The 57216-nt window shown below is 60.8% G+C and carries 54 protein-coding genes; 34 read left to right on the top strand and 20 right to left on the bottom strand.

The genetic code is table 11. The features are described 5' to 3' along the window. Nucleotides 1–205: 205 nt before the first annotated feature. Nucleotides 206–1288, bottom strand: a complete 1083-nt coding sequence (locus NPX02_RS03770) for a PQQ-dependent sugar dehydrogenase (protein WP_260291896.1) — start codon at nt 1286–1288, stop codon at nt 206–208. A 104-nt stretch (nt 1289–1392) separates the two neighbouring features. On the opposite strand from NPX02_RS03770, the gene NPX02_RS03765 reads away from it, so the two are divergent. Next, nucleotides 1393–1971 carry a TetR/AcrR family transcriptional regulator gene (locus NPX02_RS03765; protein WP_260291895.1) on the top strand — a complete coding sequence of 193 codons (579 nt, stop codon included), beginning with the start codon at nt 1393–1395 and terminating at the stop codon, nt 1969–1971. 177 nt (nt 1972–2148) lie between these two features. After that, nucleotides 2149–3294: an acetylornithine deacetylase gene (argE, locus tag NPX02_RS03760; RefSeq protein ID WP_260291893.1), complete on the top strand. Its 1146-nt coding sequence runs from the start codon at nt 2149–2151 to the stop codon at nt 3292–3294. A gap of 302 nt (nt 3295–3596) precedes the next feature. Here the strand turns inward: argE and NPX02_RS03755 are convergent, their stop codons facing one another. Both NPX02_RS03755 and NPX02_RS03750 read right to left on the bottom strand, forming a co-directional pair. Then, nucleotides 3597–4037 (bottom strand): DUF192 domain-containing protein, encoded by a 441-nt coding sequence (locus tag NPX02_RS03755; protein ID WP_260291891.1) that lies wholly within the window; start codon nt 4035–4037, stop codon nt 3597–3599. 73 nt (nt 4038–4110) lie between these two features. After that, on the bottom strand, nt 4111–4980 hold the full coding sequence (locus NPX02_RS03750) for a LysR family transcriptional regulator (RefSeq protein ID WP_260291890.1): 870 nt from the start codon (nt 4978–4980) through the stop codon (nt 4111–4113). A 204-nt stretch (nt 4981–5184) separates the two neighbouring features. Between NPX02_RS03750 and NPX02_RS03745 the strand changes: the two genes are divergently transcribed. From NPX02_RS03745 to mgtE, 4 genes are all read left to right on the top strand, one after another. Continuing rightward, a complete protein-coding gene (locus NPX02_RS03745) occupies nt 5185–5676 on the top strand; it encodes a hemerythrin domain-containing protein (protein ID WP_260291889.1) in 492 nt (163 codons plus the stop codon). A 55-nt stretch (nt 5677–5731) separates the two neighbouring features. Next, nucleotides 5732–6010 carry a hypothetical protein gene (locus NPX02_RS03740; protein WP_260291887.1) on the top strand — a complete coding sequence of 93 codons (279 nt, stop codon included), beginning with the start codon at nt 5732–5734 and terminating at the stop codon, nt 6008–6010. Between the two features lie 324 nt (nt 6011–6334). Then, a complete protein-coding gene (gene argA, locus NPX02_RS03735; protein WP_260291886.1) occupies nt 6335–7663 on the top strand; it encodes an amino-acid N-acetyltransferase in 1329 nt (442 codons plus the stop codon). A gap of 144 nt (nt 7664–7807) precedes the next feature. Further along, nucleotides 7808–9169 (top strand): magnesium transporter, encoded by a 1362-nt coding sequence (gene mgtE, locus NPX02_RS03730; RefSeq protein ID WP_260291884.1) that lies wholly within the window; start codon nt 7808–7810, stop codon nt 9167–9169. A 97-nt stretch (nt 9170–9266) separates the two neighbouring features. Here the strand turns inward: mgtE and xdp1 are convergent, their stop codons facing one another. Together xdp1 and prsT are read right to left on the bottom strand one after the other, a co-directional pair. Next, a complete protein-coding gene (gene xdp1, locus NPX02_RS03725) occupies nt 9267–10070 on the bottom strand; it encodes an exosortase-dependent surface protein XDP1 (protein ID WP_260291882.1) in 804 nt (267 codons plus the stop codon). Nucleotides 10071–10235: 165 nt separating this feature from the next. Then, on the bottom strand, nt 10236–13061 hold the full coding sequence (gene prsT, locus NPX02_RS03720; RefSeq protein ID WP_260291880.1) for an XrtA/PEP-CTERM system TPR-repeat protein PrsT: 2826 nt from the start codon (nt 13059–13061) through the stop codon (nt 10236–10238). Between the two features lie 266 nt (nt 13062–13327). Here prsT and NPX02_RS03715 point away from each other — a divergent pair, with 266 nt between their 5' ends. Together NPX02_RS03715 and NPX02_RS03710 are read left to right on the top strand one after the other, a co-directional pair. After that, nucleotides 13328–14101, top strand: a complete 774-nt coding sequence (locus tag NPX02_RS03715) for a DODA-type extradiol aromatic ring-opening family dioxygenase (RefSeq protein WP_260291879.1) — start codon at nt 13328–13330, stop codon at nt 14099–14101. A 256-nt stretch (nt 14102–14357) separates the two neighbouring features. Next, nucleotides 14358–15323, top strand: a complete 966-nt coding sequence (locus NPX02_RS03710) for a zinc metalloprotease HtpX (protein WP_260291878.1) — start codon at nt 14358–14360, stop codon at nt 15321–15323. A gap of 12 nt (nt 15324–15335) precedes the next feature. Here NPX02_RS03710 and NPX02_RS03705 read toward each other — a convergent pair whose 3' ends face one another. Then, nucleotides 15336–17162: a putative bifunctional diguanylate cyclase/phosphodiesterase gene (locus NPX02_RS03705; RefSeq protein WP_260291877.1), complete on the bottom strand. Its 1827-nt coding sequence runs from the start codon at nt 17160–17162 to the stop codon at nt 15336–15338. Then, nucleotides 17162–18295 carry an FIST signal transduction protein gene (locus NPX02_RS03700; protein WP_260291876.1) on the bottom strand — a complete coding sequence of 378 codons (1134 nt, stop codon included), beginning with the start codon at nt 18293–18295 and terminating at the stop codon, nt 17162–17164. The genes NPX02_RS03705 and NPX02_RS03700 overlap by 1 nt, the downstream gene beginning before the upstream one ends. A gap of 275 nt (nt 18296–18570) precedes the next feature. On the opposite strand from NPX02_RS03700, the gene NPX02_RS03695 reads away from it, so the two are divergent. The 17 genes from NPX02_RS03695 (at nt 18571) to NPX02_RS03615 (ending at nt 34754) form a co-directional block, all read left to right on the top strand. Next, nucleotides 18571–19791, top strand: coding sequence for a 2Fe-2S iron-sulfur cluster-binding protein (locus NPX02_RS03695; RefSeq protein WP_260291875.1), 1221 nt, complete (start codon nt 18571–18573; stop codon nt 19789–19791). Nucleotides 19792–19800: 9 nt separating this feature from the next. Next, nucleotides 19801–20379, top strand: a complete 579-nt coding sequence (locus NPX02_RS03690; protein ID WP_260291874.1) for a hypothetical protein — start codon at nt 19801–19803, stop codon at nt 20377–20379. Continuing rightward, nucleotides 20376–21170 (top strand): cytochrome c3 family protein, encoded by a 795-nt coding sequence (locus NPX02_RS03685; protein ID WP_260291873.1) that lies wholly within the window; start codon nt 20376–20378, stop codon nt 21168–21170. The genes NPX02_RS03690 and NPX02_RS03685 overlap by 4 nt, the downstream gene beginning before the upstream one ends. A 25-nt stretch (nt 21171–21195) precedes the next feature. After that, nucleotides 21196–21510 (top strand): EF-hand domain-containing protein, encoded by a 315-nt coding sequence (locus tag NPX02_RS03680; RefSeq protein WP_260291871.1) that lies wholly within the window; start codon nt 21196–21198, stop codon nt 21508–21510. A gap of 119 nt (nt 21511–21629) precedes the next feature. After that, the gene (locus tag NPX02_RS03675; RefSeq protein ID WP_260291870.1) at nt 21630–22211 is read left to right on the top strand and encodes a cytochrome b/b6 domain-containing protein; all 582 of its coding nucleotides are present in this window, start codon (nt 21630–21632) and stop codon (nt 22209–22211) included. Nucleotides 22212–22231: 20 nt separating this feature from the next. Beyond that, on the top strand, nt 22232–22633 hold the full coding sequence (locus NPX02_RS03670) for a DUF1924 domain-containing protein (RefSeq protein ID WP_260291868.1): 402 nt from the start codon (nt 22232–22234) through the stop codon (nt 22631–22633). A 36-nt stretch (nt 22634–22669) separates the two neighbouring features. After that, complete coding sequence (locus NPX02_RS03665; RefSeq protein ID WP_260291867.1) at nt 22670–23230, top strand: diheme cytochrome c; 561 nt, start codon at nt 22670–22672, stop codon at nt 23228–23230. A gap of 436 nt (nt 23231–23666) precedes the next feature. Beyond that, nucleotides 23667–24866, top strand: a complete 1200-nt coding sequence (locus NPX02_RS03660) for a transporter substrate-binding domain-containing protein (protein ID WP_260291866.1) — start codon at nt 23667–23669, stop codon at nt 24864–24866. Next, nucleotides 24866–25474, top strand: coding sequence for an ANTAR domain-containing response regulator (locus NPX02_RS03655; RefSeq protein ID WP_260291865.1), 609 nt, complete (start codon nt 24866–24868; stop codon nt 25472–25474). Before NPX02_RS03660 ends, NPX02_RS03655 begins: the two co-directional genes overlap by 1 nt. Before the next feature lie 194 nt (nt 25475–25668). Further along, nucleotides 25669–26910, top strand: a complete 1242-nt coding sequence (locus NPX02_RS03650) for a transporter substrate-binding domain-containing protein (RefSeq protein ID WP_260291864.1) — start codon at nt 25669–25671, stop codon at nt 26908–26910. 123 nt (nt 26911–27033) lie between these two features. Then, nucleotides 27034–27903 carry an urea ABC transporter permease subunit UrtB gene (urtB, locus tag NPX02_RS03645; RefSeq protein ID WP_260291862.1) on the top strand — a complete coding sequence of 290 codons (870 nt, stop codon included), beginning with the start codon at nt 27034–27036 and terminating at the stop codon, nt 27901–27903. A 12-nt stretch (nt 27904–27915) separates the two neighbouring features. After that, nucleotides 27916–29019, top strand: coding sequence for an urea ABC transporter permease subunit UrtC (gene urtC, locus NPX02_RS03640; protein ID WP_260291861.1), 1104 nt, complete (start codon nt 27916–27918; stop codon nt 29017–29019). Beyond that, nucleotides 29019–29768: an urea ABC transporter ATP-binding protein UrtD gene (urtD, locus tag NPX02_RS03635; RefSeq protein WP_260291860.1), complete on the top strand. Its 750-nt coding sequence runs from the start codon at nt 29019–29021 to the stop codon at nt 29766–29768. The genes urtC and urtD overlap by 1 nt, the downstream gene beginning before the upstream one ends. Then, a complete protein-coding gene (gene urtE, locus NPX02_RS03630) occupies nt 29761–30456 on the top strand; it encodes an urea ABC transporter ATP-binding subunit UrtE (RefSeq protein WP_260291859.1) in 696 nt (231 codons plus the stop codon). Before urtD ends, urtE begins: the two co-directional genes overlap by 8 nt. 38 nt (nt 30457–30494) lie before the next feature. Then, entirely contained in the window at nt 30495–31535 is a 1041-nt protein-coding gene (locus NPX02_RS03625) for an aliphatic amidase (protein ID WP_260291858.1), read from the top strand. Between the two features lie 114 nt (nt 31536–31649). Beyond that, nucleotides 31650–32447, top strand: a complete 798-nt coding sequence (locus NPX02_RS03620) for a CbbQ/NirQ/NorQ/GpvN family protein (RefSeq protein WP_305792741.1) — start codon at nt 31650–31652, stop codon at nt 32445–32447. 51 nt (nt 32448–32498) lie between these two features. Next, nucleotides 32499–34754 carry a nitric oxide reductase activation protein NorD gene (locus NPX02_RS03615; RefSeq protein WP_260291856.1) on the top strand — a complete coding sequence of 752 codons (2256 nt, stop codon included), beginning with the start codon at nt 32499–32501 and terminating at the stop codon, nt 34752–34754. A gap of 644 nt (nt 34755–35398) precedes the next feature. Here NPX02_RS03615 and NPX02_RS21555 read toward each other — a convergent pair. From NPX02_RS21555 to NPX02_RS03575, 8 genes are all read right to left on the bottom strand, one after another. Next, a complete protein-coding gene (locus NPX02_RS21555) occupies nt 35399–35647 on the bottom strand; it encodes a NapC/NirT family cytochrome c (protein ID WP_260291855.1) in 249 nt (82 codons plus the stop codon). 236 nt (nt 35648–35883) lie between these two features. Beyond that, a complete protein-coding gene (locus NPX02_RS03605; protein ID WP_260291854.1) occupies nt 35884–37206 on the bottom strand; it encodes a c-type cytochrome in 1323 nt (440 codons plus the stop codon). A 33-nt stretch (nt 37207–37239) separates the two neighbouring features. Further along, nucleotides 37240–37830 carry a NapC/NirT family cytochrome c gene (locus NPX02_RS03600; protein WP_335342507.1) on the bottom strand — a complete coding sequence of 197 codons (591 nt, stop codon included), beginning with the start codon at nt 37828–37830 and terminating at the stop codon, nt 37240–37242. Between the two features lie 85 nt (nt 37831–37915). After that, nucleotides 37916–38638, bottom strand: a complete 723-nt coding sequence (locus NPX02_RS03595) for a cytochrome c (RefSeq protein ID WP_260291853.1) — start codon at nt 38636–38638, stop codon at nt 37916–37918. Between the two features lie 636 nt (nt 38639–39274). Further along, complete coding sequence (locus tag NPX02_RS03590; protein WP_260291852.1) at nt 39275–40759, bottom strand: RimK family protein; 1485 nt, start codon at nt 40757–40759, stop codon at nt 39275–39277. Between the two features lie 25 nt (nt 40760–40784). Beyond that, nucleotides 40785–41906: a GNAT family N-acetyltransferase/peptidase C39 family protein gene (locus tag NPX02_RS03585; protein ID WP_260291851.1), complete on the bottom strand. Its 1122-nt coding sequence runs from the start codon at nt 41904–41906 to the stop codon at nt 40785–40787. Then, nucleotides 41903–42691, bottom strand: coding sequence for an RMD1 family protein (locus NPX02_RS03580; RefSeq protein WP_260291850.1), 789 nt, complete (start codon nt 42689–42691; stop codon nt 41903–41905). The genes NPX02_RS03585 and NPX02_RS03580 overlap by 4 nt, the downstream gene beginning before the upstream one ends. A gap of 273 nt (nt 42692–42964) precedes the next feature. After that, entirely contained in the window at nt 42965–43138 is a 174-nt protein-coding gene (locus NPX02_RS03575; RefSeq protein WP_260291849.1) for a hypothetical protein, read from the bottom strand. Between the two features lie 230 nt (nt 43139–43368). Between NPX02_RS03575 and NPX02_RS03570 the strand changes: the two genes are divergently transcribed. Further along, the gene (locus NPX02_RS03570; protein WP_260291847.1) at nt 43369–44661 is read left to right on the top strand and encodes a citrate synthase; all 1293 of its coding nucleotides are present in this window, start codon (nt 43369–43371) and stop codon (nt 44659–44661) included. 149 nt (nt 44662–44810) lie between these two features. Then, a complete protein-coding gene (locus NPX02_RS03565; protein ID WP_260291844.1) occupies nt 44811–45179 on the top strand; it encodes a histidine triad nucleotide-binding protein in 369 nt (122 codons plus the stop codon). A gap of 17 nt (nt 45180–45196) precedes the next feature. Here the strand turns inward: NPX02_RS03565 and NPX02_RS03560 are convergent, their stop codons facing one another. Then, nucleotides 45197–48217, bottom strand: coding sequence for a bifunctional diguanylate cyclase/phosphodiesterase (locus tag NPX02_RS03560; protein ID WP_260291841.1), 3021 nt, complete (start codon nt 48215–48217; stop codon nt 45197–45199). A gap of 678 nt (nt 48218–48895) precedes the next feature. On the opposite strand from NPX02_RS03560, the gene NPX02_RS03555 reads away from it, so the two are divergent. The 4 genes from NPX02_RS03555 to NPX02_RS03540 all read left to right on the top strand — a co-directional run bounded on the left by NPX02_RS03555 (nt 48896) and on the right by NPX02_RS03540 (nt 51163). Continuing rightward, the gene (locus NPX02_RS03555) at nt 48896–49105 is read left to right on the top strand and encodes a hypothetical protein (protein WP_260292026.1); all 210 of its coding nucleotides are present in this window, start codon (nt 48896–48898) and stop codon (nt 49103–49105) included. A 97-nt stretch (nt 49106–49202) separates the two neighbouring features. Then, on the top strand, nt 49203–49502 hold the full coding sequence (locus NPX02_RS03550; protein ID WP_260291840.1) for a DUF1488 family protein: 300 nt from the start codon (nt 49203–49205) through the stop codon (nt 49500–49502). Nucleotides 49503–49841: 339 nt separating this feature from the next. Next, on the top strand, nt 49842–50810 hold the full coding sequence (dusA, locus tag NPX02_RS03545; protein WP_260291839.1) for a tRNA dihydrouridine(20/20a) synthase DusA: 969 nt from the start codon (nt 49842–49844) through the stop codon (nt 50808–50810). After that, the gene (locus NPX02_RS03540) at nt 50804–51163 is read left to right on the top strand and encodes a cupin domain-containing protein (RefSeq protein ID WP_260291838.1); all 360 of its coding nucleotides are present in this window, start codon (nt 50804–50806) and stop codon (nt 51161–51163) included. The genes dusA and NPX02_RS03540 overlap by 7 nt, the downstream gene beginning before the upstream one ends. A gap of 556 nt (nt 51164–51719) precedes the next feature. Here NPX02_RS03540 and NPX02_RS03535 read toward each other — a convergent pair. After that, complete coding sequence (locus NPX02_RS03535) at nt 51720–53450, bottom strand: bifunctional aminoglycoside phosphotransferase/ATP-binding protein (protein ID WP_260291837.1); 1731 nt, start codon at nt 53448–53450, stop codon at nt 51720–51722. 104 nt (nt 53451–53554) lie between these two features. Between NPX02_RS03535 and NPX02_RS03530 the strand changes: the two genes are divergently transcribed. Continuing rightward, nucleotides 53555–53761 carry a YgaP family membrane protein gene (locus tag NPX02_RS03530; RefSeq protein ID WP_260291835.1) on the top strand — a complete coding sequence of 69 codons (207 nt, stop codon included), beginning with the start codon at nt 53555–53557 and terminating at the stop codon, nt 53759–53761. Between the two features lie 383 nt (nt 53762–54144). On the opposite strand, the gene rimO is transcribed toward NPX02_RS03530, so the two are convergent. Then, nucleotides 54145–55464 (bottom strand): 30S ribosomal protein S12 methylthiotransferase RimO, encoded by a 1320-nt coding sequence (gene rimO / locus NPX02_RS03525; RefSeq protein WP_260291834.1) that lies wholly within the window; start codon nt 55462–55464, stop codon nt 54145–54147. Between the two features lie 5 nt (nt 55465–55469). Further along, a complete protein-coding gene (locus NPX02_RS03520) occupies nt 55470–55814 on the bottom strand; it encodes a transcriptional regulator (RefSeq protein ID WP_260291833.1) in 345 nt (114 codons plus the stop codon). 301 nt (nt 55815–56115) lie between these two features. Here NPX02_RS03520 and NPX02_RS03515 point away from each other — a divergent pair, with 301 nt between their 5' ends. Continuing rightward, nucleotides 56116–56256, top strand: a complete 141-nt coding sequence (locus NPX02_RS03515; RefSeq protein WP_260291832.1) for a hypothetical protein — start codon at nt 56116–56118, stop codon at nt 56254–56256. 32 nt (nt 56257–56288) lie between these two features. Here NPX02_RS03515 and NPX02_RS03510 read toward each other — a convergent pair whose 3' ends face one another. Next, nucleotides 56289–56483 carry a hypothetical protein gene (locus NPX02_RS03510; RefSeq protein WP_260291831.1) on the bottom strand — a complete coding sequence of 65 codons (195 nt, stop codon included), beginning with the start codon at nt 56481–56483 and terminating at the stop codon, nt 56289–56291. A 178-nt stretch (nt 56484–56661) separates the two neighbouring features. On the opposite strand from NPX02_RS03510, the gene NPX02_RS03505 reads away from it, so the two are divergent. Continuing rightward, nucleotides 56662–57213: a cob(I)yrinic acid a,c-diamide adenosyltransferase gene (locus NPX02_RS03505; protein WP_260291830.1), complete on the top strand. Its 552-nt coding sequence runs from the start codon at nt 56662–56664 to the stop codon at nt 57211–57213. Nucleotides 57214–57216: the final 3 nt, after the last annotated feature.

The following is a 57216-nucleotide window of genomic DNA, read 5'->3' as shown; positions in this document are numbered from 1 at the left end:
ATCCATGGCCTCCGCGGCATAAGTCCATCCGTGGACAAAACTCGCTTCGCTCAAACAAGGGCAGGCTTGAATCTGAAAAAGGGACCGGATTCGAGGCGCCATCAAGATCGGCCAACAAGGCAGGCCAATCGCTTGCAGACCGGGTGAGTAGTTACAATAATAGATCGATTATCCACCATTTGGCCCTTTCCGGCACCCCTCAGGACTAAGGGTTATAGGATATCCGGTAAACCACCCCGGCATGGTCGTCCGACACCAGCAGCGAACCGTCCGACAGCACCAGCAGGTCCACCGGGCGGCCGCTCGCCCCGGCGGCACCCAGCCAGCCCTCGGCAAAGGGGGAGTAGGAGACCACCCGCCCCTCCTCGATGCGTGCCAGGCCGAGGCGGTAGCCCACCGGTTCGCTGCGGTTCCAGGAGCCGTGTTCGGCGATGAACAGCTGCCCCCGATACTCCGGTGGGAACTGCGATCCGGTGTAGAAGCGCACCCCCAGCGCAGCCACGTGGGCCCCCAGCCTGAGCGCCGGCGGGGTGAACTCCGCGCAGTCGCGGGCGCGACCGTACAGCGGATCGGGGAGATCGCCGCCATGACAATAGGGATAGCCGAAGTGCAGCCCCGACTGCGGCGCCCGGTTCAGCTCATCCGGTGGCCGGTCGTCGCCCAACCAGTCGCGGCCGTTGTCGCTGAACCAGAGGACACCGGTTTCCGGCTGCCAGTCGAAGCCGACCGAATTGCGCACCCCGGCGGCCATCACCTCGCGCTCGCTGCCGTCCGCGCGCATGCGCAGGATGGTGGCGAAGCCCGGCTCGTCGCAGATGTTGCAGGGGGCGCCGATGGCCACGTAAAGCCGGCCGTCGGGGCCGAATGCCAGGTAGCGCCAGCCGTGGTGGGTCTCGGTGGGCAGACGCGCCAGCAGCACCGGCTCGGGGGGTGATTGCAGGCGCTGTTCTATGCCGTCGTAACGCACGATGCGGTGGTTCTCCGCCACGTAGAGCGCCCCCTCGTGGATGGCGATGCCGTTGGGCATGCGCAGCCCGTCGAGCAGCACCCGTGGCGGATCGAACCGGCCGTCACCGTTCGCGTCGGTTACCGCATAGACCCGCCCGGCACGGCGGGTGGCAATGAACAGGGTGCCCCGTTCCCCCAGCGCCAGGGAGCGGGCATCCGCCACGTCGGCGACCGCCACCTCGATCCGGAACCCGTCCGGCATGCGGATCGCTCCCAACTCCAGCGCCGCCAGAGCGCCACCCCACAGCAGCAGCATCAACCCCAAAGCCATCCGTCGCATAAGCCGCTCCCGTCGTCAGCAATAATTAATTAGCATAGTCGATTCCCTTTCCGGCAAAAATTTAGGACTATAATCCAAACCACGATTGGAGCACGGTCCCCACTATGGCAACCAAAAGCGAACGCACCCAGCAACGCATCATCGATGCGGCCAACCAGCTGTTCTACCGCAAGGGCTACAACCGCACCTCCTTCACCGACGTGGTGGATGAGGCGGAGGTGCCGCGGGGAAATATCTACTACTATTTCAAGACCAAGGAAGAGATGCTGAAAGCGGTGATCAAGCACCGCATGGAGACCACCACCCTGATGCTGTCGGAGTGGGAGAAGAGCATCAAGACCCCGCTCGACCGGCTGGAGCGGTTCGTGCAGATCATGTACGACAGCACCCCGGCGCTGCTCCGTTCCGGCTGCCCGATGGGCTCGCTGAACGTGGAGCTGGCCAAGGATCAGCCGGAGCTGAAGAGCGACGCCAAGCAGTTGTTCGACCTGTTCCAGCAGTGGCTGGCGAAACAGTTCACCCAGATGGGCTATCCGGAAGAGGCGCGGGAACTCTCCCTGGAACTGCTGGCCCGGGGCCAGGGGATCATCGTCATCGCCCAGGTCTATCAGGACCCGGGATTTCTCGAACGCGGCACCAAGGAGATCAACCGCTGGCTGGAAAACCTCGACCGCTATGCCTGAAGCTTGTGAAAGCGCCTGATTCTCCAAGGAGTTGGAGTCAAATGGGTTTAGGCCCCGCCGGCTCGGACCCGGCATCCAGTGCCATTTGACTCCGACCCCTGTACGAAATTCGAGTGCGCATATCCACCCCGCTCCGGCATCCCGCACATCCATTAGCAGACCCGATTAAGAGAACCTATGTCCACACCCGCCCTGATCCCGATGATCCAACAACTGATCGCCGCCCCCTCGGTGAGCAGTATCAGCCCGCAGTGGGACCAGTCCAACGAACAGGTGATCCAGCATCTGGCCGACTGGTGCCGCGCCGCCGGATTCCGCGTGAAGGTACTGCCGATCCCGGGCCAGACCAACAAGTTCAACCTGGTGGCCGGCGCCGGCACGGGACCGGGCGGGCTGGTGCTCTCCGGCCATACCGACACGGTCCCCTACGACGAGCAGCGCTGGCAGAGCGACCCGTTCCGGCTGGAGGAGCGGGACAATAGGCTCTACGGCCTCGGCACCTCGGACATGAAGGCATTCTTCGCCCTGGTGCTGGAGGCGGTACGGGAAATAGACCTGAACCGGCTGAAGCACCCCCTCACCCTGCTCGCCACGGCCGATGAGGAGAGCAACATGTGCGGCGCCCAGGCGCTGCTGGATACCCACCGCCGGCTCGGTCGCTACGCGGTGATCGGCGAGCCCACCGGACTCCGCCCGGTGCGCATGCACAAGGGGATCGGCATGGAGGTGATCCGCCTGCACGGACGCTCCGGCCACTCCAGCAACCCGGCCCTGGGGGTGAGCGCGCTGGAGGGGATGTATCGGGTGATCGGCGCCATCCTGGCCTGGCGCGATGAGCTGCAGGCGCGGCATAAAAACCCGCTGTTCGAGGTGGAGGTGCCGACCCTCAACCTGGGGCACATCCACGGCGGCGACAATCCCAACCGCATCTGCGCCAGTTGCGAACTGCAGATCGACCTGCGGCCGCTGCCGGGCATGGTGCTGGAGGATTTGCACGACGAACTGGTGCGGCGGCTGGAGCGGTTGATGGAGGGCAGCGGCCTGCGCCTGGAGATCATCACCCCGTTTCCCGGCATCCCGTCGCTGGAGACCGCCGCCGACAGCGAGATCGTGCGCACCGCCGAACGACTCACCGGCCACACCGCCGGTTCGGTCGCCTTCGGCACCGAGGGCCCCTATCTGCAGCAGCTCGGCATGGAGACCCTGATCCTGGGGCCGGGCGATATCGACCAGGCGCACCAGCCGAACGAGTTTCTTGGCCTGGAACGCATCCAGCCGATGGTCAACCTGCTGCAGGGGCTGATCCGCCACTTCTGTCTTTGATGCCAGCGCTCGGAGTTCAGTTTCAGGCACCAGGCGGACCAATCACCCCGTGAGTGATTGGCTTCAACATTGACATTCAACTCGTAGGATGCGGTGAGTAAGACGAACCGCATCAGGGCGCTTGCGCCGTTTCCAGCGACGGTTGGTGCGGTTCGCAAGCTCACCGGCACCCTACGTCCGAAAAGTGGCATCGCCTGATCTCGGTGTCTCTCTGGCGTGGATAGGGGCAGGCGGTTTCGTCGGGCACGAAAATTCTGCCACCCCACCAGCTGTATGCTGCGATGCGTCTGGCTGGCCGCCGCTCACTCGCCGGTCATGGCATAGGGCAGCTTGAGGTGCGCCCCCGGGGCCAGGGCGTAGCGGGCGAACCAGCCGCGGTTCATCTCCAGGGCGTAGAGGGTCCGGGGCGGCGAGTGGTAGAGCTGTTTGCCCCCGTCCGGCTGCATGCTCACCACCGCGCGCAGCACCCCCTGATCATCAAAAAAGCCCACATCCAGGGGTATCCGGGTATTGAGCATCCACAGGCTCACCTCCCGGGGTTCGGGGAAGATCATCAGCAGCCCCTCGTCCTTGCCCATGGATTCGCGATACATCAGGCCACGTTGACGTGCTTTGGGGGAGGCCGCCACCTCGACCCGGGCGTTGATGTTGTCCACCAGCAGCGACACTTGGCGGGACTCCAGGCAGCCCGTCAGCAGGAGGGTGAATAGCAGCAGCGTGGTATGTCGCAGGGTCGGTTTCAATTCAGCAGCTTCGTTTTCAATGGTCGATATCCGGCTGAAGACGATTCTAGTCCCTGCCGGCGGGCGAAAACAATCATTCGGCGACCGTCTCCTCCATGACCTCAGCGGCCACCCGATGCAGGCGCGCCACGGTCGGGGCGATCAGCGGATTGTTGCCGGCCCCGGGATAGACGACGTAGGCCGGCAACTGGAAACTCGGTGCCCCGGCCACCCGGTACAACCGCTCCTGCCGGATCAGCTCCCGCACCAGGCGGTACGGAAAATAGCCCGCCCCGCCGTCCGTGAGGATCAGCTGCAGCCCCAGCCAGCTGATGCCCACGATCACCCGGGGGCTGCTCAGCTCCGGCAGGCCACCGCTCAACTGGGCCAGGAACTCCGGCCCCCAGTCCACATGCACATAGCTGTCCGGATCGGGCATCCGCCGCCCCTGCCGGTGGCTGGTCACCAGCACCAGCTCCTCTTCCAGCAACCGCTCGACCTGCAGTGCCGGGCGGTTCTGAGGTGTGTACATGATGCCGATATCCAGGCTGCCATCCACCAGGGCCTGCATCAACCCCTCCTCGAATCCGATCCGGGCACGGATCTGGATATCGGACCGCTCCGCGCGCATGCGCTCCAGCAGCCGCAGCAGCAGCCCGTCCCACAGGCCGAAGCGGCCGCCGATGGTCAATGAGCCGTTGAATTCGCGCGCCACGCCAATCTCGTGCCGGGCGCGCTCCAGGGTCTGCACCATATTGGCGGCATAGCGCAGGAAGCGCCGGCCACTGGGGGTCAGGACGGCGCCGGCCTTGTTGCGGACAAACAGCTCGCAGCCGAGGTACTGCTCCAGGGTACGGATCCGCCGGCTTACCGCCGCCTGGGTGACATGCAGCGCCCGGGCGGCGCGGATAAAACTGCCGGTATCCACCACTTTCAAAAAGGTACGTGCGAATTCGATATTCATGGTGCCCCCAGAGCCTGTGTGCCGCGCCAATAATATTACAATTAGTAATATGAACCGTGATTATTTATCGTTTGTGTAATCAAATTTCCTGAGCTAGGGTGAATTAAGCTGCAAATTTCACAGGAAGGGAGACCAGCGTCCCGTTCGGTGGATCACCCCTCCTTCACCTCTCCCGGCCAGATCACGCAGCGGGGTACGACTCTAATGAGGCATCTGCTCGAATTACTGAAGTGGGATCACCTGCGTTTTACGGCACTGCTAAACTACCTGGTAGGCATTGTGGAGGGTTTAGAGCGTAACGAGGAACCGGATTACGCGGAATTCATCGAGCTGATAACCTATCTCAAGCCCGCCCTGAAGGGTAGCCACCAGGCGGAAGAGTTGGCGTTGTGGCAGAGACTTTCACAATACGCCGGCCCCCAACACGGGACAGTGACGCGGATGGAGACGCTCCATCGAGGGGTGGTTGACAAGGGGATGGCCCTGGAAAGCGGGGTGCGTGCCGCCCAAGCGGGCGCCCGACTCCCACCGGAACAGCTGCAGCGGCTCGCCGATGATTTTGTCAGCGCATTCCGCGAGCAGATGGCGATCGAAGAACAGACCATCTTTCCGCTGCTGGAGTCGGTGATGCCTGAGCACGAGTGGTGCGGCGATGCCGCCCGCGCGGCAAACAGCGACCAACCAAGGGGAGAATAGAGGCGCCGTCGTTAACGGCAACACACAACAGCGACTCAGAAAGGAGTAACCAACCATGTCCCGCAAATCCCCCCCGCTCACCACCCCGCACCCGGCCCATACTGTCGAGGAACGTCTGCTGGCGCTGTTCAGAGGTTACGACGGATTCGGCATGATCCTCTACTTCTGGGCGCTCATCGGATCCTTTATCGCCGCCCTCGCGCTGATTGCCGCCGGCTTCGCCTTGTGGAATTGGTGGCTGCTGTTCCTGGGGCTGCTCGCGGTACGCAGCTACGCCTACCTGGGGCGGATCGGGCGGGAGTTGCTCGACCGGATTTCACCCTACGACGGTTAGCCCTGCCCTTTACCCATAAGTGGGCCGGATCGCATCCGAAGATGGGTTACGGCGCGCCCGACCACCGCGAATAGCCGTCAACAAGGGTGCCGCGCCTCCACCCATCCTACACGCGTGTTCATCGGCATTTGTGGGAAAGGGTAGCCCTAGCCGCAGCCATCTCGTCACAGGACCGCAGCGCAGGGCACTCCCGGCAGCGGCCGGGCAGATGCACCATTATCTCCGGTTAACACTCGAATTATTCCGTAATGCGGTTTACATTAGGGAACTCCAGGCCGGGCCTGGAGCTTCACCCTGGATGTTGGCCCAACGGAAACAGTACGCGTGGCAAAAAACAGCAAAAACAAACATGACCCTTTCGTCGATTGGTTTCGCAACTCTTCCCCCTATATCCATGCCCACCGCGGCAAGACGGTGGTTATCCTGTTCGGCGGCGAGGCGGTGGCCGAGGAGAGCTTTGCCGACCTGATCCACGACATCTCCCTGTTGCACGGGCTCGGCATCAAACTGGTGCTGGTACACGGCGCGCGTCCGCAGATCGAGGAGCGGCTCGGCCTGCACCAGACCGAAATGCAGTATATCAACGGCCTGCGGGTAACCGATGAGGCGGCACTGTCCTGTGTCAAGGACGCCACCGGCGCGGTACGGGTGGAGATCGAGGCGCGCCTCTCCATGGGGCTGGCCAACTCGCCCATGGCCGGGGTGCATATCCGCGTGGTCTCCGGCAACTTCGTCACCGCCCAGCCGATCGGTATCCGCGACGGTATCGACTACGGCCACACCGGCATGGTGCGGCGTATCGACGCCGGGGCGATCCAGCGCGTGGTGGATGCCGGAGCGATTGCCCTGGTGCCCTCGCTCGGCTACTCGCCCACCGGCGAGGTATTCAACCTCGGCGCAGCCGACGTGGCCAGTGCCGTGGCCATCGCCCTCGGCGCCGACAAGCTGATCATGCTGGTCGAAGGCAAGGGCCTCACCGACACCCGGGGCAAGGTGCGGACCAACGTGATACCGCGCGAGGTGGAGTCGATCCTGCAACGGCGCAAAAGCCTGCCGGAGGAGTTGGTCCAGCAACTGAACCATGCGGTAAAGGCGTGCCGGGGGGGCGTGAAGCGGACCCACCTGATCGACCGCCAGATGGATGGCGCCCTGCTCAAGGAGCTGTTCACCCGTGACGGTGTCGGCACCCTGTTGACCGCCGAACCCTACGAGGAGATCCGCGGCGCGCGCATCGACGATATCGGCGGTATCCTGGAGCTGCTCGGACCGCTGGAGGCCAACGGCACCCTGGTGCGGCGCTCTCGCGACTTGCTGGAGACCGAGATCGAACGCTTCACCGTGGTGGAACTGGATGGCGCGATCATCGGCTGCGCCTCCCTGCACCCCTATCCCGAGGAACGGATCGGCGAGCTGGCCGGGGTCGCCGTGCACCCGGACTACCGCAACAGCGGGCGCGGCGATGCCCTGCTCGCCCACATGGAGAAGCGGGCACTGACCGCCGGCATCGAGCGCCTGTTTGTGCTCACCACCCAGACCGCCCACTGGTTCAGGGAGCGGGGCTTCGTCCCGACCCAGGTCAACTCTCTGCCGCTGGCCAGGCAGCAGCTGTACAACTATCAGCGCAACTCCAAAGTTTTCATCAAGGGGCTGTGAACGAGTCTCCCCCCTGAGCCCCGCCTGACACCCCGCCGGGCTGGGAGCCCCCCCCCCGCTACACTCGAAAAGAGAAACCGCCTGCCCGGCAGGCGCCGCGATCAACCCAACCCATGCCGAACGACCGGCAAAGAAGCGCGCATCATGATCAGCGAACTCGAAACCACCCCGTCCCAGACCCAGTTGCTGGATCAGGTGATTGCCGACCTGGAGGCCGGCAGCCAGGAGGCGTTGACCCGCACCCTGCTCGCCACCCACCCGGCCGAGGTCGCCAGCCTGCTCGAATCCCTGCCGCCGGAACAACGCAGCGACCTGTGGGAAGCGGTGCCGGTGGCGCAGGAGAGCGAGGTACTCTCGTTTCTACACGACGAGGCGCGTACCACCATCGTCGACGAGATGGATCAGGGCGAACTGGTGGCGGCGGCCGGATCGATGGCCCCGGAAGACCTGGCCGAGTTCATCGATGAGCTGCCGGAGGATCTGACCGCCACACTGCTGCTGGCACTGGATGCCGACCACCGCAAACGCCTGGACAGCGTGCTCAACTACGAGGAGGGGAGCGCCGGGCGGCTCATGAGTACCGACGTCATCAGCGTGCGTCCGGATGTCTGCATCGCGGTGGTGATGCGCTGGCTGCGCCGCCACGAGTCCCTGCCGCCCCATACCGACAGCCTGATGGTGATCGATGACGACGGCGGCTATCTCGGCAAGCTGGATGTCGCCGACCTGCTCACCAGCAATCCCGCCACCCGGGTGGAGGCGGTGATGCAGCCGGAGGCCGCCACGGTGCGCGCCGACCTCAGCGAGCACGACGTGGCCGCCCTGTTCGAGCGCCGCGACCTGATCTCGGTGGCGGTGCTGGACGCGGCCGGCAAGCTGCTCGGGCGCATCACCATCGATGACATCGTCGACGTCATCCGTGAGGAGTCCGACCGCACCCTGCTGCGCAGTGCCGGCCTGAATGAAGAGGAGGACATGTTCGCCCCGGTGCTGCCCAGCGCCCGGCGCCGCGGTCTCTGGCTGGGGATCAATCTGATCACCGTATTTGCCGCCGCCTGGGTGATCGGCCGCTTTGAGCAGGCGCTGGACCAGATCGTCGCCCTGGCGGTGCTGATGCCGATCGTCGCCAGCATGGGCGGCATCGCCGGCAGCCAGACCCTGACCCTGACCATCCGCAGCCTGGCCCTGAACCAGATCGCCAGCGCCCACGTGCGCTGGCTCACCATCAAGGAGCTGCTGGTGGGGGCGGTCAACGGCCTGGTCTGGGCCCTGGTGGTCTCCCTGGTTACCTACCTCTGGTTCGGCGACCCGGGTATCGCGCTGATCATCGGCGCGGCGCTGGTGCTCAACCTGCTGGCGGCGGCTCTCTCCGGCATCACCATCCCGCTGCTGCTGCACCGCTGGGGTATCGACCCGGCACTGTCGGGGGCGGTGATCCTGACCACGGTCACCGACGTGATCGGTTTTCTCAGCTTCCTCGGCCTGGCGACGCTGTTCCTGATCTGAACCGCCACCTGACCGGAACAACACACACCACACAAAACGGGTTACCGAATTGCTCCGGTAACCCGTTTGTTATCCCCAACTCGTCGCTGTTTTCGCGCTAGACCTGTACCGTGTAGCCTGACTGCCGGTTGTTTGCCGCCCTGGAGCGCAATGACAGGATGAGCAGCACACCACCCAGTAGTAGCAGGGTGGAGGGTTCAGGCACCTCGGTGGTGGTGGACGGCCCTATACCAGCGGCGCCGGTCAGCTTGAAAAAATCATTGCCGTAAAAGTTGGTGTTGCTGGTACCGCCCAGATTGGGGTTGAGCGCGCTGATCAGCCAGTAGCTGGAAGAGACATCTCCGACATTTACCGACTTAACGCTGGTTCCTGCGTCATAATAGCTGCCGATGGTGGTCCAGCCGCTACTCGCCAGATCAGCGTACTCCATGCTGCTCAGGTTGGTGCTGCCGCCGCCGGTATATGCACTCAGAGAGAAATCGGTATCCGTCCCGCCATTGTCGTTCCAGCCAAACTTCACCTGATTCAGGGTAACCGCCGTGCCGCCAAAGCTGAGGAGAATGGCATCGATGCGATACTGGTTATCCATGGCGTGAGACGGGCTGCCCCAATCCTCTCCGCTGTAGACACCGAGCCCCCCGCTCCATTGAGCGAGGTTGCGCTGCACCAGATCACCGGTCCCATAGCTGCTGCTCCCGGAACCGGAGGCATAGTTGGCATTGGACCAGCCGGTCACGCTGACATCCGGTGCCCCGCCGCTGCCATCGAAGGACATGCCGGAGCTGTTGCCTGTGTAAGCGCTGGTAAAGTCCCAGGACCAGTCGGCCATCACCTGACCCGATAGCAACAGGGTCAGTATCCCCGGAAGTGTGATCGTTGCAATTTTGTTGTTGGTTCTCATCTGTGCAACCCTGGCAGTCATGCTATTCATCCACGCGGCAGTGCCGGCAGAACCTGAGTAAATAATTTATTGCAACTTAAATGCCAAGATAAAATATGAACTTATTTCAAGTGGTTATACACCAGCATTTCATTCACCCCGGTCAAAGTGTAAAAAATTCCGACACTAATCATCGGTTTCCAACCGCTCCAGCAAGGCCCTGGCCGCGACCAGGTCCGCGAACGCCTCGCCGGTCGCGACCAGTCCCTGCAACTCCTGGCGGGCCTCGCCCCGGCGTCCAAGCGAGACCAGGGCAGTAGCGATATGGAAGCGGATGCGTTTGTTGGCCGCCGCCATAAGGCTGGCGTTACGCAGATACCGCAGACCCTCGGCAGGCTCGCCACTTTTTACCAGAATCCAACCCAGGGTATCGTTGATGACCGGACTGTCCGGCGCCAGTTCATAAGCCCGGCGCGCCAGCGCCATGGCGCCGGCGTCACCCTGCTGGAAACGGATCATGGCAAGGTTGTTAAACACTTCGGGATCACGGTTACCGGCCTCCGTCAGCGTCGCGTAGATGTCACCCGCCGCCTGCAGATCCTCCAGTCGAAGGTAACCTTCCGCCAGGGCCTTTTTTAATACACCGCGATCACCGGCCCGCGGGTCCGCCTGCAGCGTCGTTTCCAGAAACCGCACCCCGCGCTCCACATCTCCGCTGAACAGATAGGCCTGATACAACCGCAGAACGGCGTCGCGTGCGCCCATGGCAATCGCCTGCTTGTAGCCGGCAATCGCCGCGACAAAGTCACCCCTCGCCAGGGCGAGCTCTGCCTGCAAGCGATGGCTGGCCGGTTCGTCGGGATGAAAATGCATGAGCTGGCCGATGGTCTTTTCCGCCTGCTCACGCTTCCCCGCGGCAAGCAGTACCTCCGCCAAGGCGGTCTGAGCCGGAACCGAACGGGGACTGTCCTCGAGTATTTTCATCAGCGCCCAGGTGGCGCCGTCCGGGTCCGTGGCGGCCCGCAACAGCCGCGACGCATCCAGCAGCACGGGTTTGCTATAGCCAGCCGCATTGGACATGCGCCGAAACTGGGTTCTCGCCAGTTCGTGGTTATTCCGGGCAAGGTGACTGAGTCCGATCAGACGCATCACCTGCAGGTCATCCGGAAACAGCCGCTCCAGTTTCTGCATATGTTGATCAAGCTCCCGGGACATTCCCAGCCGCATGTACAGCTCGCCCAGATACAGGTTATTGGCGACCGACCGCTCATCCAGGGCGACCGCCTTGAGGAGCAGTTCAAGCGCCGCCGTGGGGTTGCCGTCGGCCTCCTCCAGCCTGGCCTGCTCAACCATGGCCAGGATGTTTCCAGGGTGATCCAGTTTGACCTTTTCGATTCGCCCTCTTGCCTGTTCAATCCTGCCTGCCGCCAGATCGATCTTGACCAGGTTTAATTCCGCACCGAGAAATTTGTCATCTTGCTTCAGAATCCGCTCAAGATGGCCGGTCGCGGCGGCGATATCACCGGCCGCTATCTCGGTCGATGCCAGCAGGTTCATCAGTTCCAGGTTTTGTGGATTGTGCTCGCTGAGTAGTTTGGCGATTTTAACCGCCTGTTCATTTTCCTTACGTCTGAGGTGTTCCAGAACCAGGGTCACCCCGGCCATGCGTGCCTCCACGGTCATGGCGAACACCTCGCTCAACTGCTCCACGCCTACCTCGCTCCGCCCCTGCGCCAGGTGGCTCAAGGCTATCTGGGTGCGGGCCTCGACGGCATCACCCCCTTGTGCCACCGCCCTGTCCAGCAGTTCAATGGCCTTCAGGTGCCGCCCGTTTCTCATGTAGGCGGTTCCCAGCATGGTAAGCAGTTTATAGTCGTTCGGTACCTGGCTGAGCGCCGGTTTGAGCACCTGGATTACCCTGTCGTACTGGCCCCTGTCAAACAGGATGGTAGCCATGAGCTTGCGCGCACCCGGATTCTCCGGGACACGTTTGAGATAGAGTTCCAGGCTGGCATAGGCCTCATCCATGTTGTTCATGCTGTAGTCGATCAAGCCCGACAACAGCAGGGTCTCCAGGTGTTCCTGTTTCACCTCGGTGGGCAATTTGGCCATGACGCCGTGGGCCTCCATCATGGCCTCCCTGGATGCCTGGGGATCGCCGAGACGTGAATAGGCCACCCCGCGCAGATAGGATAGCTGGGGGTCGAATGCCTGTTTCTCGGCAATTTCATCCAGCTCTACCAGAGCCAGGTCATACTTGCCCATATCCATATAGGCGCCCGCCCTGGCGAGCCGGACCTTGTAGTAGTCCGGATTCAGTTCCAAGGCCTTACTGTAGGATTGCACAGCCGCCTCGAACTGATGCCGGGCATGGGCGACCGCACCTTTGGTATGCCATACATCGGGGTCCTGTGGAGCCAGATCCATCGCCTGCAGCAAAAGCGGCTCAATGGCATTGAATTCACCTTTTCGCAGCAGCACCGAAATCAGCCCCAGCACCGGGGAGACCGCGGTCGTGTTGTACCGCATCGCCTTTCTAAAGGCCTGGTCCGCGTTTTCGATCTCACCCAGTTCCAGATGGGCATCACCCCGAAGCACCATGATTTCGGCATTCACGTCCGGAAGAAATTCACCCTCCCCTATCTCATCCAGAATCTGCCGATACTTCCTCTGCTGCTTATAGGCCTGACCCAGCGGCACCGACACCAGTGCCCGGTCGGCCCCCAGTTTCAGGGACACATTCAATTCCCTTTCCGCCAGGGCACCTTCTCCCTGTTCCAGGTACGCACGCCCCAGCAGCAAATGCGCCGCAAGGAAATCCGGATCATCCCTCAAGGCATTCTTCAAATGGATCACCGCCGTTGACAGCTCATTTTCCTGAAACCTGATCAACGCCTCTTCATACAGAGATGAGCCACCCAGCGGCTCCACTACGGCGTATGCAGCCCCGCTTTGGGCCAAACCCAGCAGGCAACACAGCCCCATTGGCTGGAAAAATTGTCTTATATTCATGATTTGAAATTATGCCGTCCCTATTGACTCGATTTGCCGCCCAAACTTCCCCTGGCAACCCCTTTTGAAGATACACTGTTGGTAACCATAAACAGCCGGACAGAATCAGGCAATGCCCGTTTCCGGCGGGGTCACCTGATTACAGCTCCCCCGGATCTTACCCCGGATCTTATGAGCGAAGCGGCGTCACCAGAGCCCGGCCAGGTAGCCATCCACAATCCCAGCTGTCGGTTTATCATAGATCGAATCGATCCCCGGAGCAGCCCATGCCATCGCGTTATCCCGCACTTTTCATCTCCCACGGCGCCCCCGATTTCATCCTCACGGAGCAGGCGGCGGTCACGGCGCTGCGCCAGCTCGGCGAGCGCTACCCGCAACCGCGGGCGATTGTCGTCGTCTCCGCCCACTGGATCCGCCGGCCGGTCGGCGTCACCGCGGGCGAGGCCCACGGCACCATCCACGACTTCAGCGGCTTTGCCGAGGCGCTGTACCAACTGACCTATCCGGCGAAAGGCGACCCGGGACTGGCGGCAAACATTGCCGACCGGCTGCGCGCCCATGGCATCGCGAGTGAACTGATTCCGGACCGGGGGCTCGATCACGGCGCCTGGATACCGCTGCTGCTGAGCCATCCACAGGCGAGGGTCCCGGTGATCCAGGTCTCGCTGCCGTCCGCGGATCTGCCGGAATGCGCCCGCCTGGGCGAGGCGCTACGGCCGCTGCGCGACGAGGAGGTACTGATCATCGGCTCCGGCGGCTCGGTGCACAATCTGCGCGCCATGAACCGCGAGGAGCGGACCGACACCTGGGCCAGCGACTTTGAACAATGGCTGCGGGAGACCGTGGAAGGCAACCGCTTCGAGGAGTTGTTGAGCGCCGAACAATCCAGCCCGCTGTTTCCCGCCGCCCATCCGACCAGCGAGCACTTCGCCCCACTGCTGACCGCCTGGGCGGCGGGCGATCGCCAACGTCCCGGCCGGCGCTTCCACCACAGTTACAGCTACGGCAACCTCGGCATGTCGATGTTTGAATTCGGCTGACCCGTGGCAATGACGGGCACGGAATCGCGGGGCCACATCATCTAAACGCGCCAATGCTTGTGAGAGAGGATCTGCATGCTTGGATGCGTCACCCCCGCGGCATACAATCACCCAAGACCTCCAGTGCACGCCGTAAAGTCACGGATACAGGTTCCAGACAGGGGCGAACGAACAGCGCGCCCCCAGTGTCGAAACTTGCAAATCATCCCCGTTTGCACAACCCTCATCCTTAGGGACAGACTCTCGGTAAATCCGGATGAACCAATCGCTGACCGCCGAACACAGGCTGCGCAATCTGCTCCATACCCTGTTGTTGATCGGGGGCATGGCGCTGCTGCTGGCGCTGATCAGCGGAGTGCTGTTCGGCGAGGGGGTCTGGCCCTGGGTGTTTGTCGGGGTGATCCTCGCCATGAGCACCCTGCCCGATATCTCACCCCACTGGCTGTTGCGGCTCTACCACGCACGTCGGCTCCACCCCCAACAGGCCCCGGACCTGACCCGCCTGATGGAGCAGATCGGCCACCGCGCCGGCGTCACCCCGACCCCGGCCCTCTACTGGATACCCAGCAGCGCCATCAACGCCTTCTCCGTCGGCAGCCGCGACGAAGCGGCCATCGCCCTGACCGACGGCCTGCTGAAGCTGCTGACACCGCGGGAGCTGGCCGGGGTGCTGGCCCATGAGACCAGCCACATCGCCAATCACGACATGCGCCTGATGAATCTGGCGGACGTGATCAGCCGCCTCACCCACATGTTGTCGCTGACGGGCATCCTGCTGGCGCTGATTTCGCTGCCGCTGGTGTTGCTGGGCATAGCCCCGCTGCCGCTGATCGGCCTGTTGCTGCTGATCGCCGCGCCCACCCTGAGCGCCCTGCTGCAACTCGGCCTCTCCCGGGTGCGGGAGTTCCAGGCCGACCTGAGCGCGGCGCGCATCACCGGTGATCCGGTGGGGCTGGCCTCGGCCCTGGGCAAGATCGAGGACCGGGAAACCAGCCTGTGGCGGCGCATCCTGCTGCCGGGCTACCGCGACCCGGAACCCTCGCTGCTGCGCACCCATCCGGAAACCGCCGAGCGCGTGCGGCGACTGCTGGAACTGCGGGACGACCCGGAGATACCGAACTACCCGATACTCCCGGACGATGTCCGGGGTGGCCGGTTGCCGGGGGAGTTCGGCCGGGTGCGGCCGCCCCGTCACCGGCTGTTTTTCCGGATCTGGCGCTGACGGCCCCGGCCTTCAGACCTTATGCAACAGATTGACGATCTCCGCGGCCGGCAGCGGACGGCTGAAGAAGAAGCCCTGCACCGCATCGCAGCCGTGCTTTTTCAGGTACTCCAGCTGCTCCCGGGTCTCCACCCCTTCCGCCACCACCTCCATGCCCAGCACGTGCCCCATGTCGATGATGGTCTTCACCAGGCCGGTCTCGGCGTCCCGCACTTGGATATCCTGGATGAAACTCCGGTCAATCTTCAGCACGTCGATCGGAAACTGTTTCAGATAGCCCAGGGAGGAGTAGCCGGTGCCGAAGTCATCCATGCTCAGCTTGATATTCATCGCCTTGATATCGCCCAGGGTGAGCAGGGTCTGCTCGCGATTGAACAGCAATGAGGACTCGGTGATCTCGATTCCCAGCAGATCGGTATCGATACCGGTGGTCTCCAGCAGCTCCACCAGATAGTCGGTGAATTCATGGTTCTGCAGATGCTTGCCGGAGAGGTTGACGGAGATCCGCACCGGCTCATAGCCCTCGCTCTGCCACGCCAGCGACTGCTCGATGGCGCGGCTGATCACCCACTCGCCGATGCGGATGATCTGGCCGCTCTCCTCGGCAATAGGAATAAAAACATTCGGCGACACGCCCCCCAACTCCGGGTGCTTCCAGCGCAGCAGCGCCTCCAAGCCGATCAGGCGCTCGCTGGCCAGGTCGATCTGCGGCTGGTAATAGAGTTCGAACTCGCCCTTTTCCAGCGCCCGACGCAAGCCGGTCTCCAGCAACAGCCGCTCCATGGAGACCTTGTTCAACTGCTCGGTGAAGAACTGAAAGTTGTTTTTGCCCAGCTCCTTGGCGTGGTACATGGCCGCGTCCGCGTTCTTGATCAGCTGATCGGCATCCTCGCCATCCTGCGGATAGACCGCAATACCCATGCTGGAGGAGATCACCAGCTCCTGGTCGCCCAGCAGCAGCGGTCGGGCTATGGTCGAAGTGATACACGGCAGGATTCGTGAGATGTGCGCCACCTGCTCCACATCATCGAACAGGATGGTGAATTCATCACCGCCCAGTCGGGCCACGTGCTGCGCCTCGGTCAGGTCGCTGGAGCGCAGACACTCCAGCAGCCGTCTGGCAATCTCCTTCAGCAGCAGGTCGCCGACCGGGTGTCCCATGGTGTCGTTGATCAACTTGAAGCCATCCAGGTCGAGCACCAGCACCGCCAGCTTCCGGTCATGGCGCCGGGCGTTGATGATGGCCTGATCGACCCGCTCGCGGAACAGCCGCTTGTTGGGCAGCCCGGTGAGGCTGTCGTGGTAGGCCAGCCAGGCGATCTGCTCCTCCGACAGCTTGCGCTTGGTGATGTCGCGGGTAAGGGCCAGCACCCGGTCATGCTGCACCGGCACCAGCCTCGCCTCGTAGTAGAGATTTGTGTCACCGTCCGGAAAGCTGAACTCGAACTCCACCGGTTCCCGGCTGCGCAGCACCTCGATCAGGGCACTGTCGTACTGCTCGGCCACATCCTGGACGAATACCTCATACAGCCCACTGCAGCCCGCGCTGTGGCAGAGCATGAAGGGCGGGTGGTTGTTGAGGGTACGGTGCCGTACGTGCTTGTCGGCATTGAATTCATAAATATCGTCGGGGATCGAATCCAGGATCAGCTTCAGGCTCTTGTTGGCGCTGGTCAGCTCCCCCGAACTGAGATCCATGGCCCGCTCCAGCAGGGTACGGTCCTGGTCATGCTGCGCGTAGGCCGTATCGATCGCCTCCAGCAGTCCGCGCAACTCAGGCTTTTCCAGCCACTCCGGCGGGAGGTGTCGGCGCAGCTGTCTGGTCAACAGTTTGTGCATCAGCGCTCCGACAGGGCGGTAATGGTCATGGTCTGGTTGTGCAGTTCACAGCGCGCATCCGGGGTGAAGGGGGAGATCTCGCCGTAGGAGTAGAACCCGGTGTACACGGCCTGGTCACCCAGCACCTCGTGCACCGCCTCCACCTCCTCCTCGACCCGCTGTTTCAGGATCAGTTTGCGGCCGACGCAGCTGATCAGGATGGCCAGTTCCGGGGCACCCTGGCGCAAGCCGTGGCCGGCGGTCTCCGCCGCCCCGAGCGCGCCATCCACCAGGCGGTCGAAATTGGCCTTCATCAGCCGTACATAGCAGCCCTGCGGTATGTCCCCGGCAAAGGTCATGCTCTGTTCCTTTTCGTCCACCGCCAGGATGGTGCGCACGATCGGCTTCTCGTTCTCCGGCAGGCGCAGGCTGAGGGGAAACAGCAGGCCGGTGGCCGGCAGCCCCATGGCGTGCTCCCCCAGGTAGGTCTTGTACAGATCCAGGGCCGACTGCCCATCCAGTTCGTAGAGCACATTGCCGCTGGCGCGGGTGATCAGCCGCTCCGGTCCGAAGCTGTCCCAGCCGCCGAGCGAACCGCAGCCCACAGAGATATGTTCGCCATACAGCCCGATGGCCGAAATCTGCCGCTCCCGGATCTCGTCACCCCAGGCCACCAGGGTCTGTTCAAAGCGGTCACCGTCGCCGGACAGGCCGCCGCTGACCGTCACCCCGGGCGGGAGGTGCTCGGTGACACCGCGCACCAGCTCGCTGCCGTTGATGTGCAGGCCATCGGAGAGCACGAACAGATGTTTCAGGTCGTCCGCCGCCAGCTGCCGGGCCAGCTCCCGGCCGGCGGCGTGGCTCTCGGCGGCATCCTCCACCCGCACCCGAGCCCCCTTGACCCGGGTCTTCTCGAACTCTATCGCGGTCAGGCAGAGAGTGTCGTCATAGACGCGCCGCCCCATGATCTCGCCGGCGGTGGAGCAGCCGATGATCAGAGCGGACGGATAGGTCTCCCGGATCTGCCGCAGCAATTCGCCCTCGGCCAGCAGGCGTTTTGCTGCGAAGACCAGCAACAGCTGACTTCTGTTGCGCTCTCCCAGCGGCCACAGCCAGCCGTGCTCCGGTTGCCAGCGATTCTGTACGGTATGCATCAGCCCCCCTTTGCCAATTTGTTGGGCGTTCACAAGGCTATAGCGGCAATTTCTCCCGCATCTAAAGGGCCATTGGAAGGGAGCAGGCCGCCGTATGGCCGCTATGTTGCGATATCCACCCGGCTGCGGCAACCGGGCAATCCCTACCCCGGAACCGGCACCTGAGCGAAGGCAGCGCCCGGCGCTCCGGTGCCATTTTCAGCTTCATTTCATGCTACCGCGTCACAATCCCTCTCAAGAATTAACCACCCGGCTACCCAATTGACGGATACCAGATGACCACCGGCACCCTCGCATTCATTATCCTGGCGGCGATCAGCCTGCAGGTCGGCCTATTCACCCTGACTGCACTGTATCGTCGGCGCGCCCTATTTTGCGCGGCCGCGTCCGTACCGCCCGCCACCGCGGCATCCACCTGGAAAGGATTCCGGGAGTTTGTGGTACAACGCCGTGTCAGCGAGGACCCGCAGGGCACCATCTGCTCCTTCTATCTGCGCCCGGTGGACGGCCGGCCGCTCCCCCCTTTCAAGCCAGGCCAGTTCCTGACCTTCCGGCTGCCCGTGGACGACCCGGCCGGCGGCCGAAGCGGATCCGTGATCCGCTGCTACTCCCTGTCCGACGCCCCTCATCCGGACTATTACCGGGTCTCGATCAAACGGGTGCCGGCACTGCCCGGACAGCCGGTGCAGCCGCCGGGAGTCGCCTCCAACTTTTTCCATGATCGGGTGACGGAGGGCTCGCGTCTCAAGGTCCGCGCCCCCGCCGGCCATTTCCATCTACGGGAGCAGGATCAGTCGCCGGTGGTGCTGATCGGCGGCGGCATTGGCATCACCCCGATGCTGAGCATGCTCAACCGGCTGCTGGAGAGCGGCAGCCCACGTGAGATCTGGCTTTTCTACGGCATACGCAACGGCCGCGAGGAGATCATGGGGGATCACCTCCGATCCCTGGCCGAACGGCACGCCAACTTCCACCTGTACCGCTGCTACAGCGCTCCGGCCGACGGGGAAACCGCGGGGCTCGATTTTCAGCATCGCGGCCGGGTGGATGTGCCGTTGCTGCGTGCCACCCTGAAACCGGCGCACTACCAGTTCTACCTGTGCGGCCCCCCGGCCATGATGGAGAGCCTGGCGCCCGGCCTGGAAGAACTGGGTATTGGCGACATCTTCTACGAATCCTTCGGGCCCGCCACACTCGCCCGGCCTGGTGCGACCGAGACGCAATCCGAGACGGCCGCCGCGGAGATCAGCGTTACCTTCGGCCGATCCGGCAGGCAGATCGCCTGGGACCGGCAGGCCGGCTCCCTGCTGGAGTTCGCCGAGGCCCAGGGCATCGAGGTGGACGCGGGCTGTCGTGCCGGCAGTTGCGGCGGCTGCCAGACCCCCATTGAATCGGGTGACGTGGTGTACGACCAGCCGGCCGTTGCCGAGGTGGAGCCCGGCCACTGCCTGCTGTGTATCACCCGGCCGAAAAACGACCTGACCCTGGCCGCCTAGAGAATCGCCATGCAACGCTCCCTGTTACGCAAAGAAGTGCTCCCCTTCCTGCTGATGTTCGGCTCACTGATCCTGGCCACCATCATCGCCGATGCCCTGCTGCACCTGTTCGGACTGGCCTGGATCGGTCGCTGGCTCGGCATACCCGGTACATTGCTGATCCTGTCATCCTTCCTCTACTCGCTGCGCAAGCGAAAAAAGATTCACTTCGGCAAACCCAAAACGCTGCTCGTCCTGCACGAAACCCTGACCTGGGTGGGTGCCCTGTTTGTCCTGGTGCACGCCGGCATTCACGTGTATGCCATTCTGCCCTGGCTCGCCCTGATCGCCATGTTGATCAACATCATCAGCGGCATGACCGGCAAGTACCTCCTGGATCGCTCGCGCAGCTTCCTGGCACAGAAAAAGGAGCTGTATCTGCAGGAGGGGCTGACCGAGGTGGAGGTTGAGAAGCGGCTGTTCTGGGACGCCACCACCTACGACCTGATGAAACAGTGGCGTACCGTCCACCTGCCGATCACCCTGGCCTTCGCCGTGCTGGCAAGTACACACATCCTCGGTATCCTTCTTTTCTGGCAATGGCGATGAACAAAAAACTGATCACCCGCATCGTCATGGCGAACCTGGCAGTCCTGCTCCTGCTGGCGATCTTCGCGCCGCAATGGATGATCAGCCCGGGCAAACCGATCGCGGCCCACGGTGAGCTCGCAAACGACTGCTTCGCCTGCCATGTCCCCTTCATTGGCAGTACGTCACGGCAGTGTATCGCCTGCCACCAGGTCGCGGAGATCGGCCTGAAGACCACCCGGGGGATCGCCATCGACAAGGAGCAGAAGAACGTCGCCTTCCATCAGCAGCTGGTCGAAGATGACTGCATGGCTTGCCACAGCGAACACAAGGGGGTGCAGCCGTTCCGGCCCATCGGCCGATTCTCCCATGAACTGCTGCGGGCATCGGTGCAGGAGCAGTGTGACAGCTGCCACAGCAACCCCGGAGACGCCCTGCACCGGAAGATCAAGGGCAATTGCGCGCAGTGCCACAGCAACGACGCCTGGCGGCCCGCCACCTTCGACCATCGGGAGTACTTCCGATTCGATCGACACCATGACACCGAGTGCGCCACCTGCCACATCAATGATGACTATGCCAAATACACCTGCTACGGCTGTCACGAACACTCCCGTTCGAAGATCCGCGAGGAGCATTTCGAGGAGGGTATCCGGGACTACGAGAACTGCACCGAGTGCCATCGCAGCGGCGACGAGGACGAGGCCAAGCGGATCTGGCGATCCGGGGGCTACAGGAACGGATTATTGCGCCGGCCGGAAAACGGCGGATCGCAAGCCTGGCAGAATCGAAGCCGGGAGCATGATGACTGACCGACCCACAGACAGGAGCATTGACATGACCTTGAAACCTTACTCCCAGCCGCTGAAATCCATCCTCCTGGCGGGCAGCATCGCGCTGTCGCTGGTATCCATCCAACCGGTCGCCGCCGATGGCGGCGGGACCTACTCGGGTTATGACGCCAACCGGGATGGATACCTGGACAGGGACGAGTTCGAACCGTTCGCGCAGGCCCGGCGCAAACGCTCGGCCAGTCCGGACATCTGGGCGTTCGAAAGCGTGGACAGCGACGCGGACGGGCGTATATCCGAACAGGAGATGGTGAACGCACTGATGCGCGAGGTGGCGCAGAAACAGCGCCGAAACCGGTGATTTCCGCTCACTGACGGATCGCAGTACGGAAGATAACGCCGCCGTTTTCAGCTCATGTTTTAAGTTTGGTTTCAGCTTCCGCTGTTAGGCTTCCCGCAACTCAATGATGGAGAGACCCGATGAACACACCACTGCCCGACAACGAGATCAAGGTCTGGGATCTGCCGACCCGCGTTTTCCACTGGACACTCGCTGGCAGCTTCATGATCGCCTACCTCACCGAGGACGATTTCATCGCCCTGCACACCCTGGCCGGCTATACCATCATCGGTCTGATTCTGTTCCGGCTGGTGTGGGGTATCGTCGGTCCGCGGCATGCCCGCTTCAGCGATTTCGCCCATCCCCCCGGCAGCGTGCTGGCCTACCTGAAACAGGTGATCCGCTTCCGCGCGGCGCGCTACCTCGGCCACAATCCGGCCGGCGGCGCCATGGTGTTCGCCCTGCTGATCGCCCTGACCCTGACCATCGTCTCGGGCCTGGTCACCTATGGCGCCGAGCAAGCGGCCGGACCGTTGGCCACGCTGATGAGCGGCGTTCCCGACGCCATCGGCAAGGCCGCCGAGGAGGTGCACGAGTTCTTCGCCAACCTTACCCTGTTGCTGGTGCTGTTCCACCTGGCCGGCGTGCTGCTGGCAAGCCTGCAGCACGGGGAAAACCTGGTCCGCGCCATGATCAACGGCCGCAAGCAGGCCCCGCACTGATACACACAGGAGACACAACGATGCGTTTCAAAACTTTTACTGGCCTGCTACTGCTGACGACTACCACCCAGCTCTTTGCGGCAGCGGAACAGTCGCTCAACGACTACCGGAGCCTGGGAGCCGGGCCGTTCGATGCACAGACCGGTCGAAGGCTCTGGCTCAGCAGTAACCGGCCGGATACAGGCGGCAACGAACGGAGCTGCAGTGATTGTCACGGACAGAACCTGGAACTCCCCGGCAAACATATCCGCACCGGCAAGGTGATCGAGCCGATGAAACCGGCGGTTAATCCACAACGCCTGTCGGACAGGGAAAAGATCGAGAAGTGGTTCCTGCGTAACTGCAAATGGACCTTCGGCCGGGAGTGCACGGCGCAGGAGAAGGGCGACCTGCTCCTGTTTATTCAACAACCGAACGGATAGGCACTTGGCCGGGAGGACAACATGAAGGGCAATAAAATGAAACAAAGATATTGGCTGAATGCCGGCGTGCTGGCGGTATCGCTGCTGACCACGGCCGGCGTGGCGCTGAGCGATGGCGATAAATCGCTACTCTCCTGGTTTACCAACACCAACCCGGGGATCGACCCAAAAACGACCCAGCTCTATACCAGGGAGTGCGGCGGCTGTCATTTCCCCTATCAGCCCGGACTGCTGCCCGCCACCTCCTGGGAACAGATCATGGGCCACCTGGATGACCATTTCGGGGAGAATGCGGAGTTGACCGAGAGTAACCGCGATGCCATCCGTAACTTTCTGCTCAACAACGCCGCCGGCCGCGCCAACTATGGCCTGCCGAACAAGCTTATGGCGGCCCAGGGCGAGCGGCCGCTGCCGCTGCGTATCACAGAGCTGCGCTACTTTGTATATGAGCACAGTGATCTTCGCCGGGACCTGGTTCAAGACAATCCCGAGGTCCGCTCCTTCAGCAACTGCGACAGCTGTCACCAGAGCGCCAAACAGGGGCTGTATGATGAACATGATGTCAGGATTCCCGGCTTTGGCCGCTGGGAGGATTGAGCATCGTAGCCTGGATGAAGCCGCTATGTCCCCAACAGGATAAACCGCTTGCGCCCACGGCGGCGGAATCCGGGAGCCGGCTCAGCCCGGCACAACTCTGCCCTGGATTCCGCCCACATGGGGCTGCGCGCCGGTTGGGTTCCCGTAGCGCGGGCGCCATCCGGGGTACCGACTCAATTGCTTTGTCGGGTTAGCGCAGCATAATCCGACGAATAAGCAAGTTGCGGTACGTGAAACGAACCGCATCTCAGGTCCGGACAGTGGCGGGCCCATCCCGGATCGACAGGTTGTTGCAAATGAAATCTTGATGCTCTATCTTTGGGCTTAGGGAAATTTGCGTCAACGGAGACGCCATACATTTCCGTAGAGCAATGCGGCTCCTTGGTCAAGGTACCTTGGGGCCTTTTTTATGGATACCTAATTGAGAGTATGAATCATGCCGAGACACAGTGAACGGACGCAATCCTGGAGGGTTGGTGTCTTGTTTTCTCAGACGGGCGTCACTTCGGTTATTGAAAAGACACAATTGAATGGCACCCTGCTGGCCATTGAGGAGCTCAATAGTGCAGGCGGCGTGCTGGGCCGTCAGATTGAGCCTGTGATCTATGATCCCGCCTCCGAGCCGTACCGATTCCGTGACTTAGCACTGCAACTGACGAATGTGGACAAGGTTAACGTCATTTTCGGCTGTTATATGTCCAGCACCCGGAAAGCCGTTCTTCCGGTTGTTGAACGGCACAACGCGTTGCTATTCTATCCGACGCTGTATGAAGGATTTGAATTCTCGCCGAATGTCATCTATACCGGGGCGGCACCGAATCAGAACAGTGTGCAATTGGCGCACTTTCTCATGGAGTCTTTCGGCAAGCGGTTTTATTTTGTCGGCTCCAACTACATCTACCCTTACGAGTCCAACCGCATCATGCGCGACCTGGTGCGTCAGAGTGGCGGTGAAATTATCGATGAGCGTTACTTGCCGCTGGACGCGGTCGAGGAGGATTTTGAATCCGTTGTTGTGGACATTGTCAAGAACCAGCCTGATGTAATCTTCTCCACCGTTGTCGGCCAGGCGACAGCCCATTTCTACCGCGCCTATGCTCGGGCTGGTTTGAATTCTGATATGATCCCGATAGCCAGCCTGACCACAAATGAAGCAGATATACGCGAGATGGGTGCTGAGGTGGCCTGTGGACACTATACCTCGGCACCTTATTTCGAGGGTATTGAGACAGAAGAAAATGAGTGTTTTGTTGCCCGCTTCAGAGCAAGATTTGGCGCCGATGAGCCGGTAACCAGTGGTGCGGAAGCCGCCTATTTTCAGGTACATCTGTTTGCCGAAGCACTGAAAAAGAGCGGTGACATTGGGACAGAAGTATTGCGTAACGAGCTTATGGGGGGTGAGTATTCAGCACCACAGGGTCGCGTCAGGATCGATCCGGATAACGGTCACACCTATCTTTGGCCGCGCATTGCGCGCGTTGACGCGAACGGCCGCTTCGTCGTCGTGGCGACAACCTCCTCGGCGGTTAAACCGGATCCCTACCTGGTCTCTCCACAGGTTAATGATTGGAGTCTCAGGCAGTTCAAGATTATGCAGACTGCTCCTCATATGGCAAACCGAAGTAAATTAAAATAATGGCCGCCAATGTATTAAAAACTCTACGCGATCTAAGGGTTTTGGTCGTGCATCCCCATGACCAGGAGGGTGAGATATTAATCCGGCAACTCGATCGGATCGGCTGTCAGATTGAGGCCCTATGGCCGCTGCCGGACCCGCTGCCGGCGATGGCCGATGTAATTTTTATTACCATACAGGAGGATGCGCTGGATGACCTGCGAAGAGTCTGCTCCGATGATGGCCCTCTGAAACCCACCCTGATCGCCTTGGTCTCCTATGAGGCGCCGACGGTGTTACAGGCGGTTATTGATATCAACTTCGATGCCGTGATAACGCGACCGATACGATCATTTGGCGTTATGGCCAATCTGGTTACAGCCCGCCAGGTGTGGCTACGCGAGAAGGCGCAACGTGAAAAGGCGCACAAGCTTCAGCGTAAGATGATGAGTATCAATAAAATTAATCAAGCAAAATCCATGTTAATGGATACCCTGAATATCAGTGAAAAAGAAGCCTACAAGCTGATACGGGACCGTGCCATGTCCAAGCGTGTAACGACCGAGGAGATGGCGGTCTCCATCATCAATGCGAATGAGTTGTTGCAATCGCTCCAGAAATCTGATTAGAATATTTCCAGGAAACAGAGCAAGGGAGCTCTAGTATTCCGCAAGGCAACAAGGCCCTCACCAAGCATTAGACTTGGGAGGGCTTTTTTTTGGATTTTTCGCTACGTCCAGCGAGAGTCCAGGGCAAAGAAGCCCCAACACCGGCTTGGTAACCGGTGTTGGGGTTTTTTTTTAGTCTGAGGAGAGAGTATAAGATGGCTATAAACAGAAGATCATTTCTTAAGGGAGCGGCAGGCGCCGCTGCGGCTGTGGGTTTCCCCCATATATGGGTCAAGGACCTGGGCCAGGCCTACGCGTCAGGTGGCGAAATCAAGGTTGGCGTTCTCTATTCACTGACCGGCACCACAGCCGTGGTAGAGAAGTCGCTGCATAACGCCACACTGATGGCGATTGAAGAGATCAATGCCCAGGGTGGAATCAACGGAATGAAGATCACACCCATCGTCGAAGACCCGGCTTCCGACCCGGCAACCTTCTCCGATAAAGCGCGTAAGCTGGTCATGGGCGATCGTTGCGTGAGTGTTTTCGGTTCCTACACATCGGCCAGCCGCAAGGCGGTACTGCCGGTATTCGAGAAGCGTCGAAATCTCTATTGGTATCCAACGCTGTATGAGGGTCGTGAGTGCTCGAAAAACGTGATCTACACCGGGGCGACACCCAATCAGCAACAGAAGGATTTCATCCCCTGGCTGACAGAGAATTTTGGCAAACGCTTCTTCTTGGTCGGATCGAACTACATCTATCCGAAGGAAGAGAACAACGTCTGCAAGATTCTCCTGGAGCAATTGGGTGGCGAGGTCGTCGGCGAAGAATACGTTCCTTTAGGACACTCGGAGTTCAGCTCGGTTCTCAACAAGATCCGGGATACCAAACCGGATGTAATCTTCTCCACGGTGGTCGGTGATTCAGTCATCGCCCTGCACCGTCAATACAAGTCGGCTGGATTTGACCCGGAAAAAATGCCCATGGCGAGCCTTACCACCTCCGAGGTCGAGATTGCCGCAATGGGCGGTGAGTACGGTGCCGGACATTTCACTTCGGCGCCCTACTTCATGGTTCATGAATCTCCCGAAAATGAAAAATTTGTAGAGAGTTACAAGCGTCTCTACGGCGCCGACTCGGTGACCCATTTTGTCTCGGAACCGGCCTATTTTCAGGTTCACCTGTTCAAACAGGCGGTGGCGAAACTCGCCGCCAGTGACATCAGTCCCGAGAATATCCGAGATGCGGTTCAGGGCGAAGAGCTAATGGCACCCCAGGGGCTGGTCGGCATCGATGGTGAAAACCTACACACAAACCTGTGGCCAAAGATTGCTGTCTGTCAATCCAACGGCCAGTTCAAGGTGATCAAGCAATCCGCAGAGCGAGTCCGGCCACTACCCTACTGGGCGTACCAGGGGCAGAGCTGTACCGCCAGCGGGCTGAAGGGCGCCTGATTCACACACCCATTCCACCCCTCCTGGCCCCACTCGCATCGTCGCATGGCAATGTGAGTGGGGCGGGATTGTCGGGGGGACGGCTAGCTGCATTTTGATTGTGTGTCAATCGGAGGTTTGTCCATGGAAGTCTTCATTTCTCAAATTTTTACCGGACTCAGTATCGCGTCCATTCTGTTATTGGTCGCACTGGGGCTGGCAATCATCTATGGATCCATGGGCGTCATCAACCTGGCCCATGGTGAGTTTGTCATGCTGGGGGCCTATGCCACCTGGTTTCTACAGCAATATGCCGGCATTGGCCTGATCCCAAGTCTGGTACTGGTATTCCTGATGGTAGGCAGTATCGGCTGGGTGATTGAGCGCGGCATCGTGCGCCATCTCTATCACCGACCCCTGGACACCATCCTCGCGACTTGGGGTATCGGGATCATGCTTCAACAGTTGGTGCGCCTGACAGCGGGCGCCGAACTGCGTTATGTCGAGCTGCCCGAAAGTCTTAGCCGCAGTGTCGATCTGCTTGGCATCAACTTCTCTGTCTATCGACTGTTTATTCTGCTGGTGACCGGTCTGTTGATTCTCCTGACCTGGCTTTTACTGATGCGGACCGAATACGGTACCAAGCTCAGGGCCATCACCCAAAACCGGGAAATGGCCGAATGCTCCGGCATTGACAGTCAGCGGATTTTCGGACTGACCTTCGCCTTCGGTGCCGGTCTGGCAGGTGTGGCCGGCTCCCTGGTGGCACCGATCAAGAGCGTGTCTCCTGACATGGGCACCCACTACGTGGTGGACGCCTTCATGGTCGTGGTACTGGGTGGCGTGGGGAGTGTGGCGGGCACCGCGGCCGCATCCGGCATTCTGGGCGAGGTTACCGCAGGCATGGCCTACCTCCTCAATGACACCCTTGCCAAGGTGATTGTATTTATTGCCGTGGTGATGCTGATCCGATTCAGGCCACAGGGTCTGTTCTCACAACTGGTCAGAAAATAGGCAAACCGTATGATGAACAGCAAATCTCTTCGGACACTTATTGGCTACACCATCTTTTCGGCGGCTGTGTTGCTGCTGCCGTTATTGATTGACGACGCCTACACCCTGAACAAGTTTTCCCGCTATTTGATCCTGGGGTTGGCAACACTGGGGCTGAGTCTCGCCTGGGGCTATACCGGTATTCTCAACCTGGGACATGCCGCCTTTTTTGGTCTCGGCGCCTACTGCATGGCGATGTACCTGAAACTGCAGACAGTCCCGGTGCATACCGGCACCGGCGGGCTGCCGGATTTTATGGTCTGGAACAATGTTGAACAGCTACCCTGGTTCTGGGAACCGTTCCACTGGAGCTATCTCGCCATCACGGCCGGCATCGGCATCCCTGTGCTGCTGGCGGTAATGCTCGGCTGGTTTGTGTTCCGGGCTCGCATCGCCGGCGTATTTGTCGCCATCATTACCCTTGCCATGTTGGTGATCATCAATCTCTTGCTGATTGATCAGCAACGCTACACCGGTGGTTTTAACGGGATTACCGATCTCGCCTGGCTGACCATTGGCGGCATAGAATTCGATCCCTACAGCAAGACCTTTTACTATCTCTCCGCCGGATCCCTGGTGGTCTGTCTGCTAGGCACGGGGATTTTTACCCACACCAAGGCGGGGTTGATACTGCAGGCAATCCGCAACGATCCCGATCGGGTCCGTTTCCTGGGCTATGACGTATCGGCCTACCAGATACTTGCCTTTGCCCTGTCGGCAGGGATTGCCGGGTTGGCCGGCATGCTGTACGCGATGGTGCTGGAATTTGCCTCACCCACATTTGTCGGGGTATCGCTCAGTCTGTCGATGGTGATCTGGTGTGCCGTAGGTGGTCGGGGTTCCCTGTTGGCTGCCACCCTCGGTGCGATTCTGGTGAACGCCGCGCAGGGCAGCCTTTCTGAAAACTTCCTGGAGACATGGCAGCTGATTCTCGGCGGCTTCTTCGTCCTTATCGTGCTGTTTTTGCCTAAAGGGCTGATCAGCATTGGCGAACTGATTCGCTGGCGACGTAAGCGCACCGACAGGGTCCAGGTGCAGGTGCTCTCCTCTACCAAACGCGCCAGGGGGATTAGCTGATGGCATATCTTGAGACAAAAGGGCTGGAGGTCAGCTTTGATGGATTCAAGGCGGTCGATGGTCTCGACTTCTCGGTCAACCAGGGGGAGTTGCGATGTCTGATAGGCGCCAACGGCGCTGGAAAATCAACCACCCTGGATATCATATCCGGCAAGACCCGACAGTCCGCCGGATCCATCCTGCTGGATGGGGTGGATATCACCGACAAGCATGAACACCACCGTGCCAGGGCGGGAATCGGCCGTAAGTTTCAGGTCCCCAGTATATTCTCTGAACTGACCGTTCGAGAGAATCTGCAACTGGCCTACAGCAAGCAGACATCCATCCGGCACAACATCTTCAGCTGGCCCGGCTCTGCCGGGCGCGAGCGCATTGAAGAGGTGGTGGAGCTGACCGGACTTCGGGACAGGCTGGACACCCAGGCATCATTTCTATCGCACGGCGAAACCCAGTGGTTGGAGATCAGCATGTTGATCATCCAGGATTCGAAAATCATCCTGATGGATGAACCCACCGCCGGCATGACCATCGGCGAGACCCAGAAAACCGCTGCGATTTTCAATTCACTGAAGGGCCACCACACCCTGGTGGTCGTCGAGCATGACATGACCTTCGTACGCGAAATCGCGGAGATCATTACGGTGCTGCATCAGGGCAAGCTGCTGGCCGAAGGCACAGTGGGTGAGATCGAGATTAATCCCAGGGTACAGGAAGCCTACCTGGGTAGTGGAGGAATCTCCCATGCTTAAAATGAACCAGGTCGACTCCTTCTATGGCAACAGTCCGGTACTGCAGAAGGTCAATTTCTCCGTAGGCGAAGGTGAACTGGTCAGTGTCCTGGGACGCAATGGCGTTGGTAAGACAACCCTGATGCGGACCATCCTGGGGCTCACCGACCGCTCCAGTGGCGGATTGTTTTTTGCCGGTGAGGAGATCGGTGGCTTGTCGACCCATGCCCGGGCAAAACGGGGTATCGCCTATGTCCCCCAGGGACGCGGCATCCTGCCCAAATTCACGGTAAGGGAAAATATCCTCATGGGCACCTTTGCCCGTAAAGGGAAATCCCGCGAACTTCCCGAGCAGGCACTCGAGATATTTCCCTACCTTAAACAGAATCTCCATCGACGGGCCGGCAATCTGTCGGGCGGACAACAGCAGCAACTCGCCATCGCCCGGGCCCTGGCGGCGGATCCCAAGGCGCTTCTTTTGGACGAACCTACCGAGGGTATACAGCCGAATATCGTGGAGCAGATTGAGCAGGCGATCCTGATGCTCAACCGGGAGATGAAACTGACCATCATTCTGGTGGAACAGAATATTCCCTTTGTCCGTCGTGCCTCGAACCAGTTCATGGTTCTGGAAAAGGGGCAGGTCGCGGCAGAGGGTGGCATCGGTGAACTGACCGATGAGGTGGTGCATCGGCATATGACCGTTTAACAGCAAGTAAAGTCCAATCACAGCAGAGGGTAAAGCATATGTTTCATGGAGATATAACCAGTAGTAACGATACTGTCGGAGTTGCCGTCGTCAACTACAAGATGCCTCGCTTGCATACCAGAGACGAGGTTCTGGAAAATTGTCACAAGATAGCCGACATGATCAAGGGCATGAAAGTGGGTCTACCGGGAATGGACCTGGTTATCTTCCCGGAATACAGCACCCACGGGATCATGTATGACGAAAAGGAGATGTATGAAACCGCTTCGCAGTGTCCCGGTGCCGAGACGGAGATCTTCTCCGAGGCCTGCCGTGAAGCCGGTGTATGGGGTGTCTTCTCCCTGACCGGTGAACGGCATGAAGAGCACCCGAACAAGGCGCCCTACAATACCCTGATCCTGATGAACGATCAGGGCGAGATCGTTCAGAAATACCGCAAGATCATGCCCTGGGTGCCGATTGAAGGCTGGTATCCGGGCAACTGCACCTATGTCAACGAAGGCCCCAAGGGTATGAAGATCAGTCTGATCATCTGTGATGACGGTAACTACCCGGAGATCTGGCGTGATTGCGCCATGAAGGGTGCCGAGCTGATTGTCCGCTGTCAGGGTTACATGTACCCGGCAAAGGAGCAGCAGGTCACCATGGCCAAGGCGATGGCCTGGTCCAACAACTGCTATGTGGCGGTCGCCAATGCCACCGGCTTCGATGGTGTCTACTCCTACTTTGGTTACTCATCCATCATTGGCTTTGATGGCCGGACCCTGGGTGCCTGTGCCGAAGAGGAGATGGGTATCCAGTATGCCCAGCTCTCCGTCTCCATGATTCGCGATGCACGCAAGAATGGTCAATCGCAGAATCATCTGTTCAAACTGTTGCATCGCGGTTATACCGGCCAGATAAAATCCGGCGACGGCGATACCGGTGTTGCTGAATGCCCCTTCGACTTCTACAAAAAATGGGTCAACGATCCCGAGGCAACACGCAAGGAGGTGGAGGCCATCACGCGGCAAACCGTCGGCACCGAAGAGTGCCCGATAGAGGGCATCCCCAACCAGAAGACAAGTTCCCACCGTTAGCCTCTTCGCAATTTCGGGGGCAGGCCCAGCGGGCCTGGTCCCCCGAAATGCCGTTACCCGGTTTCGACTGGATCGACGAAGCAGCCGAACTTGTATTACTGATGAGTTATAGCCATGTCTTTGAAAGATTACCTGATCACCGACGAACCCTATTACCATGCCACGGGCCGGGAGGTGGCACATTTTGAAGCCGCCTATGCCGATCGTATGCCGATCATGCTCAAGGGGCCGACCGGCTGTGGCAAGACACGCTTTGTGGAGCATATGGCCTGGCGGCTTAACAAGCCGCTGGTCAGTGTTGCCTGCCACGAGGATATGACGGCATCGGATCTGGTGGGGCGCTACCTGCTGGATGCCGACGGAACCGTCTGGCATGACGGACCGCTCACCCTGGCAGTTCGGCATGGTGCGATCTGTTATCTGGATGAGATCGTCGAGGCTCGTCAGGACACCACCGTGGTCATTCACTCGTTAACCGACGACCGGCGCATGTTGCCGCTGGAGAAGAAAAACGAGGTACTCAAGGCCCACCCGGATTTCCAGATGGTAATCTCCTACAATCCCGGCTATCAAAGTGTGCTCAAGGATCTGAAGGAGTCGACCAAGCAGCGTTTTGGGGCCGTCGACTTCGGTTACCCGGCGCTCGATGTCGAAGCCCGCATCATCGCTCACGAATCGGGTGTTGACGAGAAGATTGCCGCCACCCTGGTCAAGCTTGCAGAAAAGTCCCGCAACCTGAAGGGGCATGGCCTGGATGAGGGGGCCTCGACGCGGATGCTTATCCATGTCGGCCAGCTGATCAACCGCGGCATACCCCTGGCCGAGGCTTGTGACATCGCCCTGGTTCTACCGATCACCGATGATCACGATATTCGCAAGGCACTGACATCGGCCATCGCGGCATGCACATAAGACCCGTATCAATTCAGTCCTGGCGTATTGCGCTGGAGGATCGAGGTGTTCATGAAGCTGGGTAGGGGCAGCGATGACGCGCGCATGTTGGCGGATAGCGGGCAGGGTGTCTTTCCGGAATCCTGGGCAGGCCCGTGGCAGGCGGCATGCAAGCGGATCGCGGAGGCCGGCTATGGTGCAGCGGTGTATGACGCCTACCGATACAATGCCCCAAAAATTGCGGAGCTGGTCGGCCCCCAGCTGGCGATCGGACTTGCCGACAGGGTCTCGCTGATCGCCATCAAGGCCAGTTGCAGGGCCGCCGAAATATTGCCGGCGGTTGCCGCCCGGGCCGCTGTCCGGTTAAATCGGGATCGAGGCGAGTACGCTGCCTGGCTGCAATTAATGGAGCGGTTGGCCTATCTTGCACCAGAGTCGACTTCGATGGTTCTGGAGAGGATGGACCAGCTGCTTTCGAGGCTGGATGTTTCGCGTCTGGAGGCCTGGCTGCTGGCCGGTGTCAGGTCGTCAGGTTCCGATGCACAGAGGCGGCGCGCCTTTTTTTCGTTCGATGATCCGGAGGCGGCGCGCTGGCTCGACCATGAATCGGGCTCACTGGTTTTCTCCGACATCAGTGATCAACTGAAGGCCTATATGGTCGCCCTCTGGGGTCAACCAGTACCGTTGCGTGAGAGCAACTCGATCACCACCGGGCAAGGCCGACGCAGGGCCGGGTTCGGACCTGGCATTGCCTTCATACCCTCCACCTTTCCCGGCTTCATCGGCGCCCAGGCTGAGGCCTTGTTTCAGGCAGTGGTGGCGCATATCGGTGCGCATCTGCAGTATTCGGGAAATCGATTTCCTGTGGCAGAACTGAAACCCCTGCAGGTTGCCCTGATCTCGTTGATCGAGGATGCCCGGGTGGAGCAGTTGGCGATGCGCGACATGCCCGGTCTTCATCGCCTGTGGACGCCGTTTCACACTGCGCGGGCGGCGGGCGCGGTTACCGCTCCCAGTTTGATGGCCAGGCTATCGCGGGCATTGATCGATCCGGCGTTCAAGGATGACAACCCCTGGGTCTGCAAGGCCAAGGCGATGTTCTACCGGCGCCAGCAGGAGTGGGAGAACCCGCTGATCAGTCGCGAGATCGGCGGACTGATCGGTAACGATCTGGGGCAGATGCGTATTCAGTTCAATGCCCGTACCTATGTTAGCGAGCCCGCCTATCGCGATGACAACCTCGGATTGTGGGACTTTGGCGATCAGGAACAGGCGGAGACGCTGGAGACAGAGCTTCTGTTTGATGCTGTCGATATCGAGAAGCAGGAGGAGGACGACGCTGCATCGCCCGATCGGGAGCGGGAGGAGCAGCTTGAAACCGAAGAGGCAGATGCCAACAGGGTGAGCTTCAGTGTCGAGGATGAGGGGGGTATACCGGTCGCCCGTTACCCGGAGTACGATTACCTCACCGGGCGCTCCCGGCCTGAATGGACCACCCTCGTCGAGTATGCCCCTCCGCCAGGCAAGGCATCTATGATTGAGCAGATCCTCGAGACGCAGGCCGATATGGTCAGTCGCCTCCAGACACTGATCAGGTCAGCCAGGGTGAGTCGACCCCAAAAATTCTATCGCCAGCCGGAGGGCGAATTTCTTGATCTCAACGCCAGTATCGAGGCCATGATCAGCCGGCGCGTGGGAGAGCCCCCCGATACCCGGGTGTTTGGACGTACCGAGCGTCGCGGACGGGATCTCTCGGTTCAGGTTCTGCTCGACATATCCGAGTCAACCAGCGATAGGGTCGTCGGTTCCAATGCCCGGATTTTGGATCTTGAGCGGCAGGCGACGGCGTTACTGGCACATGCCATGGCCGGTCTGGACGACCCTTTCGCCATCGCGGCGTTCTGTTCCAATCGCCGGGAACAGGTCCGCTACTATCGACTCAAGGATTTTGACAAACCCTACAATAGCAAGGCGATGGCCAATCTGGCTGGCCTGCAGAGCGGCTATTCAACCCGGCTCGGTGCCGCCATGCGCCACGCCGCGGAAGCGCTGAAACGGCAACAGACCCACCGGCGGTTACTGCTGGTGGTGACGGATGGGGAGCCTTCCGATATCGACGTTACGGATAGCCAATATCTGGTGGAGGATGCCCGACATGTCGTCCATCTGCTGGCGATGGAGGGGATCGATGTGTTCTGCGTAGGGCTGGATTCCGGGGGCGACAGTTACCTGACCCGGATCTTCGGCCGGCGCAATGTGGTGCAGATCGACCGGCTTGAACGGTTGCCGGAAAAACTTCCTATGCTCTACTTTCGACTGACCGCCTAAACGCCTGTGCGTCGCCCCCCCCCCCGGAAAAAGCAGCGCGCCTGGTAAATGCCGGGATCGAAATCAACCGGGCCATGGCGAAGCGCAACGATTCAGGCGGAGCCGATCGGATCAGCCTCGACGGGGTCATCCCGAGCGGGGTCGATAGATAATCAACAGGCGGGTCGGCCTAACTCAGCAAACGCGGCAGCAGTAGGTTAATCGACGGAACAGCATCAGAATAATGGTCCGCACGTCATCCGAGAACAGCAGGCCAACACCAATTGATAGATGTAGCGTAATCAACAGCAATGACAAGGCGAACATCGGCACTCCAATTCCAATACCTCTCATAACGGTTTACAAATCCAGTGGCGATTGCTGACATGGAAACAGACTAGCGTAGGCAGAGCGAGCACGCACGGCGGGCCAAGCCAACCCACTCTGCCATGAACTCTCAGCGATCGAAATCCCGCCGCCGTTTTGAGCTTGGTTTCAGGTTCCCCTGCCAGGCGCTCTCCAACCCGAAATGGAGAGATTCCATAACGAGATAAACCGCATGCGCGCACGGCGGCGGAATCCGGGAGTCGGCCCAGCACTACACCGCCCTGGATTCAGCCCGTATGGAGCTGCATACCTGCTCGGTTCCCGCGGCAAAGGCTCCATCAAGGCTTCAAACTCAATTGTCGAGTTAGCGCAGCGTAATCCGATGAATAAGCAAGTAGCGGTGAGTGATACGAGCCGCATCGCAGGCACCTGCAGTGGCTGTCGCCCCCAACTTCGGGGGCGTACCAATCGTCCTCGCGTGGTTTTTTATGGGCGATACCCTTGTGACAATCGATACAGGTTTTGCCGTCCCTTAGCCCCTGTTCCAGTTTCTCCCGGGCCCGACGTGACTGTTTGTGAAAGCCCATCCGGGACCGCCTTGAACCTGATGGGTGACTGATGCGCCTCAGTTTATGGCGACATCGACGGTAGAAAATCGGGGTGCGTATTAAGCAACCGTATGCGCAAGAATTAACTTAGGGCACAAGATGCCAGATTGTTTATCGTGCTATTGGCCGGAGTCGGCTAATGGGCGCCACCTTTTACAACGGTTTTATCCCGCCTTTTATCATCCATCTAAAAAGGTGGAAGGGGCTGGGTGGTATCAACGGCCCTCCGGCAGCGTCTGCAGATAGGCGAGTATATCCACTAGAAGCTGATCATCAAGTACCTGCAATGCCGGCATCGGTTCATTAGGGTGCCCATTGCGGATCTTGTGCAAAGCCTCCCACGGACTCGTCTTTGCAAGACGCCCCAATGGGATAGTATTCATGATTCCACGTCCATCGCGACCATGACAAGTGGCACAGATAGTACCAAAGTAATCAGTGGCACGCGCCGCATCACCACGGACGCGCCGGGTTTCGCGTTCAATCACCGTATCCATATCCAGCTGCCCCATGCTGATGAAACGGGCCAGGTCAACAAGATCTCCGTACTTCAGTACTGCCCCGTAACGATGAGTCGGGTTTCGCAGCAGTTCGATAATCACTTCCGGCTTGGAACCCGCATACCCTTGTATGCCCGTTATCCCGGTGGCATGCGGACCACTGCCATAACTGCCGTCCCGTCCACGGTAATCCCAGCCATGGCACTCCTTGCAGCGCCAGGTTCTGGGGGCATCCTCGGCATAGCCGGCATCGGCGGGGTAGGCAGGGTGTGGGACGGGGGGCGGTAGCGCCTGCAACTCCTGCTGCCAGTTGTCGTAGAGGCGGCCGCCCCGAACAATGGATGCGGCCAGATTCTGGGCGGGGAGTTGCCGAAGATAGGCCAGCATACCGGCAGCATTGCTGGTACCCAGCACCCGCAGTGGCGGCATATTGCCCCCGGGATGGCCATTGAGGATCATGTGCAACGCCTCGCGTGGCCGATCCCTCGCCACCTCCCCCAGTGGCGGCACCTCACGTACCCGCTTGCCGTCATGCCCATGACAACCCGAGCAGATGGTGGCGAAGCGATCCTCATGGGAGGCCACACCTGGTGCTGTACCGACCGTCCCGGATTGAATCAGTGCAGCCATATCCACCTGACCGGCACTGACGAAGTGGCCAAGGGCGCGCAACTCCTCGGGACGTAAAATATCCCCATAAGCATGTCCGGCCGAGGTCAGTATAGTGACAACGGCCTCGGGATCGGCACCTTGGTAGCGTTCGATTCCGGGCATCCCGTTGACACCGCGGTAGTCCCAGCCATGGCAGGAGGTGCAGCGCCAGGGTTCAGCAATAGCACTGGCGGCATCAGAGCGTTTCGCCAGCAGCGGATGTGCACTCCGGGGCGGCTGCAGATGCAGCTCTCGATACCAGTTATCATAAAGTCTGCCACCCCGGACTACCGCATTAGCGTCGGCCTGGGCGGTAGCGGTAGTCGTCACCCCAAAAAACAGGATTCCGGTGATGCTCGCCATCAGGACCATGAACCACCTGTTCATACCAATCTCCTTGATTCCGATAACGGTGCTTGATCAATCATCACGCGGCGGTAGTTGATGGGTAAGCCCACGATGGCAGTCAATACAGGTTTTGCCTTCCTGAATAGCCTCGGGATGGCGTTGCTGGGCCCGTGGCCGCTGATCCGTTATCTGCATGGTGTCGAAGTCATGGCAGTTGCGACACTCACGAGAACCGGTTTCGCGCATACCCGTCCACACCCGCTCGGCGAGTTCGGCGCGACGCTCCTCGAATTTTTCCGGTGTATCAATGGTACCCACGAGCTTATGGTAGATCTCACCGCTCGCCTTTATCTTGCGCCACACCTTGGCGCCCCACGATTTTGGAACATGACAATCCGAGCAGATGGCGCGCACACCGGAGGGATTTTTATAATGTGCTGATTGGATATATTCCTGATAGACGGTCTGCTCCATTTCATGGCAAGAGATGCAGAACTCCAGGGTATTGGTTTTTTCCATACCCCAGTTGACACCACCCCACAAGAGGATGCCAAACACAGTCCAGAAAATAGCCAGCCCTGCGATGGAGAAGCGCTTCGAGGGCTTCCAGAGCGCACGCCATATGCGCCCCAGGCCGGATCGCCCGCCTTCATTCAATGTCATTCAAGTTCTCCTTGGTCAAGGCAGAACAGGACCGGACCCCGCCGCACGGCATAAATCCGCGCGGCGGGCGTCGATCCCGGGATGATCAGCGGGGTAGCGTCTGCAGGTGAGCGACGATATCGGTCACAATCTGGCGGTCGAGGGCGCGCAACGCAGGCATCGGCTCCTTGGGCTGTCCATTGAGCACCTTCATCATCATCTCCGGGCCATTGCTGGCTACGGTGCCGATAGGGTCGGCGTCGGCAACCTTCTTGCCATCAGTACCGTGACAGCCGGCGCAGATGGTCTCGAAGTAGACCTTGCCCTTGGCTGCGTCACCCTTGGATTTGAACGAGGGATATGCAATATACTGAGTCATGTCGATCTGCCCATTGGCAACAAAGTTCGCAAGATCAGCGACATCGGCATCGGTCAGCATGGCGGGGGTATAACGATGGGTATCATCACGAATAATGGCAGCGATTGCTGCCGTATCCTTCCCGACAGAGCCTTTCACTCCCTTGATACCGGTCGCGTGCTTCCCCTTGCTATAGGCACCGTCCTTGCCCTGCATGTCCCAGCCGTGGCACTCCTTGCAGCGCCAGGTGGCATTACCCTTGTAATTTTTTCCGGGATAGGCCGGATGAGTGTCGGCCGGTTTCTCGGCCCCATTTTCATTCCACCACTTGTCATAAAGACGACCACCACGGGCAATGGACGCCTCGTCTGCCAGGGCAGTGGCCATGGCCCCGACCAGGAGTCCCCCGGCAGCGACGACAGAGAGACAAAATTTCACTACGGAGGTTGAAAAAATCCTATGTTTGTTCATGGCGAATTCCTTATTTAGGTGAGTTTTTATTCTTAATTCAGAAGACAGAGAGATATAACTTCCTTTCAGCAAAGTTGGTATGGGTGCCGATCTCAAAAACTAGCAACCGCTTTCCCCGCCCCACAATCGATAAAGTGGCATGAACATGAGCCCCGCCAAAATCGAACCGCGGGCCCTGTTAGCGTTGGCAACTATTGTTGCTTTCATCATTTACCCCCCTACTCTACATAGTGAAGTACTACCGGCATCGACAGTTCAGCTACCGGGTCAGCGGGTGGTTATCCCAACCCTGGAAAGGCAACATCCACCACCGGGAACCACAGGTTCTGTAACCGATTAACTCACTGAGGGTAAGCTTAATTTCTTAAGCTTTTCTTAAGAAAGAGGAGCCCGGTGGACCGGGGGCATTGACAGGGCTATGAGCGGGTGGGTTAGGAGGTGTCTTGCACGGGGGGGTCGGTTGCATTGCACTGTGCGCGCCGTAACCCACCGTCTGGCGGTTGCGGAGTCGGTGGGTTACGCGGCGCCCGGGCGTTGTCGCAGCATGAGAGTGTCGTGCCGGTGCGCCGCTAACCCACCCTACGAAACGAAGTTGAGTGGGTAATCGGGCAGAACAGGGCGGATACCCGGCACGGATCAGCCACGGCCACCGGTAGCCGGACTCTTGCCCACTTCGATACGCGCCAGGAACTCCGCCATGATCTCGTCATACAGGGTATCACCCAGCACCTGGTCCTCGACCCCGGCCTCGATGCTCGGGTTGTCATTCACCTCGATCACCACCACCCCCTCGCTGGTCTCCTTCAGATCCACGCCATAGAGGCCGTTGCCGATCAGGTTGGCCGCCTTGAGCGCCGTCGCCACCACCTTTTTCGGCGCCTCGCTCACCGCGAAGGTGCGGAAATCCCCCTCTTTCTCCTGGCTCGCATGGTCATAGATCTGCCAATGATCCTTGGACATGAAGTACTGGCAGACGTAGAGCGGCTTGCGGTTGAGGATGCCGACCCGCCAGTCGAACGGGGTGTAGGTGTAGGCCTGGCCCAGCAGCAGGTCCGAGTCCTTGAACAGGCGCCGCGCCACCTGCTCCAGCTGCTGCCGGTTCTCCACCTTGTACACCCCCAGGGAGAACGAGCCGTCCGGCACCTTGAGCACGATTGGATAGTCCAGCCGCTGCTCCAGTTCATCCAGTCCGTCGGTGCGCACCACCACCGTCTCCGGAGTGGAGACCCGATGGGATTTCAGCAACTCCGCCAGGTAGATCTTGTTGGTGCAGCGCAGGATGGAATCGGGATCGTCGATCACCACCAACCCCTCGGAGGCGGCCTTGCGGGCGAAGCGGTAGGTGTGGTGGTCGATGGCCGTGGTTTCACGGATGAACAGGGCGTCGAATTCACTGAGACGACTGAAATCCCGGGGCGAGATCAGCTCCGCGTCCAGGCCATACTTTTTTGCCGCGCGGACAAACTTCTTCAGCGCCTTTGGGTCGGATGGCGGCATCGCCTCCTGGGGATTGTGCAGGATGGCCAGGTCGTAGCGCCCCTGGCGTCGCTGGCGCGGCGCCTGCCAGCGCTTGCTGAGGTAACCCGTAAGCGCCTCGCCGAACGCCTCATCCTGCTCATCACTGAGATCCTGGATGCCCAGCGCGCGGATACCGGTAATGTGCCACTCCCCCTTCTTTTCGAACGCCACCCGCATCAGCGGCGCACGGAACAGCTCGAACAGCTCGCGCCCCAGGGCCTGGAAGTCGCGTAACGGTGAGTTGCCGAACATCATGGTGACACTGAAGGAGGTGGTCTCCACCCCCTTGTGACGGCGTCCCAGGATGCGCTGTACCTGCTTGTCCAGGTCCTCCGTCTCCAGCGAGTAAAGCGACTTGCGGCTCAGGTCGCGCAGGGTGCGCACCGAGGGGATCACCTTGTGACTACGCGCCTCGGCCAGCAGCGAACAGTAGTAGCCCTCGCCGAGATAGCGCTGGGAACGGCACAGGTTGACAATGCGCAACCCCTTCTTCTGCTGCCACAGCGGGTCGGTCAGGTACTCCGCGGCGGTCACCACCGGGCAGCCGTCGATCGGCTCCTTCCAGTGGCTGCGCCTTTCCACCAGTATGAGATGTTCAGCCATGTGTCGTTACCGCTCCGAAGTCAAGTCAGTCATGATAGAGCACCACCATCGCCTGCAGGCCGACCCGCCCATAGCGGGCCATGCTGGCAAATTTGTCCTTGAGGATGGGCATGTGTATGGAGTCGATCAGGGTCTCCCCCTCTTCGCGATCGACAAACGGGTCGTTCACGTAGATGAAGTTTTCATCCGAGCCGGTCACCACCACCCAGTGCGGCACCCGCGCCTTGTAGATCTGCCAGGAGCTGATCAGCACAAGGGGTATACCGCCACGCCCCAGACACTCCTCGATGGTCTCCACGGTGACCCCGGTACAGTTGATCGGCACCCCCAGTGACTGCAGCTGCTGGTACATATCCTCCTGCACCAGGCGCATCACCTCGCGCTTGTGTTCGCTGCGTACCGAGTCGCCCAGATGGGTACCCTCGTCACTGACGTAGACATCGATCCCGTAACCACGCTTGACCGCGGCCAGCGCCAGGCCATAGGGGCCGCAGCCGCCATGCCCCGAGGTCATAAAGATGGTGGTCGCCTCGCGCCACAGACGCAGCTCCAGGGTGCGGGAAAATTCCAGCGGCGGGGTCAATGCCTTCATCGCCATCATCAATGAAGCGGCGCCGCAGGTGAATTCCAGGCTCTGTTCATAGAAGGGGACCTGGGTCAGATCCGGATGCAGGTCCGGGGCCAGCGATTTCTCCAGGCGCCAGGCATCCATGTGGTCCTGGTAGTAGTCGGAGAACTCGCCCAGGCGGCGATAACCCAGCGACTCGTAGAGGCGTACCGCGTCCCGGTTATCCTTGCGCACCTCCAGCCGCAGATAGGCCCGGTGATGTTCCCAGGCGGCGTTCTCCGCCGCCTTCATCAGGCTGCGCCCGAGTCCCTTGCCGCGCGCCTCGGCGATCACCGCGATCGAGTAGAGCCGGGCCACCGAGGTGGCGCGCGAGTACAGTAGCACCACGTCGCCCTGCAACCGGCCGTTCGTCTCGGCCACCAGGATCGAGGCGTTGCCCTTGGTCAGGAGGTAACGGAACTGGCGTTGCGAGATGCGGTCGCTGTCGAAACTTTGCTGCTCCAGCGCCACCAGCGCGGCCAGGTCTTCGGGCAGCGCCTTGCGTATCCGCACACCGCCGATTGGGGTTGCCTGGTTCATTCGGCATGCCTGAAGAACAGCTCATACAGGGTGAGGACGATCTCCACCACGATCAGGATGACGATATACCACTCCACCCGCAGGGTGCGGCGGTCCTGCAACAGCCCGAGCAGGGTCTCGGCGGTGTTGCTGATCAGGTCCAGCTTGCGCTCCAGGGCGATCTGCCGTTCGCCGATCTCGTACTCGTTCTCCAGGCGTTTCCAGATCCGCTCCAGCTCCGGATGGTCCCACAGGATATCGGGCTTCTCCCCGACCTGGGCACGCCCCACCATGCGGTGCTGGATCTGCAGGATCTCGCCTACGTGGCGCAGCAGCTCATTCACCTGGCGGGGCAGGCGGCCGCCGGACTGCATGCGTTCCGCCAGCGGCTCGATACGATCGAATGCCCCGGCGGCACGCTTCTCGTAGTCGTCCAGCACCAGACTCTTGGCCAGGATATCCGCCACCACCTGGAGCAGCGGAAGGTCGGCCTCCGGCAGGATCAGCCGCCCCTCCTCCAGCCGTTCGGCGGCATCGGGCACCACCTCGATTTCCAGGGATTCCACCGTCAGGCTGTCGTAGGGCTCGATCACAAAATCGCGCAGCCGTTGCAGGAAGGAGGCCTCGGCCAGGGCCGCTACATTGAACAGCACCACCACGCCGAAACGGAACAGCACGGCGTAGCCGCCCTCCTCCACCTCGATGGTGGTGGGATCGCGCGACAGGATCTTTACCTGGTGGAGGCGGCGCAGCTCGATCCCCTGCCCGACCAGAAGTGAACGCACCGTGGTGATGGATTGCAGCATGAGAGTGTCCCGGTCATTACGATTCTTGGCTGTTGCGGCGAGGGGGCGCCCCACGGGCTTCAGTCAGGGTTTTTCTTTATCCCGGAATGCCACACCGCCCGGAGTCGGTTCAACACTGCCCCTGTTGTTTATTAGAGTGCACCGGGACGGCTGTGGCAAGGAACATATCCCGCGCGCCAGCCAACGCGGTCAGGGGCCGGTTTTCGGCAAAGTCCCGAGGAAACCCCGGGTGAGCAAGGTGGCCGGCAGGGGGAACCCCCTGCCGGGTAATCATCAATCGTCGTCGTGGCCGCGCCGCGCCGGTCGGGTACGGTTTCGGTTGCGGCTGCGTGGGCGCGCCTCCTCGGCCAACCGGTCACGATTCCGGCCGTCACGATTGCGCTGAAACGACCTATACCCCGGCTCATCGAACTCATCGACGAACCCACTCCGCACCCTTCTGCTCACAACGGCAATCTCCTGTCTGGTCAATGATGCCCCGCGGCATCCACGGCGCAGAGATTTAAACCAATCCCCGATGCTTGAGAAACAAAAATTTTTTGTCGAGCCGGTGAAAAAGTTTTGTTGTGAAACCCTTCCTGACAACCCGCTGTGGCCTCAACATAGGCCGATGACGACAGCGCGTTCCAGCGCTGCCGGCGCCAACCCGATTTACCCCTATTCCCCGGGAGCTACCCATGTCTGACACTGCAAAACTGATCTACAAAGGGGCGGAGTATGAGCTGCCGCTGATCTACGGTACCGAGGGCGATGACGCCATCGATATCCGCAACCTGCGCAAGGAGAGCGGCCTGATCACCTTCGATCCCGGCCTGGGGAACACCGGAAGTTGTCAGAGCGAAGTGACCTTTATCGACGGCGAAAAGGGCATTCTCCGCTATCGAGGTATCTCCCTCGACGCGCTGGAGCACCACCCCAACTTTGTCGAGGTCGCACTGATGCTGATCTTTGGCGAACTGCCCAGCAAGGCGCAATACGAACGCTTCAGCACCAGCCTCACCAACAATGCCAACCTGGATGAGGACATGAAGCACCACTTTGCCGGCTTTCCCCGCTCGGCACCCCCGATGGCCGTGCTCTCGGCCATGATCTCCACCCTCTCCTGTTTCCACCCCGAATTCCTGGAGCTGGAAGACGCCACCCAGGTGGAGCGGGTGGCCGCGCGGCTGATCAGCAAGGTGCGCACCCTGGCCGCCTACGCCTATCGGCGCTCACTCGGCCTTCCCTACAACTACCCCGACCCGTCGCTGCCCTATGTCTCCAACTTCCTGCACATGATGTTCTCCGAACCCTATCGGCAGTACAGCATCGACGACGAAGTGCTGGCGGCCCTGAACATGGTGCTGATCCTACACGCCGATCATGAACAGAACTGCAGCACCTCCACGGTGCGCATGGTCGGCTCCAGCGGCGCCAACCTGTTCGCCTCCTGTGCGGCCGGGGTCAGCGCCCTCTGGGGGCCGCTGCACGGCGGCGCCAACATGGCGGTGATCGAGATGCTGGAGGCGATCCATAAGGGCAACATGACGGCGGAGGAGTATGTGGCGCTGGCCAAGGACAAGGATAGCCCGGTACGGCTGATGGGCTTTGGCCACCGGGTCTATCGAAACTTCGACCCGCGCGCCACCATCCTGCGTGAAGTGAGCGAAAAACTGCTGGAGCGGATGGGCCGGAAGGATCCGCTGTTGAGCATCGCCCGCAAGCTGGAGGAGATCGCCCTCAAGGACAGTTATTTCATCGAGCGCAAACTCTATCCGAACGTGGATTTCTACAGCGGCATCATCCTGCGGGCCATCGGCATCCCGACCAATATGTTTACGGTGATCTTCGCCATCGGCCGACTACCCGGCTGGATCGCCCACTGGTATGAGCAGAAACGCCAGACCGACGGCAAGATCTGGCGGCCGCGCCAGGTCTATACCGGCAACAAACAGAGCGCCTATACCGTGCGCACCAAACGGGGCTGGTAGGCGGCCGGAATACTGAATGGCCAGTCGTAGGGGCAGGCCCCTGTGCCTGCCCCAAATCGCCTTCGCATCCAGGGTAGCGATGGGCTAAACTGCGCAGCAAATAGCGGAGCAGGCGCTCCGCACCACCGCATTGAACCTGGAGACCAGCCATGTCCTATGATCCCAACAATATCTTTGCCCGGATTCTGCGCGGCGAGATCCCTTGCAACAAAGTGTACGAAGACGAATACGCCCTGGCCTTCCATGACATCGCCCCCCAGGCACCGGTGCATGTGCTGGTGATCCCCAAGGGCGAGTACATCTCGTTCGACGACTTCTCGCGCGATGCAACGGCCGAGTTCATGGCCGGTTTCTACCGCGCCGCTCAACAGGTGACAGAGATCCTGGGACTGCAGGCGGGGGGCTACCGCATCCTGGCCAACACCGGCGCCGACGCCCACCAGGAGGTGGCCCATTTTCACCTGCATATCTTCGCCGGTTGCGACCTCGGCCGCATGATCAAGTCGGGACTGGTGTGAGCAGAGTCGCGCCCGGGCTAGGATGGATCATTTTCCGTCGCTGGATCGGGATCGGCCGCGCCCGACCGGGCTGAGAGAAAGGCGGCCATCGCCTCCGCCCGGATCGGTCGGCTGAACAGGTAGCCCTGACCCTCATGACAGTCATGTTGGCAGAGGAAATCGACCTGGGCATCGCTCTCCACCCCTTCGGCGATCACCGTCAGACCAAGACTGATGCCCATGGCGATCACCGCGGCGGTGATCGCCATGTCATTCGGATCATCCGGGATGTCCCGGACAAAGGAGCGGTCGATCTTCAGCTTATGGATCGGTAACTGCTTCAGGTAACTGAGTGAGGAGTAGCCGGTGCCGAAATCGTCGATCGCCAGGGTCACTCCCAGCCCGCGGAGCTCAGCCAGCTGATCGATGGCCGCCTCGGCCTGGCGCATGATGAACCCCTCGGTCACTTCCAGTTCCAGACTGGCCGCGGGCAGTCCGGTCTCCTCCAGCAGTCGCCGTACCTGTTGTGGCAATAGCCCCTGCTGGATCTGGCGACCGGAGATATTGATGGCGATGCGGCCAAACTCCACTCCCCGGTCCAGCCACGCCCGGCCCTGTCGACAGGCGGTGCGCAGTACCCACTCGCCGATCGGATGGATCAGCCCGGACTCCTCGGCCAACGCAATGAAGCGATCCGGCATCACCAGGCCCATCTCGGCGTGCTGCCAGCGGATCAGGGCCTCGACACCAACGACCCGTCCCGTGCGTAGATCCACCTGCGGCTGATACACCAGGTGCAGCTCATCGGTCTTAAGCGCCTGACGCAGGGCGTTCTCCATGCGCACCCGCTCAATCGACCTGCGCGTCAGCTCCTCGGTATAAAAGTGGTAGTTGTTGCGCCCCGCCTCCTTGGCGCGGTACATGGCGGCATCGGCATTGCGCAGCAGGGCATCGGGATCCTTGCCGTCCCCCGGATAGAGACAGATGCCGAGACTGGCGGTGACGCTGATCTCCTGTCCATCGAGCACGAAAGGCCGGTCGAACAGCGCCATCAGCTTGCGTGCCATAACGATGGCGGCCTCCGCACCGGCTATCTCCTCAAACAGAAGCACAAACTCATCGCCGCCGATACGGGCGATGGTATCCTCGGCCCGCAGGATACCCTGCAGGGCGGTGGCGACTTTTTGCAGCAACAGGTCCCCCATAGGATGCCCGAGGCTGTCATTGATATGCTTGAAATTATCCAGATCGATGAAGATCACCGCCAGGGACACATCATGGCGTTCGGCCCGGCGGATGGCATGCTCCAGGCGCTCGGTCCACAGCAGGCGGTTGGGTAGACCGGTAAGCGCATCGTGGTGCGCCAGATGGTCCAGATCGGCCTGGGACTCCTTGATCTGGCTGATATCCACGTGGATGCCCACCATCAGCAGTGGCGCGCCATCCTCCGTGCGTGAGATCAGTTTGCCGCGATCCAGCACCCAGACCCAATGCCCCGCCTGGTGGCGCATGCGCACCTCGCACTCGTAATAATCGAGCTCTCCGGAGAAGTGGCGCTGCAACAGGTCGTTGGAGCGAACGAGGTCATCGGGGTGTACATAACGCTCCCAGGTGGCAAAAGTGACCGGCGGCAAGGTCTCCAGGCGGTAGCCGATGATCTCGGCCCAGCGCTCGTTTACCGACAGCTCGCCACTGGGCACCCGCCACTCCCAGGTGGCGGCCTGGGTCCCTTCGATAATGCTCTGCAGCCGCTCCTCCGCGCGGCGCCGATCGCCGATCTCCCGATTCAGGTCCGCCAGCGACTGTTCCAGCCAATGGGTCAGGGTGCTGAACGAGCCGCTCAGGTCGTCGACCTCACGGATCCGGCTGCGTCCCACCGGTCCTGCGGGCTGCCCAATAATCAGGTCATTGGCCGCCTGACCCAGGCGCAGCAACGGCCGGCTCAGCCAGCGCGCGCCGAGGATACCGCTGGCCACGGTGAATCCCAGCAGCAGCAGGATGAGCAGCAGAGTCAGGCGGGCATTGGCATTGATCCGGGCCATGAAATCGGCCTCCGGGATCACCACCAGGATCAGCCAGTCCGGGCCGCTCCCCTCGAGCAGCGGCGTGACCTGGGCGAAGTAGTGTTCCCCGTCCAGACTGAACCGGTAGGGCCGGCCTTGATCCAGGCCAGCCAGCTCACCGAACTGGCCGGTCAACTGGTGGACGGCCTCGCGCACCAGAGGATTGGCGCTGACACTGGCGGCCAGCCGCTGTCGCGGCCGGTCCTGGGCGGCTCCCGAGAACAGCGGCTCTCCGCTGGAACTGGCCACCAGCAATCCGGAGCGCTCGATGATAAATGCCTCTCCAGTCTTACCGACCGCCAGTTCCCGCAGGAAACCGTTCAGCTGGGAGAGGAAGATGTCGCTGGAGACCACGCCCAGCAACCCGCCGTCGCCGTCGTACACCGGACGGCTGGCGGCAATCGCCAGGTCCTGTCCGGTGAACAGGATGTAGATATCGCTCCAGGCGACCTGCCCGCTGGCGGCGGCGCGCGCGAACCAGGGACGGCTACGGGCATCGAAATCCGGCACCGTGAGCAGCAGTTCGCCGCGCCGGCCCTGGCTGTCCGCGGCATATTTCCGAAACGGACCGCTGCCAAAATCATCGGTAGTAATAAGGTACAGCGCACCGTCGGCGCCCTCGCGCCCGGCATCCGCCAGCCCGCCTCGCGTATTGCCGAAGTAGATACTGGTGACGCTGTCGAATACCTGGATCTGCTTCCAGAAGTAGCGCTCCATGGCCACGGGATTATTCACGTCAAGCAGTCCCTGCTCGATTACCGAGGCGTTGATCCGATTGATCAACTCCGGGGTGGCGAGGTAGCTTTGCAGGTGGCGTTGTATCTTGCTGCTGATCTCGTTACGCAGCTGCGCCGCCACATCCTGTACGGCGAGTCGCCCGTCGCGGAACGCCAGGTATCCGGTCAGCCCGACCATGAACAGCATCAGCAGCACAAACGGAACGATCAAAATGACGCGTAACGGGACACCCTTGGATTTATAAGCGGCAAACCACATGACCTGGACCTGTAGCCTATGTCCGTCTGGATCGACGGCTCGACCAAAACATTGGTGACGAAAACTTGCCGTCTCTCGACACGGATCGCCGTCATTTCGGTTTTTTACCCACCTAATGGCGTTCCTGGTCTGGCAACCGCAGCCGCGCTGGCGTCACGCCTCCCGCTGAATCTCGTCACGGGCTCGCACCGTACCGGCCAGGCACAACCTGACCGGGAGCGGAATATCCATACCCGGAATGAGCCTAACACATTTTTTCCCTCCGGCAGCAGTTCACTGACGCTCCGTGGCCGCTGGAGATCATCTATCGGGGAGCATGCGACACGCTGTGGAAAGAGGCCCCGGGGGAGTGGCCAGATGCTCAATCCGGCGTACCGCGCACACCGACAGCCTTACCCTTTCGGCAAATAAACCCACAATCCGACGCGAATTGGACTATATTGAGCAGGTGGGCAATCCCTTTTTGTATAATGATCCGGCGGCCGGCAGGATCGGGTAAAGGATTTACTTTCTTACCTCGGCCGCTGCAGAGAAGTCTGATCGCATAAATCGCGAATCCATCCCGGTTGCCTGATCAATAAATACCGTATCGTCCATACGCCATGACCGATGCGCAGTTGCAAGGAGGTCACCGGCACACCCGCTCCACCGCCCCATGAACCCGCACTCCTGCCCTGGATGAAGGAAGCCGATAACACCTCCGGCTCACGCAGCATCATCCATCAGGCACCACAGCCACTCCACCAGGAAGATATCACCATGAGCAAGGGTCAACACAGCAACAAGGAAGCAAAGAAAAAACCGACTTTGACACTGCAAGAGAAGCGTGCCGCGAAGAAAACCAAAAAAGAGACTCAACCATTTTTGAGCCATGAGCGGGCGCGTTGATTTTACAAGCGCGGTCTTCCCGCCCCGGTATGGGCAATTTTCCGCATGCGCTGCCGGCAAGCAACGGAGCGCATGACATCAGCCATCAGGAGTCAACATGCTACTGACCCGTCATCAAACACCCGTAACAGGAGATACCGTGATCTCGTTCCCCAAGCTGGAATGCTGGAATGCACACACAAAAGTGGCGACTGTCGCCGCGGATGTAAACAAAAAACGGGTGTTGTGCCGGATTCCGCTGGATTTGTTGCGCGACCGATTCGGAGCGTCATTGGAAGAGCCCATGCGCTCCGTCACCAAACACCGACTGACCATCCAGGCGGCGGCGCGTAAGCTGATCGAAAACGAGGAATTTGAAGAAGACGGTTCGGTCTGGATCGGCGCCCAGGATATCTAGGAGTCTCCCAATCTAATACTGCCGGGGAAAGCTGTTTCAGTTTCGTAGGGTGGATAAGCCGGTAGGCGCATGCCATCCTCAGGTCCGTGAACGGTACACCCCCATACCGCTCTTCACCATTGTCGCGGTGGATGCGCTGTCGCTTATGCCATCCTCAGGTCCGTAAACGGTACATCCTTGTACCACTCCTCACCCTACAAAAGTAGTTCATCAACTTGAAGCACTCCCAGGAGCCTGTCCAGCCGATGACGGAAAAGGCAATCCGTTGCCTGACTGGATTTGGTATCGCTGTTGCAAAGGGATACAATTCAGCCATTTACGGCCCATAAACCACCGCCAATGATTGACCGCCGCCTCTGCATTGCCCCGATGCTGGACTGGACCGACCGTTACTGTCGCTACTTCCTGCGTCTGATCACCCGCCACGCCCTGCTCTATACCGAAATGGTGACCACCGTTGCCCTGCTGCACGGCAACCAGCCGCGCCATCTCGACTTCGATCCCGCCGAGCACCCGGTGGCACTGCAACTGGGCGGCAGCGATCCGAACGAGCTGGCGGCCTGTGCCCGCCTGGCCGAGCATTGGGGCTATGACGAGGTCAACCTGAACGTCGGCTGCCCCTCGGACCGGGTGCAGTCGGGCCGCTTCGGTGCCTGCCTGATGGCCACCCCCGGGGTGGTTGCCGACGGGGTTGCCGCGATGCGCGCCGCCACCTCCCTGCCGGTCACGGTCAAGCACCGCATCGGCATCGATGAGCTGGACAGCTATGAGCTGCTGGTCGACTTCGTGGCCACCGTGGCCGAAGCCGGCTGCGAGACCTTCATCATCCACGCCCGCAAGGCGTGGCTGAACGGTCTCAGCCCGAAGGAGAACCGGGAGATCCCGCCGCTGCGCTATGACGTGGTGCACCGGATCAAGCACGACTTCCCCCACCTGGAGATCATCATCAACGGCGGCATCGCCAGCCTGGATCAGGCCGCGGCGCAACTGCAACAGGTGGATGGGGTGATGATCGGACGCGAGGCCTACCAGAACCCCTGGATCCTGGCCGAGGCCGATCGCCGGCTTTACGGCGACGACCACCCGGTCCCCAGTCGCCATGAAGTCATAGAGCGGCTGATGCCGTTCGCCGAGTGGGTCCATGCCGAGGGGGCACCGGTCAACCGCATCAGTCGGCATATCCTGGGGCTGTTCCAGGGCCAGCCACGGGCTCGGGCCTGGCGTCGGCACATCAGTGAGAACGCCCACCGGGACGGCGCCACCCCCGAGGTGATACGGGAAGCGGCCAGGCGGGTACCGGGATGCTGAAATGGACCAAACGGGATAGCGAGTGCTACCAAACCAGGGACGGCTCCTGGATTCGCGAGCTGCTGCACCCGGACCATCACCCGGTGAAAAACCAGAGCCTGGCCGAGGCCAGGGTTGCGCCCGGAGTGACCACTCACCTGCACCGGCACCGGCTGGCGGAAGAGATCTACCACATCACCCGGGGCAGCGGGGTGATGCGCCTGGGCGCGGAGGAGTTCACGGTTCAGGCCGGGGACAGCATCCTGATCCCGCCTGGCATGCCGCACGCCATTTGCAATAACGGGAAAGAGGAGCTGCTGATCCTCTGCTGCTGCGCGCCGCCCTACCGGCACGAGGACACCGAACTGCTGTAGCAAGCCCGCCCTATGTGTGGCCACTCCGTTCGGGTGGAACAGGGGTCGGAGTCAAGCCGGGCGGAGCGTAGCGCATGTCCCACCACCGGCGTGTGGCTAGGACTACCCTTTACCCATAAGTGGGCCGGTCTGCATCCGGGCGTAGGATGGGTGGAGCGCCCCCATGAACCCTCCGCCGGCTCCCTCTCCGGCGCGCAACCCATCGTGCACCTGCTTCCGCATCCGAAGATGGGTTACGGCGCGCCCGACCACCGCGAACAGCCGGCAACAAGGGTGCCGCGCCTCCACCCATCCTACACGCGTGTTCATCGGTATTTGTGGGTAAAGGGCAGGGCTAGGAGCCTGTCGTGCTACCGTGGCAGGCCCATTCGTGCCAGGATCTCATCCATAGGTAAGTGGTCACTCTCCACGGCCACCTCGGATTTCCTCGTTCCCACGCTCCGCGGGGGAATGCATACCCTGCGGCAATGGTGGATGCGCCCTTCGGGCTTATCCACCCTACGCGTGTTCATCGGCATTTGTGGGTAAAAAAGGGCAGGGCTAGGAGCCTGTCGTGCTAGCGTGGCAGGCTCAGGCGTGCCAGGATCTCATCCATGGGTAAGTGGTCACTCTCCACCACCACCACGGATTTCAGCTCATCCGCTGTCAGGGGTTCCGCCGTGGCAAGTTGCCGTTCCAGTACGGCGAGGGTCGCCTCCGACGGATCGTCCCCCTGCTTGCGGCGTAGCTCGATGCGCTGGCGCAGCGTCGCCTCCGGCAGCCGGAAATCGAGTATCACAAAGGGCACGCCCAGATCCCCGGCCTGCCGGCGGAAACGCTGCCGGTCGGCCCGATGCAGGAAAGTGGCGTCCACTATCGCCACCAGCCCTGCTTCCATGATTTTTCCAGCCAGCGCCCCCAGACGTTCATAGGTACGGGCCGAGAGATTCGCCGTGTAGATCCCGCCGCCCGGCGACGAGCCGCTCGAGCCGACGGCCGCGATCCCCGCCAGCCGGCGGCGTTCCAGGTCCGAGCGCACCCGCACCGCCGGGAACCGTTCGATGCAGGCCAGGGTCCGGGTGCTCTTGCCGGAGCCGGAGTGTCCGTGGGTAATGACCAGGCCCGGTTGCGCGGGCTCGGTGTAGCGCAGGGCCAGTTGCAGGTAGTTGTTGAACTCGGCCGCCAGCCGCCTCTGTTCATCGCTGGTGATGTCTGCCTGGGCCAGACGGATCGCCGTCACCTTGGCCCGCACCATGGCCCGGTAGACCTGGTAGAAGCGCAGCAGCGGCAGCGCCGCGTAGTCCCCGCTTAGCTCGAGGTAGCGGTTGAGCAGCTGTCGGGCGTACCCGTCCAACCCCTTTTCATCCAGATCCATCAGCAGGAAGGCCAGCTCGCTGATCACGTCGATCCAGCGCAGCGCCGGATTGAACTCGATGCCGTCGAAGATCAGCAGTCTAGGACTCGCGCAAGAATAAGTTCCGGTATTCGGTCGCCCCTGGACCCCGCCGCCGGCGTTACGCTTTTTGGCAAGGGAACCGCCATTGCCCGCAAAGCGTGCCTTGCCGGAGTGGCCCAGTGACGCCCTCGGTACTGCGGAATTATTCTTACGCGAGCCCTTAGCCCCATCCAGGGCAATGTTGCCCAGGTGCAGATCCCCGTGACACTCGCGGATAAAACCGCCGGCCTTGCGCTCGCACATCAGCGGCCCCAGCTGTCGTGCCCGCGTCTCGGTCCAGTGCTCGAGACGTGCCAGCAGATCCCGGACCGCCGGCTCATGGTTCAAGCCGCGGATCTGGCTGAAATTTTCCCGCATGGGGAGAAGCACCGCCTCGGGCTCGCCATATTCAGCCGCCTTGTCCACCACAGCGATCCCGGCATGGAAGTCCGCCAGGCGCTCGGCCAGATCATTCACCCGCGCTCGCGAGATCAGTTCCAGGTGTTCGGACAGCAGGCCCTCCGGATCGAAGCGGCGCATACGCACGGCATACTCGATGGCCGGGCCCTTACCGAAGGGTTCGGGGGCGTCCGGCGAGCCGCCGATCGGGATCACGTCGAGGTAGATATCGGGCGCCAGGCGGCCGTTGAGGCGGATCTCCTCCTCACAGAAATGGCGACGCCGCGCCAGGGTGGAGAAATCGAGAAAACCGAGATCCAGCGGCTTCTTGATCTTGTAGGCGTGTTCGCCCACCAGCAGCACGCTGGAGATGTGGGTCTCGATCACCCGGTCCGGCCCGATGCCGTCGGGCCAGCACCCCGGCTGTCGGAGTCGCTCGATCAGCCGTGCATGACGCTCTCCGGATGGGCTCAAGCGCCTCGTCTCCATTCTTGAATTGACATAATATTAGTATATGCTAATGTACCGCGATCTTCAGGGTAATGATCGCCCTTCGACCGAACAGTATGAGGTATAGCATGACCATCGACCGAATGATTCTCGCCTTCGCCGGCTTTTTCATCCTGCTCAGCCTGGCACTCGGCTGGGAGCGGAGCCCGATCTTCCACAACACCCACTGGCACTGGTTTACCGCCTTTGTCGGGTTGAACCTGTTTCAGTCGGCCTTCACCGGGTTCTGCCCGCTGGCCAGTATCCTCAAGGCGGTGGGCGTGAAACCCGCCTGATCGGCCATCAGGTAGCCAGCTGAAGTTATAGCTGTAGGATGGGTGGAGCGCCCCCTCCCATACGGCATCTTCCGGCACTTCCCCGGCGCGTAACCCATCGCTCCCGTAGCCGAAGATGGGTTACGTCGTACCTCCTCCACCCATCCGTCTACTCGCTCCTACAATCAAACCCCGGTTTGGTAGGATGCGGTGAGTAACACGAACCGCATCAGGCCGTTCCGCAAGGAGTGGTGCAGGAGGAGTGGTACAGGGATGTACCGTTTACGGAGCCGAGGATGCCAAGCACCGTTTACGGACCCGAGGAGGGAATGATGCGGTTCGCAAGCTCACCGGCATCCTACCCCAACAGCTTTGATGGCTATTCAGGATAGGCTCAATTCCGACTACAACACCGGCTCGGCGTACAGATCGTGGGCGTCCGAACCGGTGATTTTCACCTCGACGAAATCCCCCGGCTCCAGATCCCAGCCCCCGCCGATCAGCACATTGCCGTCGATCTCCGGGGCATCCGCCGAACTGCGGGAGATCACCGCCTCCTCGGTCACGCCGTCCACCAGCACGATCATCTGTCTGCCCACCTTTTCCGCCAGGCGTTCGCGGCTGATCTGCTCCTGTACCGCCATGAACCGCTCCAGGCGCTCCTGCTTCAGCGACTCCGGGACCGGGTCCGGCAGGGCGTTGGCCGTGGCCCCCTCCACCGGGGAGTAGGTAAAGCAACCGACCCGGTCCAGCCGCGCCTCCTGCAGAAACCCCAGCAGTTCATCGAATGATGCCTCGGTCTCGCCCGGGAACCCGACGATAAAGGTGCTGCGCAGGGTCAGATCGGGACATATCTGGCGCCAGCGGCGGATCCGCTCCAGCACCTTTTCGCTGGCCGCCGGACGCTGCATGGCCTTGAGGATAGCGCGGTCGGCGTGCTGCAGCGGCATATCCAGGTAGGGCAGGATGAGCCCCTCCGCCATCAGCGGGATCAGGTCGTCCACGCTCGGATAAGGGTAGACATAATGCAACCGCGTCCAGGCCGGCAGATCCCCCAGGGCCGTCGCCATCTCCTTCAGCCGTGTCTTCAGCACCTTGCCGCCGACCAGATCGCTACGGTATTTGAGATCCACCCCGTAGGCGCTGGTATCCTGCGACACCACCAGCAGTTCGCGCACCCCGGCGGTGACCAGATTCTCCGCCTCGCGCATCACCTCGCCCAGCGGCCGACTCACCAGGTCCCCGCGCAGTTGCGGGATGATGCAGAAGGTGCAGCGGTGATTGCACCCCTCGGAGATCTTCAGGTAGGCATAGTGACGCGGTGTCAGCTTGACCCCCTGGGGCGGAACCAGACTGACGTAGGGATCATGGGGCGCCGGCAGGTGGGCATGCACCGCCGCCATCACCGCCTCGTAGGCGTGCGGACCGGTCACCGCCAGCACACCCGGGTGTACCGCGCGCACCGCGTCCTCCTTGACCCCGAGACAGCCGGTGACGATCACCCGGCCATTCTCGCTCAGCGCCTCGCCGATGGTCTCCAACGATTCCTCCACCGCCGCGTCGATAAAGCCGCAGGTGTTGACCACCACCAGATCGGCCCCCTCGTAGCTGTAGGCGATGGCATAGCCCTCGGCCCGAAGCTGGGTCAGGATACGCTCGGAGTCGACCAGATTCTTGGGGCAGCCGAGGCTGACAAAACCGATTTGGGGTGACGGGCTATTCATGACAATCAGTTGAGTTTCGGGGCCAGCAGGTCGGTCAGGGCGACCGCCTGGGACTCCTGGCGGATCTGCAGCACGATGCGCTCCTCCAGGGCCAGATCACCACTGACGATATGGGGCAGCAGCTGGTCGGCAAACTGATAGATGATCGCCATGCCGGCCCGGTTCCGCTCATCGAGGGCATCCTTCGACTCGATATGCCGGAACAGCAGCTGCATATAGTCCCGAAACTGTCGCCCCTGTTCCTCCAGGGCCAGCGCCTGGAATTCCGGGGTAAACAGGATCACCAGCACCTTGCCTTGACCGTCCGCCGGATCGGAAATGGTGATATTCATTGGCCCTTCGATCAGCATCGTCTGCTCCTCACTGCAATTCGGTTCTACTCCGCCCGGCTGTTCAGCGGCGGTTGGCAGTCAATTCTACCCCATCGGGACGCCGATAATAGCCTCCCGGGGAGTAAGGGCTTGCAGTGGGGTGGGGCGAGGCAATATCAGCGATGAGATGTGCCGCAGCCTAATAAGTATGACTTATCGGCAAATAAAATATTATGCGGGAAATCCTGATCAGGATGTATGAGAGGATATTTCGCCACGGCGGGCCGGATGCCGCCACAAAACGGTGCCCGGCACCTGGGCAGTTGACGAGGTATACCGATTGAAAAATTGCAAGTTGTGTGGTTTCAGTAAAGCGTGTAACAGCCTTCCCGGCATCTGTATCATCCTTCAATACGCCAGTATCGCGGTCCTGCTCGGCGTTCTCGGCTATCTCTTCATCACCCAGGAACTGCTCACCTGAGCATGCCCGGCAGAGCTTCCCGCGGCTGTGCGTCAGACAACAACCGGCACAGGCCTGGAAGCGCTGAACAACAGGGGGCGGCGAGACTGGGCGAGGCCGGTCTCATGCACCCGCTGCAGCAGAGTCTCCTTTTCCGCCGCCAGTACCAGGAGCGCCTCTTCCACGCTTAACTCTTTGACTTCATAGAGAGGAAGACGGTTGATACTGCTGTTTTCTTTTAAAAACATGGCATTATCACATTATTATGAGTTATTGGATGAACAATAGTATAAACCATATTCAGCCTGTGGCAATAGCTTAGTTTCCGCACGCCGCGAACACAACCGATTTAACGCATCCGCGACACAAAGACGCCCTGCCACTCTCTTGCTATAATCTGGCCTTTTCCCACGGCAGACTCGCGTTATGGGCTACAGACTCTCCAAGATATACACCCGCACCGGCGACAAGGGCACTACCGGCCTGGGCGACGGCCGCCGGGTGGAGAAGGACAGCGCCCGCATCGAGGCGATCGGCACCGTCGACGAGCTGAACTGCCTGATCGGCGTCCTGATCACCCAAAACCCGCCAGAGGAGATCGCCCGGCTGCTGACCGGAATCCAGCATCGCCTGTTCGACCTGGGCGGCGAACTGGCCATACCCGGTCACAGCGTGCTGAACGAGCAGTCGGTCACCGACCTCGAACAGCCGCTGGATCAGCTCAACACGGAACTCCCGCCATTGAAGGAGTTCATCCTCCCCGCCGGCAACCCGTTGGCGGCCAGTTGCCACCACGCCCGGGCGGTCTGCCGGCGTGCCGAACGGCGCCTGACCCAGCTCGCCCGGGACGAGAATGAACAGGTCAACCGCACCGGCCTCAAGTACCTCAACCGGCTATCGGACCTGCTGTTCGTCATTGCCCGCGTCCTGGCAAGGCAGAATGGCGGGGAAGAGGTATATTGGCGCAAGGGGGTCTGACCG

This window comes from Sedimenticola hydrogenitrophicus (assembly GCF_025175675.1).
Taxonomy (GTDB): Bacteria; Pseudomonadota; Gammaproteobacteria; order Chromatiales; family Chromatiaceae; genus Sedimenticola; species Sedimenticola hydrogenitrophicus.
This window is presented reverse-complemented; position numbering and strand designations above follow the sequence as displayed.

Coding starts and splice junctions, on each gene's coding strand:
- NPX02_RS03770 (WP_260291896.1), bottom strand. CDS start 1,288: ATGCGACGGATGGCTTTGGGGTTGATGCTGCTGCTGTGGGGTGGCGCT.
- NPX02_RS03765 (WP_260291895.1), top strand. CDS start 1,393: ATGGCAACCAAAAGCGAACGCACCCAGCAACGCATCATCGATGCGGCC.
- argE (WP_260291893.1), top strand. CDS start 2,149: ATGTCCACACCCGCCCTGATCCCGATGATCCAACAACTGATCGCCGCC.
- NPX02_RS03750 (WP_260291890.1), bottom strand. CDS start 4,980: ATGAATATCGAATTCGCACGTACCTTTTTGAAAGTGGTGGATACCGGC.
- NPX02_RS03745 (WP_260291889.1), top strand. CDS start 5,185: ATGAGGCATCTGCTCGAATTACTGAAGTGGGATCACCTGCGTTTTACG.
- NPX02_RS03740 (WP_260291887.1), top strand. CDS start 5,732: ATGTCCCGCAAATCCCCCCCGCTCACCACCCCGCACCCGGCCCATACT.
- mgtE (WP_260291884.1), top strand. CDS start 7,808: ATGATCAGCGAACTCGAAACCACCCCGTCCCAGACCCAGTTGCTGGAT.
- xdp1 (WP_260291882.1), bottom strand. CDS start 10,070: ATGAGAACCAACAACAAAATTGCAACGATCACACTTCCGGGGATACTG.
- prsT (WP_260291880.1), bottom strand. CDS start 13,061: ATGAATATAAGACAATTTTTCCAGCCAATGGGGCTGTGTTGCCTGCTG.
- NPX02_RS03715 (WP_260291879.1), top strand. CDS start 13,328: ATGCCATCGCGTTATCCCGCACTTTTCATCTCCCACGGCGCCCCCGAT.
- NPX02_RS03710 (WP_260291878.1), top strand. CDS start 14,358: ATGAACCAATCGCTGACCGCCGAACACAGGCTGCGCAATCTGCTCCAT.
- NPX02_RS03705 (WP_260291877.1), bottom strand. CDS start 17,162: ATGCACAAACTGTTGACCAGACAGCTGCGCCGACACCTCCCGCCGGAG.
- NPX02_RS03700 (WP_260291876.1), bottom strand. CDS start 18,295: ATGCATACCGTACAGAATCGCTGGCAACCGGAGCACGGCTGGCTGTGG.
- NPX02_RS03695 (WP_260291875.1), top strand. CDS start 18,571: ATGACCACCGGCACCCTCGCATTCATTATCCTGGCGGCGATCAGCCTG.
- NPX02_RS03690 (WP_260291874.1), top strand. CDS start 19,801: ATGCAACGCTCCCTGTTACGCAAAGAAGTGCTCCCCTTCCTGCTGATG.
- NPX02_RS03685 (WP_260291873.1), top strand. CDS start 20,376: ATGAACAAAAAACTGATCACCCGCATCGTCATGGCGAACCTGGCAGTC.
- NPX02_RS03680 (WP_260291871.1), top strand. CDS start 21,196: ATGACCTTGAAACCTTACTCCCAGCCGCTGAAATCCATCCTCCTGGCG.
- NPX02_RS03675 (WP_260291870.1), top strand. CDS start 21,630: ATGAACACACCACTGCCCGACAACGAGATCAAGGTCTGGGATCTGCCG.
- NPX02_RS03670 (WP_260291868.1), top strand. CDS start 22,232: ATGCGTTTCAAAACTTTTACTGGCCTGCTACTGCTGACGACTACCACC.
- NPX02_RS03665 (WP_260291867.1), top strand. CDS start 22,670: ATGAAACAAAGATATTGGCTGAATGCCGGCGTGCTGGCGGTATCGCTG.
- NPX02_RS03660 (WP_260291866.1), top strand. CDS start 23,667: ATGCCGAGACACAGTGAACGGACGCAATCCTGGAGGGTTGGTGTCTTG.
- NPX02_RS03655 (WP_260291865.1), top strand. CDS start 24,866: ATGGCCGCCAATGTATTAAAAACTCTACGCGATCTAAGGGTTTTGGTC.
- NPX02_RS03650 (WP_260291864.1), top strand. CDS start 25,669: ATGGCTATAAACAGAAGATCATTTCTTAAGGGAGCGGCAGGCGCCGCT.
- urtB (WP_260291862.1), top strand. CDS start 27,034: ATGGAAGTCTTCATTTCTCAAATTTTTACCGGACTCAGTATCGCGTCC.
- urtC (WP_260291861.1), top strand. CDS start 27,916: ATGAACAGCAAATCTCTTCGGACACTTATTGGCTACACCATCTTTTCG.
- urtD (WP_260291860.1), top strand. CDS start 29,019: ATGGCATATCTTGAGACAAAAGGGCTGGAGGTCAGCTTTGATGGATTC.
- urtE (WP_260291859.1), top strand. CDS start 29,761: ATGCTTAAAATGAACCAGGTCGACTCCTTCTATGGCAACAGTCCGGTA.
- NPX02_RS03625 (WP_260291858.1), top strand. CDS start 30,495: ATGTTTCATGGAGATATAACCAGTAGTAACGATACTGTCGGAGTTGCC.
- NPX02_RS03620 (WP_305792741.1), top strand. CDS start 31,650: ATGTCTTTGAAAGATTACCTGATCACCGACGAACCCTATTACCATGCC.
- NPX02_RS03615 (WP_260291856.1), top strand. CDS start 32,499: ATGAAGCTGGGTAGGGGCAGCGATGACGCGCGCATGTTGGCGGATAGC.
- NPX02_RS21555 (WP_260291855.1), bottom strand. CDS start 35,647: ATGGGCTTTCACAAACAGTCACGTCGGGCCCGGGAGAAACTGGAACAG.
- NPX02_RS03605 (WP_260291854.1), bottom strand. CDS start 37,206: ATGAACAGGTGGTTCATGGTCCTGATGGCGAGCATCACCGGAATCCTG.
- NPX02_RS03600 (WP_335342507.1), bottom strand. CDS start 37,830: ATGACATTGAATGAAGGCGGGCGATCCGGCCTGGGGCGCATATGGCGT.
- NPX02_RS03595 (WP_260291853.1), bottom strand. CDS start 38,638: ATGAACAAACATAGGATTTTTTCAACCTCCGTAGTGAAATTTTGTCTC.
- NPX02_RS03590 (WP_260291852.1), bottom strand. CDS start 40,759: ATGGCTGAACATCTCATACTGGTGGAAAGGCGCAGCCACTGGAAGGAG.
- NPX02_RS03585 (WP_260291851.1), bottom strand. CDS start 41,906: ATGAACCAGGCAACCCCAATCGGCGGTGTGCGGATACGCAAGGCGCTG.
- NPX02_RS03580 (WP_260291850.1), bottom strand. CDS start 42,691: ATGCTGCAATCCATCACCACGGTGCGTTCACTTCTGGTCGGGCAGGGG.
- NPX02_RS03570 (WP_260291847.1), top strand. CDS start 43,369: ATGTCTGACACTGCAAAACTGATCTACAAAGGGGCGGAGTATGAGCTG.
- NPX02_RS03565 (WP_260291844.1), top strand. CDS start 44,811: ATGTCCTATGATCCCAACAATATCTTTGCCCGGATTCTGCGCGGCGAG.
- NPX02_RS03560 (WP_260291841.1), bottom strand. CDS start 48,217: ATGTGGTTTGCCGCTTATAAATCCAAGGGTGTCCCGTTACGCGTCATT.
- NPX02_RS03555 (WP_260292026.1), top strand. CDS start 48,896: ATGAAGGAAGCCGATAACACCTCCGGCTCACGCAGCATCATCCATCAG.
- NPX02_RS03550 (WP_260291840.1), top strand. CDS start 49,203: ATGCTACTGACCCGTCATCAAACACCCGTAACAGGAGATACCGTGATC.
- dusA (WP_260291839.1), top strand. CDS start 49,842: ATGATTGACCGCCGCCTCTGCATTGCCCCGATGCTGGACTGGACCGAC.
- NPX02_RS03540 (WP_260291838.1), top strand. CDS start 50,804: ATGCTGAAATGGACCAAACGGGATAGCGAGTGCTACCAAACCAGGGAC.
- NPX02_RS03530 (WP_260291835.1), top strand. CDS start 53,555: ATGACCATCGACCGAATGATTCTCGCCTTCGCCGGCTTTTTCATCCTG.
- rimO (WP_260291834.1), bottom strand. CDS start 55,464: ATGAATAGCCCGTCACCCCAAATCGGTTTTGTCAGCCTCGGCTGCCCC.
- NPX02_RS03520 (WP_260291833.1), bottom strand. CDS start 55,814: ATGCTGATCGAAGGGCCAATGAATATCACCATTTCCGATCCGGCGGAC.
- NPX02_RS03510 (WP_260291831.1), bottom strand. CDS start 56,483: ATGTTTTTAAAAGAAAACAGCAGTATCAACCGTCTTCCTCTCTATGAA.
- NPX02_RS03505 (WP_260291830.1), top strand. CDS start 56,662: ATGGGCTACAGACTCTCCAAGATATACACCCGCACCGGCGACAAGGGC.